This is a genomic window from Chryseobacterium sp. MYb7 (assembly GCF_002979455.1).
In the GTDB taxonomy this organism is placed as follows: domain Bacteria; phylum Bacteroidota; class Bacteroidia; order Flavobacteriales; family Weeksellaceae; genus Chryseobacterium.
In genome coordinates, this window is the sequence record NZ_PCOU01000001.1 from 344,489 (window position 1) to 402,159 (window position 57,671).

Here is a 57,671-nt window from a genome sequence, read left to right on the forward strand (position 1 = left end):
TGTTTTTAATTTTACCCAGTAATTTCCTACTCCAACATTTTTGATAGACTGCGTAGTTGCTCCTGTGCTCCACTCATAGCTGCTGAATCCAGGACCTGCATCAAGAGTTGTAGTATCTTCCATACAGATGATTTTGTCTTTCAGAACACTTGATGTTACAGGGGCAATTACCGTTAAGGTAATTTTTGCAACAGTATAACATCCGCGGGTGTCTGATACTCTAACGTATACAAATCCATTTGGAGCAATATAATTATTAACTGTTAATATTTCGTTTGTTGCATCTATGGCGTCTGTCAATGATGGGAAATATCTTTTGGTTGCAGTTCCTGTAGGACTTGTAACCGGAGCATTGGCAAGATTGAATAACGCTGTAGATGGGTTTGATTCTATGAAACAAGATCTTATTGACGCATCTGTTGCTGTAACCAAAGGATAGAATTTCAGAGTAATTTCAGCGGAAGCTGTACATCCAAATTCGTTGATTGCTTTTACAAAAACTGAACCTTCTGCAGAAACAAATACATAAGGGTTGGTAATCTCATTAGTGCCGTTCGTAAGATCATACATAGAAGGATAATACTTTAATATATGATTAGGAGCAGCTCCCACAGTTGCTGTAGACAGATCATACGTTGCCGTTCCAGAACCGTTATTACTACAAGAAGTAAGGGTAGCAGGGTTTAATGTAAAAGATTTATCAATGAATTTAATCTGTCCAAATTCTCTACACTGATTTAAAAAGCTGGTTGGGCTGTTCGGATCAACATAACTGATGGCATATGTATAATTGTTAGCCACATTAATATTCGTAGGTGCAGTAATAGGATTGTTATCATCTAATGCGTCTGTTGGTGAAGCATAGTATTTTACAATAAAATTGGAGTTACCATTTATGATCTGTGCAGAAAATGTAGAAAAATCATAGTTTACAATTTTACCACATACAGGTATTTCTCCATTTTGGGTAGGGCCAGGCTCTAAAAACGGATGTGGCTGATAAACCTGCGCAGAGTTATTATCAAAAGGAGTAAGAAGTTTAGCTGTTCCTCCAAAAGTTAAGGTAAATGGCGCAATGTCTATAGAATAGTTATTTAAAAGAAGATGGTATACCTGTCCAGGCAGCACATCAATATATTTTACATAGCCATCACCTCCTCCGTTTTCAGTAGTATCAGTAGAAGTCATATTAAGCCCGGTAGGGTTAATGATAGTAGAATTCACGCCGGCATAAGAACATCTCAATGGAGTAGCTGTTGTATTGGCGCAGTTAAAGTTAGGGCCGTATAGGGCAAAATCATAGTCAATCCCTACTGCAGTAGGACCCGTAGGAGTTACTACAAAAGTCAATGTTCCTGCAGTCTCTATACTGAAAGTAAGCCATATAGAGTTACTTTCTCCGTTAGGACCCAGACAGCCTACCTGGCCTTCTTTCACGCTTCCCCAGCCATTAGGTGTAAGAGAAATAGCGGCGTCACTGCATATTGGGATGGCGGAAATACAGTCTTGCTGTCCAAACGCCACTTGAGCTAAGAAAAGTAGAAAAACGAGTAGATATTTTTTCATGTTGATCATTTTAATTTTTTTATTTCCAGATTATTGGACAGTGGGTACCAATTGTTTTCCCCATGAAGGAGATTTGCTGTCTGAAGAATTTTGGTTAGAAAATTCGCCTAAAGCCTTACGGTATAAAATGTCTGCATTGGATTTATCTCCTGATTTTTCTTTGATTTTTGCTTGAAGAACAGCCAGTCTAGGATTATTGCTGGAGCTTGTTTCAGCTTTTGCTATGCTTTGAGAGATCGCATTCAGATCCAACTGATTGTTTTGTGAACCATCAATCTGTATTTTCTGAAAATACAGTAAACCTAATAATATGTTCACCTCCGCATTGTCTCTTTGGATAGTCCATATTCCTGTAGCTATTTTTCTGGCTAAAGCATTGTCGTCCATGAGACTGGCTCCCGGAGCTTTGTTTAGCAGGGTTTCATTTTTAAGGTATAAAGAAACAACAGCATAGTATTTGGCCTGCCATGTTTCAGTAGTTTTTGCTGTTGAAAATTTATTGAAAAGATTGTCGTAGTCATTGGTTGTCTTGGAGCTATTAAGCTGCAAGACGCTCTGTGCTAGTGCTTTGTCGGTGAAAGTCTGGGCTTTAACCCAACAGCTTGCAATGAAAAAGCTTAAAGTTAGTAAAAGTTTAGTCATAGGGGGATATTTTATCAAGCAAATATAAAAAATTATTAACGTTAAATTAAAGATTTTGAGATATATTTAATGAAACTAATATATTGGTTTATAATGTTGTATTTTATTTTTCCGGTGCAATTATGTGGAGATCGTAAAGATATAGGTTGTTTCGATAAATATTTGTGGTGTAAATATCATATTGGCCTTAGAAAAAATAGCTATAAAACAAAAAACAGAATAGAAAACGTTCTATTCTGTTTTTAAGTATTTCGAATTACGGTTTGTTCCGTTTAAAATCTGAAAAGGGTTGAGAAATAATAAGTTAATATTGCATTTTTCTCAGTTTAGGATTCGTGCTTCCTACGATTAAAGCCACCAAAACTGTCATGCAGCCTCCAAATACAACAGAGCGTACAACCCCTAATAATTTGGCCATAACACCACTCTCGAACTGCCCCATTTCATTGCTGGACATGATGAAAATTGAATTCACACTCAGAACACGCCCTCTTATATGATCAGGGGTTTTTAACTGTACAATTGTCCCCCTTATGACCACTGAAATTCCATCAAGCATTCCACTCATCACAAGGAACATGAAAGACAGCCAGTACAATTTCGATAAACCAAATCCAATTATACAAAGCCCAAATCCGGTAACAACGGCAAGAAGTATTTTTCCCTGATTTTTTCGAAGCGGAACTATAGATAGAATCGTAATGATACACATGGAACCAATGTCAGAAGCAGCATTCAGTAAGCCAAAACCTTCAGCCCCGGAATTTAAAATGTCCGTAGCAAATACGGGGATCATAGCCACTGCGCCACCAAAAAGTACCGCAAACATATCAAGGCATAAAGCTCCCAGAATTTCTTTGGTTTTAAAAATATAAGAGATTCCTTCACGCATACTTTCTACCACATTTACCGTTTCCTTTTTATATTCTGAATGTTGCTTTTTAAGCTGCCAGAAAAATAATGAAGCAACAAAAATTAATGCTAAAATAGCAACCAATGTCCATTTTACACCGATAAATCCAATAAGTATACCTCCTACCGCATGTCCGCATACAGAAGATATCAGGAACGTTGCCTGATTCAATGTGACAGCGTTGGGCAGGTTTTCTTTCTTTACAATTTTAGGAATCATGGAAGGAACAATTGGTCCGATAAACGCTCTTGCTATTCCGGTGAAAAAGATAACTCCATAAATATAATAGGTAATCTGATGGCCTGTGAAATGCATTTCTACATCCAGAAATGCCGGAATCAGCAGAAGCCCAATCAGGAAAATATAAGCGTAATTACAGATGAGAAGCAGTCTCTTTTTTTCATTCATATCAATAACATGCCCGGCATACAGCGCACAGCTTACAGCGGGAATTACTTCAGAAAGTCCAATAAGACCTATTGAAAAAGGATCTTTTGTTAATTGATACACCCACCATCCTAATAACGTGGCAAGCATTCTGAAAGCTAAAACAATAAAAAATCTCCCGGTGAGAAGATTTCTGAACTCGACATTTTGTAATGTCTGTAACGGGGTAAAGGAAATCATGAACAAAAATAGCCCTAAAAATTTATTTAGGACTATTCATATGACAATTTTTGAAAGATATATTAAATATATCTCAAAAGATAAAATCTATTTTAGTCAGCTCTTGAAGAACTGATTACGATGGCAGCAACACCTGCAGCACCAATAATAGTAGCGCCTGCAGCAATTCTTGCTTTTCTTCTGTCTTTTACAGCAGCTACATTAGCTTTAGGAATCACTACTTCTGTACTGTCTTTCTTACCCGCTGTACCTACAAGATTATCACCAACGACGTTTCTGAACAGGATGGTCTGTTTTGGAGAACCATCTCTCATGGTTACTTTGTATACCTTTCCGGCTTCAAGATTAGAGTAATTGTTTTTTGAAATATCTTCGCTGTATTTTGTAGTAGCACAAGATGTAATAACAAATAAAGATGTTAGTAAAGACGATTTCAACAGTACAGATGCTTTCATTATTTTCTTTTAGTTTTTCAAATTTATAATTTTTTTCGAATATACGTTTTCGGAATTGAAAAAATGTGATTATTTTTTGTAAATTTCCAAGAGATCTGCAATGTTTCTGTCATTGGCCAATCTCGGTGTTTTATTTTGACCTCCCAGTTTCCCTTGAGATTTTGCATATTCATGAAACGCGTTCTTTTTAAGTCTGGTAAGCTGAAGTTTCTGTAAAATATTTCCCGCAATCAAATCATCATAATAGGTATTTCTTGCTCTAAGCTGCTGGTCCAGCTCATTTCTAAATAATTCCAGGTTCTCAGGTTCTTTTTCAAATTCGATCAGCCATTCGTGATAGGGAAGTCCTTCCTGTGGATTTACCTCAGGTGCAAGATGAAACTCCGTGATCTGGGCAGGATATTTTTCAAGAGTAGCTTTCATGGCTTCTTCCACTTCAAAAGCAATCACGTGTTCTCCGAAAGCGGAAGTAAAATGCTTCGTTCTGCCACTCACCAATACTCTGTACGGAGCTTTGCTGATGAATCTCACGACATCCCCGATGGAATATGCCCATAATCCGGAATTGGTGGTCAGGATCAGAGCATAGTCTTTATTAAGCTCAATTTCTTTTAATGTTAATCTTCTTGCGTTAGGTTTACCATATTCTTCTAAGGGAATAAATTCATAGAAAATCCCATGATTGGTTAAAAGCAGTAATCCTTCCTTTGTGTAATCATCCTGAAAAGCGAAAAAGCCTTCAGAAGCTGGAAATGTCTGAATAATATCTACTTTTCCACCCAGTAAATCTTCCATTTTATCACGATAAGGTTCGTAATTAACCCCTCCGGTAACGATAAGCTGTAGATTTGGGAAAAGCTGTTTGATTTTTTTACCATGTCTTTCGGTCAGCTTCTCAAAATACATGATTAACCATGGTGGAATTCCTGAAATCAGCGTCATATCTTCGCGTTCTGTTTCCTCAATAATTTGGTCTACTTTCGCTTCCCAGTCTTCCATAATATTGGTTTCCCAGCTTGGTAATCGGTTTTTCTGAAGATAATTAGGAATGTGATGGGCTACAATGCCGGATAATCTTCCGGTTTTTATTCCAAAAACTTCTTCCAGTTCCGGGCTTCCCTGTAGAAAAATCATTTTTCCATTCACAAAGTCTGCATTATTCTTTTTGCTGATATAATGAAATAAGGCACTTTGGGCTCCTGCAATCTGAAAAGGCATTCCTTCTTTAGAAATAGGAATATATTTAGATCCGGAAGTTGTTCCTGAAGTTTTGGCGAAATATTCCGGAGTGTCTGTCCATAAAATATTGGCTTGACCTTTTTTTACCCTTTCAATATAAGGCTTCAGATCTTCATAATCGGCTACAGGAACTCGATCCTGAAATTCTTTTACAGAATGGATGTTTTCAAAATCATGTTCGCGCCCAAAAAGTGTCTTTTGAGCCGTGTTCACTAGAGAAAGTAATAAATCCTCCTGATTTTTCTCTGCATTTTTTTTGAAATCCTCTGCCTTTTGAACATGTTTCTTTGCCCAGATAAGCGCCGCATTTTTCTTGAAGAAGTTTAACATGGGTCAAATTTATAAATAAGTAAAGAATCTGGAATCATTTTTTACGAAGCTTCACATAAAAAACCGATAGAACAAGTTCCATCGGCTTTTTCGAAATTTGATTATGAAAATAACAACTATATGTTAATGTTGTACTTATTTGTTTGCTTTGTATCTTTTATCCGGAGTACCGTCTTTTTTAAGATGTTTATTTTCTTTGTATCTCTTATCTGGAGTACCATCTTTTTTCATTTTTGCAGCCGGCTGTGTAGGTTTTGCAGCTTTAGCATCCATTGCCGGTTTTGCCGCTTTTACTTCTGCAGGCTTAGCAGCTTTTACTGTAGTTTTTACAGGTTGATGAGGCTGAGCGCTGGTAGCTGGAGCAGTTTGCTGAGCAGTTGCAAGTCCTAATCCCAGGATCAATGACATTGCTGATAAGAATTTTTTCATAAGAATTATTGTTTGTTTTTTTTTAGCTGAATAAAGATATACAAAAAGCAGGCTAGAAAATTCAGATTTTCAACCTTAACTAAAGTTTATTACAGCTTAAAAAAAAATTAAAACACCTCATTTACAATGAAAAAGCCTGTCTTCATTTCTGGAGACAGGCTTGCATAATATATAAATAGACATGGCTAGCGCGTACAATTGGCTGTCCACGTTTTGCCATCTTTCATGTACAGGATTTTTAGAACATTGTTGTCAATCCTGATATAGGAAGTTGCTGTAGAACCTATCATAACAAGAGTATGATCTCCTTCCTGATTAAACTCTATTCCGTTAAGATCCGGAATACTGTTCGAGAAAGCGAAATTATATTTGGTTCCGCTGGCGATCTTCGTTACAAATACACTTCCATTATCTGTGCTGATATTGGTAGAACCTCCGTCTTTATAAGAAACACTTCCTTTATAAGTTCCTGCAAAAAATTCGTTGTTTACAGGGTCGTCATCCTTGCTGCACGACGAAAAAGATACTGCTGTAAATACCAACAGCATCATCACTCCTAAGATTTTAATTGCTTTTTTCATAATACTATTCTTAATGTTTGGTTAGGCTGGAAGTCCCAAACACTATGCCATGTGAAAATAAATGAATTTTTTTAACGAATTGTTAGAAGAAATTGTAAAAATTTAAGATTTTCAAGCTAAATGCTTCATTTTGAATCGAAATGTCAATCGGTTTTTAAAGAAAGAAAAAAAATATACGTACCTTTGTATATCAGTAAACGGTTTCGGAAAACTCCCGAAATCGCTTTTGTCGTTTATACCAATACTATTTATGCAATTAAAATCCATCAACGAAAAGTTTCTTCCAGATCTGATGCAGAAAGAGTTCGGAAAAGAAATTTTCACGCAGTTAGAAAACAGTCAGCATATTGCCGTAAAAGGAAGTGCCGGATCTTCAGTTTCTATTTTTGTGGCTGAGCTTTTTTTGGTTCAAAAGAAAAATATTCTTTACCTGGTAGATGATAAAGAGGATGCATTGTATGCCAATACGGAAATGGAAGACCTTCTAGGTAAGGATAAGGTACTGTATTTTCCTGCGACTCATGTTGAACCTTATCAGGTAGAAAAAACACAAAATGCCAACCTGGTTTTAAGAACTGAAGTTCTCAATAAAATCAATTCCGGAAGATCTCCGAAAGTCATTGTGGCTTATGCCGGAGCTTTGTCTGAAAAGGTTTTGAAAAAAGAAGACTTTAAAGCGATTTCTCATCATATAAAAGTAGGAGATCAGCTGGACTTTGATTTTGTAGACGAATTGCTCAATCACTATCATTTCCAGCAGGCTGATTTTGTTTCAGAACCGGGAGAGTTTTCAGTAAGAGGAGGTATTGTGGATGTATTTTCTTTTTCAAACGAAAAACCTTACAGGATTACTTTCTTCGGTAATGAGGTGGAAAGCATTAAAACCTTTGATATAGAAACTCAGCTTTCGGTAGGTAAAGTAAAAGATTTTCAACTGGTTTCCAATATGAACTTCTCTGTAACAGGAAGCAGAGTGTCTCTATTGCAGCTATTGCCTAATGAAAGCTTTGTGGTTTCTAAAAACGGAATGATTGGTATGCAGAAAATCAGGACATTCTATGAAAAGTCTCTGGAAAAATATGACACTTTAAATAAAGATATCGCCCACAGAACGCCACAGGAGCTTTTTATTTCAGATCAGGAGTTTTTATTTGATTATAAAAAATTTAAGACGATTGATTTTGGTGGAGCGGTTATTGAAGGATTAAAAGAAGTCACAGAAGTCAAAATGGAGCAGGTTCCACAACCTTCTTTCCATAAAAACTTTGAGCTGCTTATTGAAGATATTGAAGAAAAACAAAATAATGGATTTGATACCTGGATTTCCTTTTCAACAGAAAAACAGAAGGAAAGACTGGAATCTATTTTTGAGGAACTGGAACATGAACTTCCTTTTAAAAGTTTTAAATCTGAACTTCATGAAGGATTTGTAGACAACGGGCACAAATTGCTGGTTTACACGGATCATCAGATTTTTGACCGTTATCAGAGATACAAAGCGAAAAATACTTTTGCAAAATCTGAGCAGCTTACTCTGAAGGATTTGATGTCATTGAAAATAGGGGATTATATTGCCCATATTGATCATGGAATCGGGAAGTTTATGGGGCTTGTAAAAGTAAATAATGATGGTAAGATTCAGGAATGTTTTAAACTGACTTATAAAAATGGAGACTTATTATATGTAAGTATTCACTCTTTGCATAAGATCTCGAAATATAACGGACCGGATGGAAGGGAGATTGTGTTGAGTAAGCTCGGTTCTCCGACCTGGAAATCATTAAAACAGAAAACCAAAGCTAAAGTAAAACAGATTGCTTTTGACCTTATTCAATTATATGCGCAGAGAAAAACGGCAAAAGGTTTTGCTTATACACCGGATTCTTATCTGCAGAATGAACTGGAGGCAAGCTTTATCTATGAAGATACTCCGGATCAGGAAAAAGCTACCATAGATGTAAAAAAAGATATGGAAGCTGATACCGTTATGGACAGGCTTGTTTGCGGTGATGTAGGTTTCGGTAAAACGGAAGTTGCGATTCGTGCGGCATTTAAAGCGGCAACAGATGGTAAGCAGGTTGCTGTATTGGTTCCTACCACTATTCTTGCTTTTCAGCATTACAGAAGTTTTAAAGAAAGATTGAAAGATTTTCCGGTCAATGTTGCTTATGTCAACAGATTCAGGACAGCTAAGCAAAAATCAGAAACACTAGATGCTTTAAAGAATGGGAAAGTAGATATTATCATTGGTACACATCAGTTGGCAAGCAGTTCGGTAAAATTTAAAGATCTTGGCTTGCTGATTATTGATGAAGAACATAAGTTTGGCGTTTCAGTAAAGGATAAGCTGAAAACACTTAAAAATAATGTAGATACGCTTACCCTGACAGCAACACCTATTCCTAGAACATTGCAGTTTTCTTTAATGGCGGCAAGGGATTTGTCTGTTATCAAAACTCCACCACCAAACAGACAGCCTGTAGATACGCAGTTGATTGGATTCAGTGAGGAAATACTTCGTGATGCCGTTTCTTACGAGCTTCAGCGAGATGGTCAGGTTTATTTTATCAATAACAGAATTGAAAACCTGAAAGATATTGCCGGACTTATTCAGAGGCTGGTTCCGGATGCAAGAGTGATTACAGGGCATGGGCAGATGGAAGGAAAGCAGCTGGAAAAGAATGTTCTAGATTTTATGGAAGGAAAATATGATGTTCTTGTTTCCACGACTATTGTAGAAAGTGGAGTAGATGTTCCGAATGCCAATACTATTTTCATCAATGATGCACAGAGATTTGGTATGGCAGATCTTCACCAGATGAGAGGAAGGGTGGGGCGTAGTAACAGAAAGGCATTCTGCTACCTGATCACTCCTCCTTATGATATGATGACTTCTGATGCAAGAAAGCGTTTGGAAGCTATTGAACAGTTTTCTGATTTGGGAAGCGGTTTCCAGATTGCAATGAAAGACCTTGAAATTCGAGGTGCGGGAGACCTTTTGGGTGCTGAACAGAGCGGATTTATCAATGAGATGGGGTTTGAAACTTATCAGAAACTGATGCAGGAAGCTTTAGAAGAGCTTAAAGATGATGCTGATTTTGAAAGTCTGTTTGATAATGAAGAAGACAGACAGAAGCTGTTTAAATCTGTGAAAGATGTTAATATTGATACAGATTTAGAATTGATGTTACCGGATTTCTACATCTCTAATACGGAAGAAAGATTATTGTTGTATCAGAAAATTGCAGAAATTACGAATGAGGCAGATCTTCATCAGTTTGAACTTGAATTGATTGACCGTTTTGGTGCATTGCCAAAAGAAGCGGTAAACCTTTTGAAGAGTGTTTCACTGAAATGGCTGGCTGCAGATATTGGTTTTGAAAAAATTGTTATGAAAAATGGGGTGTTCCTTGGATACTTCCCTGGAAACCCTCAGGATAAGTTTTATCAGACGGATAGATTCAGGCATATCATTAATTATTTAACCCGAAATCCTGCCGAAGCCCAGCTGAAAGAGAAGTCCGGGAAAGAAGGTAATCAACTGATGATGAGAAAAGAAAGGGTGAAAAATGTGGATGAGGTGAATATGCTTCTGAAGGCTATTATTGAACATAATTAAATTATAAATTTTATTTATTGTAAATAAAATCATGATAAATATAAAAAGCGCATAGAAATCTTAATTTTTATGCGCTTTTTTTGTGATTGTTATCATGTTTTTATCTGCTAATATTCAAGCTTAAGAGAATTAAGCCCTTTTTGAGGGGGCTGAAGTCACTTTTTAATGATTAAAAAATATCCTGTAAATCCCCGAACAGTAAGGGTTTGGGGCATTAATTTGTTTTTATACTATAGGAAAAGTGGAGTTATGTAGTAATAATTCTACTTTTATGTGTGATTAATTCTATTGTGTAATGTGTTTATTTCTATAGGTTTATGAATGTATAACTGGAATTTTTAGGTCTTCATTGCGTACCTTTGCAGTCCTTATTATGAAAAAAATTATATATTGCTGCGCGGCTGGATTTCTTTCTTTCTACGCCAACGCACAGGTGGGCATCGGTACTGCAAAGCCGAAATCCGTTCTAGATGTGAATGGAAAATCCACCTTAAGAAAAGAACTTAGAGTAGGCGGGACTTCAACTCAGGCTGGCGAGGCTGGGTTAAACGGCCAGGTTTTGGTTTCTCAGGGTGAGGGTTTACCTCCTGTGTGGAAATCTTTGAACGTTTCCTTTATGGAAGAGGGACAGTATAAGCTGATCAATTCTTATCTGTCGTCGGATCAAGCAGGGGTTACATCTCTTTCTAACGGTATTGCCGGGGATAATATCTACACAAACAAAGTGGGAGACAATGTCTCTGATGCAGCTAAAGGAAACTGGAAGAAGATTGATGGGCTTAAAAATACCTTTACCATTAAAAACGGGAAAAACAGAATCACCTATCAATTCCAGACAGGGATTGAAATGAAAGCACAGTCATCTACTGCTATAGAAAGTGTGAGGTTTGCCTGTGGTGTTTTCAGAAATGGACTGTTAGTAGCTGTGCGCCCGGATAGAATTGCTTCTAATAATAACACAGGGAAAAATGGTCTTCAGGATTATATCTTCACCCTTAATTATACCGAACAAAATGTTCCCATAGGAGTTCACAATATTGAAATTGCATGCCGAAAGATTGATACATCAAATTCTGCTTCAGAATTTGCAATAGGACGCAATGTACAGACTTCAAGTGGAGTATCCAGTGCATTTACTCTGGAATCTACCATGAAAATGGATGTTATCGAATACGTGAGCTATAAAAACAACTAATGATGAAAAAACTATTATCAACTCTGCTTTTTACTTCGGGACTTCTGGCAACCGCTCAAGTAGGAATAAAAACAGATGCTCCAAAAGCAAAACTTGACGTAAACGGAGATATCAACTTCAGAAACAAAATTGGTGTTTATAATTCTGCAGATAATACGATATTCCAAGGGAATAATGATCAGCTTCTGGTTTCCAGAGGAGAAGGTTTCCCACCGATCTGGAAATCACTTCGTATTCCTGAATATGAACCGAATAAATTTTACCTGATTTATAACAACTCTTTTTCAGATAAAGTAGGAACTTCATTTACAGCTTCCGATGATTCTACAGTGGCTTTCTCTTCAAGAGGAGCAACTTTTACGAAAGGAAAAGAATTGAGTACGCTTTCGAATTTTAAAAAAATAGATGGGCTCTCAAAGACGATCAGCGTATTTAGTTCTCAAAGTAAAGCTTACTTTCAATTTGAAACAGTGGTTCAGGCAGACTTTGGAGCTGTAGGTACAGCGGCAGATACTTCAATAGATTATGCTTGCGGTATTTTTGTAGACGGTAAACTAGTGAATCTGAGACAAAGAAATTTAAAGGCGATTACCACTTCATATCCTTTTCTTACCCATACCCAGATCGGGATTGTAGATAACCTTGGCACAGGAAACCATTCCGTAGATGTTGCCTGTACAAGATTAGGGTCTTATGGAGCTGCTGGCAACACCCTTACGATAGGAACTAATGTATATACTAATATTAATGGATTTATCTCACAGTCATCTCTTAAAGTAGATGTATATGAAGTTCCTCAAGTGTTTAACAACATTATAAACTAAGCAGATCATGAAAAAAATACTATTTGTAACGTCACTTCTGTTAACTGTTGCTGCAACCGCACAAGTGGGTGTTGGTACTCCAAGTCCAACTAATATGCTGGATGTGAACGGAGATCTTAATATCAGAAAAGAATTAAGAACTGGAGGTACAGATGCACTGAGAGGATCTGCCGGAACAGCAGGGGATATTTTGCATAATAATACGGACTTGAATATCAATGACTGGAAAGCGATAAAAATTGCTGACGGACAGGGAAGTATGTCTGTGTTTTCTATTAATACAGTTTCAGATAAGACCGGAGTGAGTTTTTCCGGGACTAATGGTTCAACAAACCCTTATAATGAGGGAGCAGCCCTTACTACTGACTGGTCTGTCCTTACAGGAACGATAGATAGTTTCTCTGTAACTAATCAAACGAATAAAGCAACTTTTTCGTTTCAAACAACGGTACAAAAAACAGGAGCCAGTTCTGCCAGCTTTGCTTGTGGGGTATTTGTAGATGATCAGTTGAAAGCGGTAAGAACAGATGTATTGCTTGGAGATCCCGGAGCCTATAAAATCTTTAATCTGAATGCTACCCTTACTAATCTTAATCCTAAAAATGATTATAAAGTTAAAGTAGCCTGTACCAAAAGAGCCATTTCCGGATCAACACTTGGGGTGGGAACAGCAGTGAATACTACCTTCCTTAATAGTGACATGTCACAATCTGTTTTGACAACATCAATATTGCAGCCTTATTAATTTTCATAATAATACAATATTTGGAAATCTAAAAACGTTATGTTTTTAGATTTTTTTTGTTGATTAACTCTATTTCTTGTGAATTTGTTCATATAAATTGAAGTGTATTATTAAAAATTGAATTATATTTGGACAAGCTAAAAAAATTCTATATGGTAAAAAACTATTTTTTTAAAATGTTTGCCGGTATTGCTTTTCTTGCGCTGCTGACAGCATGTAATACTACCTCAGATCCTACAGAATCTATCCCGAACCCGGATGATGGACCGCCACCTAAAAAAGTTTTAGCAAAGGTTACTTCTAACAATGTTTCTCAGGAAGAATACACTACATTGGCTGTAACCGGAGATTTGCAGGCAGCAGTCTCTAAAGATGAATTTGCCTCCGGAAGTGCTTATTTTACAGGGACAGTAACCTATACCAACAAGAATATTACTAAAATTAAATATGTAAGCTCTGCTTCATCAAGCCTTGTTTATGAATTTAATATTGTTCCGGATGATACTGGTAAAAAGATTTACAATGCAACTTCTACAGCAACAGGAGCTACTCCGTCTGCATCTGTAGTAAGTGATTATGCATTTACGTATGATTCTGTAACTAATAAACTTACCAAAATTCTTGAGAAAAGAAAAGAAGGAGGAATTAGTGCTTATAACAGATTTATAGACTATAGTTTTGTGTATAACGGAAACAATGTTATTCAGGTTGTCTGCTCCAAAGGATTATTGGATATCAACGGAAACCCGAACATGACAACAGCGGTAATAAGCAAATATAGCTTTCAAAACTATGATGCTCAGAAAAGCCCGTATTCTACACTTCCATCAGTCTATTTCATTACACGAAGTCTGATCAGTCCGGTTAATTTCTACAAGATATCTCCGAACAATCCTACTTCAATGTTTATAGAATTGCCGTCACCGGCTGCTCCTGTTAATACAGCTCAAAGTTATTCTTATGACAATCAGGGATATGTGGTTGTAGAAAAAAATCAGAATATGGCTTTTACCTATAAAAATTTATAGGAGAAAGATAGTCATTAATCTTACCGGAATATAAATAATAATACAATTTTTAGGCAAAAAAAAATTATATTTGTCAAAAAAATAATCAATTACAAGGAAATGAAACAAATTTTCTATTTTATTTTACTAATCGCAGGTTTTTCCTCAATACATTCCTGCAAGAGTTTACTGGATGAGGATGGGAATCCATTGTTGGATCTTAACAATACAAACGGATTAAGCGGTCCGAGAGCATTATACAGAGAAATTACGGATGAAGATACTATCGCAGAATATCAGTACAGCGGACTTCTTGTGACTAAAGTAATCACAGACAGTGCTTCAATAACTAATATTATGTACAGTGGTGATAAAATCAGCCAGATTAATTTTAATGGGTTTTTAGATTTAGATGATGATGGTGAGCTTGATAAAGATAGTGTGTCTTATACCCAATTATTTACTTATGGAAATGGAGGTAGATTGGATAAAATTTCTGAAAATCGTTCTATTTTTAGAAGACCGCCACCTGTTCCACCAGCAACAACTCCAGGCCCGCAGACCCTTTTAGGAAAAGAAAAAAAACAGTATGAATTTAAATATGTTGCTGCTTCAGCAAAGCTTGATTCTATAATTGGGAAGAGTGGTATTGATGTTGCCGGAACTCAATTTAAATTTACTGAATATTCGAGAACCGGGTTTACCTATATTGGAGATAATGTTTCTAGAGCTGTCAATTTTATTGGGCAGCTGACTGGTACTAATGGTGATGTTTTTCAACCACCTCTTGAAAAGTACGGTTTTGATTTTTATGCTTATGATAATCAGATCAGTCCATTCACACTATTGCCAACAGCGTATAAAATTTCAAGAATTCTATCTACAAATAATTATGGTGAAAGCCATCTTTTTTCACCTAATAACCCGAAGAGAGTATCATTAACGGATCTTACTACTCCTATCCCAACTCCAATTGTATTGAGTACCAATTACGTTTATGATCCTCAGACCTATATGACAAAAGGATACGGCGTTAATTACATCTATAAACCACAATAGAAGAATTTTTTAATAATATTCAAACTCAATCTTTCCTAAGATTGAGTTTTTTATTTTTTATCCCTTAATTTTGCAAAAAATTTCTGATGAAATATTTAATTGTCGGGCTTGGTAACAAAGGCTCAGAATATGAAAATACACGACACAATATAGGCTTTAAAGTAGTCGAAAAAATAGCGGAAACTCTTGAAGTATCATTCAATACTTCCAACTTTGGCTGGCTGGCAGAAGGAAAACACAAAGGCAGAAAGGTTTTTGTCCTTAAACCGGATACCTACATGAATCTTTCCGGAAATGCAGTGAAATACTGGATGCAGAAAGAAAATATTCCTTTGGAGAATGTATTGATCGTTACTGATGATCTTGCTCTTCCTTTCGGAACCTTAAGATTGAAAGGAAAAGGTTCTGATGCGGGGCACAATGGGCTTAAAAATATCAATGAAGTATTGCAGACCCAAAATTATGCAAGACTGCGCTTCGGAATCTCTGCAGATTTTTCTGCCGGGAAACAGGTAGATTATGTATTGGGAACCTGGAATGAAGAAGAAGTCGGAAAGCTTACGGAAAGAATTGAAACTTTTTCCAAAGCCAGTCTTTCTTTTGTATTTGCAGGATTGAATAATACAATGTCAGCCTTTAACGGGAAATAATTTCAAACTGAGATTATGGAAAATCTAAAATCATAATAGTATCTAAAAGAATGACTACCCCTTTTTTGAGGTAGTCATCTAATTATCATTTTAAGAATGATTATTTATTGCTTAAAATTAACACTGGATTTATTTAAAATCTGTAGGTATAAATTCCTCTAATTTAGAAATGTCAATTTTCTCACTTTGCCAAAAGTGTTCAATTTTCATCAATCTCTCTAAATCATTCCATAAAATCATTCTGCCTAAAACATATGAATAGTATTCAGCAATGTCTATTCTTATTCTTTCAATTCCTAAATGGTATTTTTGAATATCTGAATGGAGTGCTTCATCAAATTGAAATAAGAGTTTGCAACAATATAAGACTTCGTCCTGTTTTAATGGGAAAGTTTTAAATACAATTGGTCTTAGCCTATTAAACAAAGATTTATTTTGAGGTATAAAATGAAAATTCTTAAAATCTGTTTTAGGTAAATTAAAAGTATTAATAAGATATTGAGCGATTTGAGAAGGTGATATAATATTTTTAAAATAATCCTGTAGCTCATCCCAAGTAGTCCACTTATTCCTATCAAGTGAAAGATCGACTAATCTTAAGTAAGCATATAAAAACAATAATTGTGAATAATTTATTTGAATATTTTTCATAATATAGACTTAGGTGTAGGTTTAAATTTACATACATCTTTTACTAGCCTTTTTAAAACAATTGCGTATTAACTACACGCAATTGCTAATGAATTGTGAAAACTTGAAAAATTATTTTATAAACTTTAACTCTTCATTAATATATAAAATTGACTATTTTCTCTGGATCAGATACTTTTATTATTTCAGCTTCTTCACAATAAAAATGAATACTATCATTTTCATAATCTTCCACTAAAAAATTTATTCTCTCTAAATTATTATCCGAGATATCTATAATATCGAAGCCTGAAATTTAATGTAATCCTGAGCCATTAAAATCAATTTTTAAACTTGATATTGATTTAAATGTTGCAGATACTTCAAAAAAGTTTTTTGATGAATCTGGCCATCCACTTATATTTTCTCTTAATTGGCAATAAAAAATAATTAATAAATTATAATTTGACCATTCAAGAGATTTAATAAATGCTATGTCAGAGGGCTTCCAATCACTATAAATATTTGTTATTTTTTCTGAATTTATTATTTTTTTCATTTATTCCAAAAATTAAAAACTGTTTCTTTTCCTTTTATTGGATCAAAAGCTGGTCCGTATTCATATTGATGCAAGTGTGGAAGACTATGGTTTATCGGCCTCATATGATAAGAGAAATCAACTCTATATATTTGACGACCATAATTATCATATATAACTCTTGAAACTTCTATGCGTCCAGTCCTCCCGCTAGACCTTATCCAATCCATTCTGTTTGTTCCAAGGCTTAAGTGCATAATTTACATATATTTTAAAGTCAGTTTTTTTTTAAACTATTGCGCGTTAATACACGCAATAGTTAATAAATTAATAAGTTTAGCTTATTTTTTCACTGCTCTACTAATTAATGATATTCTTATGTAGTTTTCCTAAGCTAAAACAGAATTTATTATGCTTTATGGTCGATCAAATCTTGGGTAGCCTTTCGGGTTTTAGCCAAAGAGACACAAATTCCTTATTACCATCGATAATAGCTACGCAATTATTAATAAACTCAACAGCATTCCCTTTTTTTTCAGGGTTTCCAATACATAGCCATCCACTTTGGACATTGACAAACATTGGTAAATTATCTGGAGTTATCCTATAAGAAAAACCTTCTTTTAATTTATCTTCGACTTTTAAAGTTCCAGTTTTATATTTAGGAGGTTCATAATTGAACTTTTGCCATTCTTTATATCCACAAAATCCCCAAATTTGCACAATTTTATTATCATCAGCTGTTGAAAGGTTTAATTTGTTTATTACAATATCGAAATTTATCTCTTTTATCGACGGTTCTGTATCGAAAGAGAACTCTTCAGCATCGTAGTTTAAACGTTTAGATTTTTCTATAAAATCTTTATGATCAATTATAAATTTCATATGTTGTTATTTGACAAAATTAAAATGATAAATGATATTTGTTTCAGGATTAATTCCTAGTTCCCATATCCCTTGAGATCCTCTATAGCTGCCAGGTACTTTCCAATTCATGCCTCCTTTAAAAGTAGCATCAGGTATACCTTTAGCGGATGACATAATTTCCCGAATAGTTAAAGGAGATCTCATATAAGGTCTTGCAAGTTGTCCTGCATTTTCTCCTCGTTTCACAATTTCTGTTAAATGTTTTTCTGCAGATTTAGTAAAAGTAAAGTCAGTCTTAGCAGTAGATGGATTTACTTTTGTATATTCTCCTTTATAGATTGTTTGAGAACCTTCCTTATATATTGGTACTGGCTGCTCATTTACAAACTTTGTTCCGGCATATTCATCAACGCTAAAACCAATATCTCCAATTTCAATAGAGGTTGTTTTCACAGCAGTTGCCCCAACAGTGGTAGTTTTCGGAGTATTGTTTAAAGTCCATGCACTTCTGCCTTCAGCAATAGGAGCTCCTTTTAAAATTGTTCCTTGTGGGGCTCCAATTTTAGCCGCCTGTGTGTTTTGAGCCATTTGGCCTAAAGTTCCGGCAATTGCACCTGCCGCTCCTCCTATAGCCGCTCCTGATAAACCGCCCATTACCGTTCCTTCTATTACATTTTCCCCAAACATTACAGCAGTGGCAAAACCATTAATAGCTCCTGCAACGGCACCTCCTGAAGCTCCTGCTATAGCACCTCCTAAAAGACCGCCTTGTATTCCATAGGTTGCTGCGGCAGCAAGGGATGCAGAACCAACGGCGGCTCCAACACCTCCGGTAAATGCACCTACTGCAGCTCCCATTGCAATTTTGCCCCAGGTGGCTCCCCAATTCCATTTTACAGGATTCCATGAGCCGTTGGCTTTTACCCCGGTTAAGTAGCCACCAATAACAGCTCCTACAGCAATCCATATAAACTCCCCATTTGGGTCATTATATATAAGGGGATTATTCATCGCATACCCGTACCTATTGTAGATTTGGGTATTGAATGGATCCTGGATGTTTTCATCTGCATTCAAAAACCTTCTTAGAAGTGGGTCGTAGAGTCTTCCATTCATGTGGATAATCCCCACTTCCGTATAATGCTCATGACCTGTATAGCCTCTGTCTATCAGTAACCCTCCGGAAACATTGATAAGGACATCAATACTGGCTTTGCCAACAGCCAGTTTACTTTTTCCAATACGGAGATGAGTTAAATTACCCCACGCATCGAAATGCCTTTGTTCAAGCATATTTCCTGCTTCATCACTAATGGCTAAAATACTTCCCAGATAGTCTTTATGCAAAAATTTAAAAGAACCGCTATTCTCATCAAAGTTCTTCAAAAATACAATATTGCTTTCATATGGAGTGCCCTCTATATAGATAATATGCTTTTCCTTTCCAGAAACACTGCTTTTTATCACTTCAAAGCTTCCTTCTTCGCTGTATAGTTTGGTCAATTCTCCTTCAGTTTCTGGGTCAAATATGCCTTTATAGGTAGCTCTTTGTCTCATACCAGTTAATCCATACTGAAATACGACAGTACCTTTTTCCCCAACAATATATACAGGGTCATTATTCTCATTATAAAGAACAGTCTGAACCAGATCCTGATCATAATTCTGCATCCCGTCATTATTCAGAGTCATTCCCGTAGCCTGATAAATTTTGTCAGAATTTTCATACTTAATGGTTCCCACCTGATCATTTACCAGTATTCTGCCTTTTGCATCATAAATATTTCTATTGGTAGAAGGTATATCTCCTGAAATTGGATCTGTCCAGTTGACCAGACGGTTGTTATCATCATAAACAAAATATTCTGTTTCGAAAGGTAATACTGATTTTCTGCTTTTAAGCTCGTTTTTAATCGCATCAAAATTGTATGAAGCCTTAAAAATATCTGGCTTTATGGGCGATGAATGATTAACATTTGTCAAAAATCCGTTACCATCATATTCATTATTAATTTCCGCTGCTCCCAATTTAGCCCTTACCAACAGTCCTTTTTCATTGGTTTCTTTCAGTTCCCATAAAATTTTCCCTGAGTTCTTATCCTTAACCTGATACAGCTCACCATTCCATGCATTGTACAGGTTTTCGACAGAAACATTAGTTGTTCCTACGGAAGTTTGTATTGCTTTTTCATAAGAGATTATCCTTCCTTTGCTGTCATAAACAACATTTTTGTGCGAAAAATAGGCTTCAGGAGTTTCCTGGAAAGAAGAAGTATTTCTTCCCTGTGGATCATAATTTATCGTATATGCATATTTTTTTCCATTGGAAGTTCCTTCTTTTAAAGTAAGTTTTCCCTTATCATTATAGGAAAAGCTTATTGCTTTATCAGTTTCATTTCCGGTAGTGGATTTTTCATTCTGAATGACAAGCTGACCAAGGTTGTTATACTGATACCTTTTCTCACCCTTTGGGCTTATTACTCTTGACAGAGCTCCCATATAGCCAAGGTATTGGTATTCATATACCCCTGTAGAAGGATCTTCTACGCGTGTTTTATTTCCCCAGTCATCATACATCGTGGTCACAATATGCTCCGCATATTTAGCCTGAATCTGTTGACCTGATGCATTATAAGAAAATTGTACTGTTCCACCCTTATCAGTAGATGATAAAACATTTCCTAAAGCATCCAGGGTTTGGGAAGTTGTTCTGCCGTAATCCAACTGACTGGTTTCTTTTACTGTTGTGGTCAGTCCTGATATAATGGTTTCTGTCTGCTTTCCGGTAAATGCTGTAGCCTTTATCTTAGCTGGGAATACAGTATCATCATAAACAAAGGTATTCCACTGGCTGGCTCCCTGCCCATCAAAATAGGGTTCAGATTCCTTAATCTTTCTTCCAAGGACATCATACTGTACATCTTTAGAAACATATTTTCCCTGAGCAAAAGCTTTGGAAGAAGTTTTATATTCCTCTCCCAGTTTGTTGGTGAAAACTTTTGCCACATCACCATCAGGATCATTACGGGTAATCGTTTCGTTGTACTGACTATCTTTAGCGTACTGAAAAGTGGTAGTTCCAGTTAAGCTGGAAGCAGAACTCTGGAGCTTACCCCATACATCATAAATATTGGTGAGAGTATTGCCATTCGGATCTGTTTGGGTTAGAACCTGTCCCAGGCTGTTATAAGTAAACCCAGATTCCAGGCCGAGATTATCCGTTTTTTTAATGATAAACCTGCCTGTTGGATCATACTCATCTTTCTGATTTTTTGCATTTCCATCTATGCCCGAAATAGTTTTTTTTGCCGTGATATTCCCAAACCCGTCATAAGAATATTCTTCATTTAAAGCTTGTGTAGCATCATTTCCGGGGAAAAACTTGGTGCTTTTTAAAAGATTGTTCTCATAGGTGTAGGTGGTAAAGGTATTCTGTACATCACCGTAAGCCTCTGTTTTTTCAGCCTTGTTTGTCGGTCTTCCAACATAATAATTCGTTCCTGTTCCCCCAATATTATGGGTGTAGTCGAACTCAGTGGTAGATACACCGTAACCGTAATTGGTATTGATTTCTATTTTAGAAGGCAGGTAATAGTTTTCATAGCTCGTTACCTTCTGAATGAATGTTCCGGTTAAGAAATCTTTTGTTCTGGTAAATTTCGGAACAATAGCAGTAACAATTTTGGACTGGCTGCCTGTAGGAATCGAAGTAATTACCTGACCATTCAAGAGTTTATCCACCTTATAGTCTACAGATTCAAAACTCAGAAGCTGGCTGTTATTCTCTGAAATATCTGCCGGGAAAATATTATTTTCATTATTGGTTCTGATGCTCCATTCTTTCACAGGTGCTCCATCCAAGGCAGGATCTATTTGTGATCCGGACCATATCTTGGTGTTTTCAAAACCATCAGCATACCATGAGGAACGGGCGATCTGATGAAATCCTAGTAAACTTTTACCCTGCAAGTTTCCTACAAGCCCTCTGTAGCGGAAATCCTGCTTTCTGCCTTCTTCCACAAGCTGGGATACAGCGTAAGCCTGATCCACCCTTGTCATGGCATAATAAGGATAAATCTCATTCTTTTCTTTCTTGTAGAAATCGGGAATAGAGGTATTCCCAGGAACTACTTCCATGTATTTCACCGAAGTAGTAACCCCTCCTTGGGTAATTGAAGCCATTCTTGCCAATTCAGAAACAGGAGTAGGTCCCTTTATTTTTTTCAGGAACTCTTTCCAGTATAAAAAGACATTATAATAATTATTCCCGGATTTTATAGAATTGGTAATTGGAGTAAAGAGTGTAAGATCATACAAATCCTGTGTGCTGTAAGTTGGGCTTTGAAATAACCAGTTGGGAGTAAAGTTCGGTGTTCCGTTAACATCCGATCCATTAGCCATCTTTGCACTTATAACATAACCGAAATCCCTTGAGCCAGCTGCATTGAACATATTGATCTGATTATAGGAGAATACCTGAACAATATCAGATTTCCCATCCTTGTTCATGTCTGTAACCGAAAAGAAATATTGTTTGGCGAATTTGGCATAATTGCCAGTCATTTCTTTCTGGAATTTTCTATAAGTAAAAAATTCCTGTTTTAGGAAAGGAGTAAAACCCTTATCCGTTCCCATGTAAAATCTCCAGTCGTCAGGTTTTCCTATGGCATAATCGGTAATAGGAATCGCAAAATCAAGTTTTCCGTCTCCATTGTAATCACCATATAATATAGGGAATTCAGGGTCTTTCGTTTCCAGAAGAGTTCCGGAAAATTTAATTTTCTGCAGGTATGCATCAGCACTATATTTTACAAACTCAAAAACGGTATACTGCGAATCAGCAACACTGATAACTTCTACTTTTCCGTCTCCATCTATATCCATATACTTGCGATCCTTATAACCACTTTCATTGATTCCCGAATCAAGCAGCAGTCCTACTAAAGGAGTGGCCGGGCTTTTAAGGTCTATTATAGCTTTTGTATTAAATCCTGGGAGACCTCCATCATCAAGGAAAGCATCAGGTATTCCGTCCCCATTAACATCACCTACTTCAAGAATTAAATTATCACCTTGTCCATAAAAAACGGTATTACCCAGACTTTTGTCGAATACTTTTACAAAATCATTGTTCCTAAAAATATATCCATAAATTCTACTGTCTTTATATTCAATAATTCCATTCCCATTATAGACCTGTCCGGTTTCGTCTAATAATGTGGTGACTACTTTAGCGTTACCTGCAAAAGTTTTACCTGTAGAAACTGTTGAAAAGGTTTCATTAAAAGCACCCAGCTTTACAGTACCGTTATTCATCAGGAAGTCCAGATAAGAGTCCCCGTTAAAATCTCCAACCAACTTCACATCATTAAAGGGTTCAGGTTCTGCTGTATATTCTGCATAAGAAGAATTTACCATAGCCGGATAATTAAACGTCACAGGGTTAGAAGGCTCGTTATTGGCGTTGTATTCTGTAATTTTCCCTGCAAACTGGTAATTAGTCCCATTACTTGTATAGTCTATGCTGTATCGCTTAAACTGATTATTATAAGTAAGTACCTTTACCTCGGAAAGAATTTTATTTTTGTAAAATTTGTATCCCTGCACGTAAGATTCTTCTTTTAAATCCCGATCATTATAAACAAACTGTATGGTGTTCATATAGGGTGTATTCAGGTCCTTATTGCCACCCCAGCTAATGCTGCTTATCATGGCAACACCGTTTCCCTGGATATAGCTGTAAGAAATGTAGTTTCCCTGCGGATCTTTCCATTCATCTATATAATAGTCGGTGGACGTTTTGGCAACTGGATTACGACCATACCATGCCTGGGAACCATCCTCGAAAGTCACTTCCCAATATTCCGGGCCATACCATCCGGCGGCAGCTCCTATAGATTTAAATTTTGTATTTGAATATTTCTCGGTTACATATTCTGCACCGTCTTTGCCATATTCTCCTGATTTCAGTACCAGTCTTTTACCATTAAAGCTGTAATAATCTGAGAAGTCCATCTGAACTCCTTTTACCTCGCCGTTATTTTCAATGGTTTTGCCTGTTCTGGTGATGGCTGTAATGCCGGAAATACTCCATCCATATCCCGCAATACCGTTGCCCGATTCACTATTATAGACCAAACTTACTTGTGGTGATACTGTTTTTACTCCCGGAGGAACATCTATGGGCAAAGAAAACTGTAGTTGCCCAACTCTGTTGACTTCTATATTTCCCTTAGTATCATGGAAGTTCTGGGCAAAGGAGAATATTGAAAAGAAAGATAATACGAGTGATGAAAATATTTGTATTTTCTTGTGATTATACTTTTTCATGATGCATTATCTTTTAGTGATGTTTTTACTGAAAATTCTGCCGTCTTTCAACGTAAAGCGAAGGATATATACTCCCCAATCATAACCCGTCATATTGATTTTTAACTGCCTGTTAAGTCCGGGAATATTCTGCTGCTGGAATTTCCAGTGTATTGTACTGTGTTGGTATAGAGAAACAGATTCTATAAGTTTGTCCATTTCCTCTGTCCAGTCAATGGTTAAAACATCATTGACTGGAACTGGATATAACCGTACCTGTTTCCAGAAGTCTTTTTCATTTATTACCTGAGTTCTAGCCAGAGAAGTGGTTTTAAGCTGTTTTGAAGCTTTTCCGGCAAGGTCTTCAGGACCACGGTATTTCTGGCTGCCTGCTTCATCGTATTTGAAATAGACTTCGGTTTGGGAATATCCCCAAAATCCGATCAGGAGGAAAATCAAAGGAAAGATTTTCCTTTGTATTATGATTCTCCGGGCCGACTTGCCCGGAGCGGTACATTCAGAAGATATACCCGAATAAAGTTTTTTCATTGTGTTTGGCTTTAAAGTTAAAAGTTGATTTGGTTATCCCAATGAAGGGAAATTACTGTTATATTTAACGGTGTTTTTTCGATAAGAAATTGTTATCCTGATAGATAGCATGTTTTCATACATTTTGTTTTTAGGTTGTAAGGATATAACCCGGCTGAAGTCAGGGTATTATAATAGATAGTCTAGGAGACCTTAGGTTTTAAAGCCCTACACAAAAGAAGTAAGGAAAATTCCTTATATGTGCATACAGAAATTAAGTTAGGGACATAATTTCTTTATTCATCTGTTATAGTTTTTTCGGTTGGACCTACAGTTTATCTAATAATTTTATAACTCAAAAATCAGGTTTTTGCGATAAGAATTTCAGAATGTATTCATATTTTGTTTATTTTGAGATGTTGGTTTTTAGTTTCTTTCTTTCTTTCTTTCTTTCTTGTAACAAAGCTACTGCTTCATAGCGACAAATCATGTCGTATCTTTTTTCTTATTACAAAAAAAGTTCAAGACAACTACTTTGATATACTATGATATCAAAACATTTATGATCTATCTATATTTATTGTTTTCTAATGCTAATCTAATATTGAAATTTTTATTATTAAAAACAATAATGTCAATATATAATTAATCTGTAATAATAAAAACTAAATCTCCCTAAAATGAAATGCCTTCCTGTTTTTAGTTTCTTAACTGATAAATAAACATATTATTTACTTGATTTAGAGCAAAAAACAACAAAAAATAAATGCCACCGGATTCCGATGGCATTTTCTGTAAATTATAATTGAAATTTAATGAGTTTATTTCTTATAACCACGTTACAGCACCTGTTTCAACATCATAATTGGCTCCAACGATTTTAATTTTACCTTCTGCTTCAAGGTTTTTAAGGGTTGAGCTTTGCTTACGGATGTCTTCAATGGCACTTCTTACGTTTTGTTGGTTAAGTCTTTCCAGAAGAGAACTGTTTTTTGATGAACGTTCTTCATTCTCCTCAATAATATCATTGATGATAGGATTGAAGTGATTGATAAGGTGGTTCAGGTTATCCATTCCCAATCCTTCAATCTGTGCAGCATCAAGACCTCCTTTCAATGCTCCGCATTTCGTGTGTCCTAAAACTACAATAAGTTTGGAACCGGCTACATTACAACCAAATTCCATAGATCCAAGAATGTCCTGATTTACAAAATTACCAGCAATTCTGATACTGAAAACATCTCCTAATCCCTGGTCAAAGATAAGCTCTGCAGAAGTACGGCTGTCAATACAGCTTAAAACTACGGCAAATGGCCATTGTCCCTCACGGGTAGCATTCACTTGCTCAAGAAGATCTCTATTGGCTTTAAGATTGTTTACAAATCTCTGGTTTCCTTCTTTTAAGAATTCCAATGCTTTCTCAGGAGTGATAGTAGACTGTGTTTCGTATGTATGTGCTTTCATATTATTTATTATTTTCGAATTTAAAGTTAAAAAAATTAATTGATGATTGAGATTACATGGCTCTTTTATGTGTAACTAAAATATGAGAGTCCTCGCTTCTTTCGTAATCTCGGTATGAAGTTTTGAAGCCTAAAAGTTCAACATTGATATCCTGTTCCTTGGCGCGGATATTGGCAAATTCCTGGATCATTTCCAGTACATCTGTTGCAATATAGGATGTACTTCTGGCGTCAATGATAACTATTGAGTTTGGTTTTATGTTTTTAAGTGTTTTTTTAATCGCTGCTTTATTTAAAAATGAAACTTCTTCAGCCAGTTTTATGTTGATCCCATCCGCATCATCTAATCGCTCTCTGCTTAGATAATAAGCTCGTTTCATATTTCCCTGAAGAATATAGAAAACAGAGATGGCAAGACCAATTCCTACTCCTTTTAATAAATCTGTTGCCACTACAGCTGCAACCGTTGCCACAAATGGGATAAACTGGAATTTTCCTAAATGCCAGAAATGTTTGAATGTAGCTGGTTTTGCCAATTTATATCCCACTAAAATTAAGACCGCAGCTAAAGTAGCTAATGGAATTAAATTTAAAATAACAGGAATAGAAAGTACACAGATCAATAAAAATATCCCGTGAATAATACTTGACATTTTAGAGGTTGCTCCCGCATTGGCATTAGCAGAGCTTCTTACTACTACAGAAGTCATTGGCAAACCACCAATAAAAGAGCTGATCAGGTTTCCTATTCCCTGTGCTTTCAGCTCAAGGTTGGTATCTGTAATTCTTTTCTGTCTGTCTAATCGGTCTGATGCTTCAATACAAAGCAGGGTTTCAATAGATGCTACAATGGCAATTGTAGCTCCTACGATCCAGACTTTAGGATTGGTAAAGCCATTAAGGTCAGGAGTTGTAATCAGATTTTTAAAATCATCAAAAGACTGCGGTACCGGTAATGAAACCAAATGTTGGGTTTCGATAGCCAGTGAGCTTCCGGACATCTTAAAAAGTTGGTTCAAAAGGATACCTACGATTACGGCAACCAAAGCTCCCGGTAACATTTTCATCCTTTTCAGTACGTGGATTTTGTCCCATGCAATAAGAATTGCTACGGAAACCAAAGTAACAACGATAGCTCCCGGATGGATAGCTCCAAATAATTCTGTAAAATATCCGAAGTTCAGGCCATTATCAAAAATAGATTCATGACCTTCATAATCTTTATCGAATCCCAGTGCATGTGGAATCTGTTTTAAAATAATAATGATTCCTATGGCAGCAAGCATTCCTTCAATCACGTTATTCGGGAAATAATTGGATATACTTCCGGCTCTTACAAATCCTAAAACCAATTGTATAAGTCCTGCAATGATCCCCGCACAAAGGAAAAGCTCAAATGCGCCAAGATCTGTTATGGCTGTTAAAACGATAGCCGTTAAACCTGCTGCGGGCCCGGAAACTGAAATATTTGAATTACTGATTGTTCCTACTACCAGGCCGCCTACAATGCCGGAAATAATACCGGACAATGGGGGAGCACCTGATGCTAAAGCAATTCCTAAACACAACGGAAGTGCTACTAAAAATACCACGAGTCCTGAAGGAAAATTCTCCTTGATTCCTCCTATTAATGATGTCTTTTTCATAATGTGAAGCTGTAAGATATAACCGGCTTATTTGTTTTTAAATAAGTCAATTACAAGAAGTTGAAAAAAAATTAATTTTAAATACGTGGATATCCGATATCAAAAAATGATATGGAAATGGTATCAAAAAAATCTAACTATAGGAGTTACGCTTCCGGAGGGGGAGAAAATATAGTAAGTAAAGGTGAAAGATGAAAAGAATCATCGATCAGTACAAAAGACACGCCCTGAACATCAGGTTCAGAAAATTTCAGATAATCGAATACATCTAAAGGTTTCGGAATAGTCTTTTCGTAAACAATAAATGAGGATGGGTGAGAATGAGGTTCTTCTTCATTGATTATAATATTCGTTCTTGCAATATCCCAGCCCGCAACCGCAGCAATGCTCGGCAGCGCTGTAAAATTCAGAAAAAACGTTAATACAATAATACTCCAGAATTTCATTTTACATTCTTTTTAGAAAAACTATTTGGTCTTTCTGCTCATTACCCAATCAGAACCTGTAAGATTATAGATCTTTTGAATGTCTTTTAAGGTTTTCTCAAAATCAATCTCCAGATCAATGATTTTACCTGTTCTAAGGTCAAATACCCAGCCGTGTACAATAGGTTGCTCCTCCAGGATATATCTCTCCTGTACACAGGCCATTTTAATTACGTTGATGCACTGCTCCTGAACATTAAGCTCTACAAGTCTGTCATAACGCTTGCTTTCGTCCTCAATAGAATCCAGTTCTGCCTGATGCAGTCTGTAAACATCACGAATGTTTCTCAGCCAGGGATTCAATAATCCTAAATCCTGAGGAGTCATCGCTGCTTTTACACCGCCGCAGTTGTAGTGTCCGCAAACAATAATGTGTTTTACTTTCAGATGTTCTACAGCATATTGAATAACGGCTGTGGAACTCATATCTAAAGTATTGACAACATTAGCAATGTTTCTGTGAACAAATACTTCCCCTGGTTTTGCTCCCATCAGTTCTTCTGCTGTAGCTCTGCTATCTGAACATCCTATGTAAAGGAATTCAGGATGCTGAGTTTTTGCAAGTTCCTGAAAGAAATTGGGGTCTTCAGCTACTTTGGATTCTACCCATTTTTTGTTGTTTTCGAAAATAACCTCGTACGATTGTGACATAATTTTAAAATTTTAAAAGTTTATAATTATTTATTTCGTTTAAATTATTTTCAAAATCAATAGACTAAATCAATAATTGTGCAAAAATATACTTTTTGTTAAAAAATCAATCACTTTTAACAAAGTTTAATATTAAAATATGCTTAAAATCATATCTAACATTCCGATATGCTTTGCATTACAGTTAGTGGGTTATCTATGGTAATCCAAACGTTTAAAAAACATGATAAAATTACGAAGTATAAATTAAAATTTGATATTTACGAATTAAAATATTCTTAATTATTGATCTCTTCATTAATTTTTTGAGGTATGGCGGTAAAAATCATCATAATATGTCAAAAAAATGAATAATTTAAAGGTCAATTAAAGTATTCATAGAATGTCTGATTTTGGGCTGCAATCTTTACCATCCCTATTTTATCTGGCAGGCATTTTTATTGCCTGTTTCTCTTCCTTTTTGATCTTAGGAAAGCGCAAAAAAATAATGGCAGATTATATATTAGCTGCATGGTTCCTGATTATAGGAATACATCTTATCTTATTTATTCTGTTTTTTTCCGGCAGTTATTTGAAGTTTCCCTATCTTCTGGGATATGAAATTATCTTTCCTTTTATTCACGGGCCCATGCTGTATTTGTATGTTCTGTGTGTTACAGGAAGACATCCGGGTGTGAAGATATGGTTGTTGAACGGTATTCCTGTTCTGATGATTGGCCTGCTTTTATCTCAGCTTTTGCTCTTATCTCCATGGGATAGACTGGCTGCTTATCAGAGCGGAAATAATGGATATAAGCTATTAAGTAAGGTGATCAAATATATCTTATGATTTTATCAGGAATAATATATGTTTCTTTAAGTCTTTTTGCTGTAAGAAAATATACGGAAGGCATTTCCAGTCAGTATTCCAATACTGAAAAAATGAATCTTAACTGGCTGTATTATCTTATTGCAGGGATCGCTTTGATATGGATTGCGGTGATTATTAAAAATGACATTCTTATTTTTTCAATGGTAGTTCTGTTTATTGTAGTAGCCGCTTACTTTGGAATCAGCCGTGTGGGAATTTTGAATATCCCTGCTCTTCCTGATAGGGAAGAGCCAAAAGAGCTTGATAATGAGGTTGTAAAATATCAGAAAAATTCTCCAGGAGATGAAGCTATACAATCTATTTATAGAAAACTTGTGTATAAAATGACACAGGAAAAGTTGTACAAAGACCCGGAACTTAATCTGAATACTATTGCACGGCTACTAGATGTTCATCCTAATACATTATCTCAGGTGATTAATTCTGTGGAGCATAAAAACTTTTATGACTATATCAACAGGCAGCGTATTGAAGAGTTTAAGCGTACCGTTGTCCTTCCGGAAAATCAAAAATACACGATTCTTTCATTGGCATTTGAATGTGGGTTTAATTCCAAGACTTCTTTTAACAGAAACTTTAAAAAGTACATGAATTGCTCACCGTCTGAATTTTTAAAGAATCAAAGCATTCATATGGAATAACTTATATTAAACTATTGACGGTTTTGTCTCAAACTGTTTATTATTAATGTTTTATAAATAGGTTCCACCTTTCATTTTGGAACAGATGGAGCTTTTGTAATGCTCATTTTTGCAGAAAATTAAATGAACAACTATGAAAAAGTTACTCTTTGTAATCATGTGTGTTTTGGCATTACTTATCGGATTGTATCCTTTGATCTATGCTTTTGTAGAGCATCAATATACCTTTCTAGGTTCTAAATCTTTAGAAGTACTTCATAATGTAATCTGGAAATCAGCCTTTTTTTCTCACATAGTATTCGGAGGGTTGGCTCTTTTTATAGGGTGGAGCCAGTTTAGTACTTCATTCCGAGATAAAAATATAAGACTGCACCGGATTATCGGGAGTTTTTACGTAATTGCTGTGATGATAGGTTCTGTTTCGGGTATTTATATGGGCTTTTATGCGAATGGTGGACTCATTTCAGCAACGGGGTTTATCTGTTTGGGATGCATCTGGCTGATAACGACCCTCGCGGCAGTTGTACAGATAAAGCAAAGAAATATCCTCAAACATCAGCAGTTTATGACCTTTAGCTATGCTTGTACCTTTGCAGCAGTGACGCTGCGGTTATGGTATCCTTTACTGAAAATGGCTACAGGCGATGCTGAAGGCTCTTATATTGCTGTCGCATGGCTATGCTGGGTTCCTAATCTTTTTGCAGCCTATTTCATCAGTAGAAAAACAGCTGTAATATAGGAAAGTATATATTATTCCGGCAGCTTATCATATTCCATGCTCTTCATCTCCAAGTTCAAGTACTTATTGCCTTCATTTTTATAATGCTGAGGTGCTTCCAGACCCATATATTTCATAATAAGCGGATAGATATAAGTGGTTTGGGTTTGCTTGGATTCCCGTCCGGTGATTCTGTAGTTTGCAGGTACCTTATCCCCATACCAAACGAAAAATGGTACCTGTGTAGATTCTTTAGAGTCTACATGAAGCAGTTTATCGCCTTGTATTTTAAGTCCATGATCGGATGCATAGATTACCACAGAGTTTGTGTTTTTCAATGTGCTGAAAATATTTTTGAAGACAGAATCGGTATATTTTATAGAGCTGTCATAGCAGTCCATTCCTTCAGAATTCCAGTTAGGAGGGATTCTGTTGCAAGGATTAGGGTGGCTTCCCATGATGTGGAGAACAATAAATTTATTTTCTTTCTTCTGAATAACATTTTTCAGTTCCGGAACAATAACTTCATCAAAACCGTTGATCCATTTTTTGTTTTTAGACATGGAAGCGATAGCGGTTATTCCTTTGGCACTTGCCTGTGTGCTGAGCCAGAAAGAATTATATCCGCTTTGGTTGGCGAGATTGATGATATTATAAGATAGTTTCTCATAATGATATCTGAATTCATCAGGATGAATGCTTGAAAGAATCAAAGGGACACTCAGATTGGTAATGCCTGCAGGAGAAACAGCATTGTCAAAAATCATCATATTTCCTGCCTGCTCGTCTGTATAAGGAGTTGTTCTTTTATTATAACCATACAAAGACATATTTTGTTTTCTTTCGGATTCTCCTATGATCAGAATCACATTCTCTATGCCTGGCTGTATTTTTTTGATGTTGAAAACCGGGATATTCTTTTTAATTGCATTAATGTCTCTCTGGATATTTAATGCTGTATTGAAATCGGATAGATGGTAATATACATTCTTGATCATCTTTCCTCCGCCTTTATTGCTTATATAGGTGTGTTTTAAGTGATACCCAAATGGAAGAATAAGCCATAATAAAGCAATAATGATAAATTTAGCATCAAATTTTACTACATCTTTTTTAAGATAATTTACAGAGTACAGTAACATCCCCAGAAAAATGAAAAACAAAATACCTGGAAGAATAAACATATAAGACATGCTCATGGCCTCATCAGGATTAGATTCAAGAATACTGATGGCCATTCCTACGTTAAATCCGGAATGATAAATAAGATAGCAGGATGCTGATATCAGAAAATTCAGACTTAATAATAAGCATAAGATAATAGCTATGACCGAAGTATATTTATTCTTAAAAAGGAGTGCATTAAATACAAGGAATGAACAAAACATAGTTCCATACTCAAAAAAATTCCGGATACTGTCTAATTTTTCAGCCCCAAAAAGATTATCAAAGATATAAGGGAAAGAAAGAAGAAAACCTGTAAGATACAGTATGATGAGAAGAATGATAATTATTTTTTTGAGCATATTTGTATTTATTTGTGGGCGGTTAAGATCAATTTTAAAAATAGTCTTTCTTTTTTTGGCAATCTGCTGAACATCAAATCTGTGTTGCAGGAAAAGAATTAATATCAGATAATAATTCTTAGAGATCAAAGATGTTGTATCAACTCAAAAAGAAACTTTTGAAAGATAAATCGTTACAATTTCATGGCAGAAAACTGCATCTTTCCGTTTAGATTTTGGCTATGACAGAAAGTGTAACTATAGATTTGATAAAGCAGGTGTAGAATGGGAATAATAAGAAAGTGTGTTTTTCATCAATAATTATTTTTTAAAATTAATAATAAGCCCGGGTTGTGTTTTTAAGATTAAGCGATTTTTTTCAGAACAAGTTACATTGAAGGATTGAGACTATCTTTAATGTAAAAATATGAAATTTTTTACATTAAAGGAAGATTGTGTTATTATTTCACAATCAAACAATGCATTGTTTGCAAATGTACACGAAATAACGGATACATGCAAGTAGAATTTTTACTATAAGTGCTGGATTTACTACACTTTACGGTTGATATAGTCCATTGTAGCATTGTCTGTAGGGATGATTTTTGCGGGATTTCCTATGACAACAGAATTGTTGGGAACATCAAAGTTGACATAAGAATTAGGGACAATCAATACATTATTCCCAATCGTTATAGCACCTACAATGACAGCGTTCGTACCTATCCATACTTCGTTGCCAATAATGGGAGATCCTTCATTTTTCCCACGGTTCTGCTGGCCGATCGTAACTCCTTGTGCAATATTGCAGTTTTTTCCAATAACTGTTTTAGGGTTGATAACAAGACTTCCCCAATGTCCAAGATAAAATCCTTCCCCAATCTGGGTTTCAGGATAAATCTGGAATCCGTATTTGATTTGATAATGCCTCAATACAATTCTCCAGAAAGTGTTCAGAACAGATGTTTTCTGGTATTTCTGAGCCATTCTTAAAATATAGACAAAATGAAGATTAGGATTAATGCATTTCTTCCAGATTTGAAATGTTGAAAGCCATTTTCCGCTTTCCCTGTAAAAGTCTTTTTGAATGATAGAATAATTAGCCATTGTCAATGTTTTTATACTTCATCAATTATTTTCTGAAGATGCTCCACAGATTTTTCCAATACAAATGGTAGTTCTGTTTGTGAGATCTGTTTTTTGTATTTTTCAGTGATATTTTTATCAGTAAGAAACTTTTTCATTCCTTCATATATTCCTTCTTCGGAGTTTTCTGTGATATTTCCCAGTTTTCCGTCTTGTAGAAGATCTCTGATTCCGGAAATATCCGTTGCCGAAATAGGCTTATCCAGAATAAGTGCTTCAGCGATAATGGTGGGAAACCCTTCATGCCTTGAAGACATGATATAGAAATCCGCCTTTTTCATATAAGGATAAGGATTGCTGCTGAATCCAAGCATTTTTGCAGTATCCTGAAGCCCCAGTGTGTTGAGCTGGTTTTGAATGGTATCAAAGTCATACCCGTCACCAATGATCAGAAGCTGATGTTTCAATCCTTCATCAAGAAGCCTTTTATGAACATTTAGTAATCTGTCATAGCCTTTCTGTGGATATACAGTTCCCACAGTGACGAAAGTAGGAAGATCACTGTTGAAAGGATAATCATTAATTTGAATATCAGCCTTATTTAATGTGTCATTCCTGTCTATTGGATTGAAAATTTTTATGACTGACGCTTTCTCCGCTTCATTTTTTGCGAGTTTGTACATTCCTTCCTGTAGTTTATTAGAGATCACAAGAATTTTATCGAATTTAAAAAACTGCCTGATAACTTCCGGAGTGTATTCCTTCAAATTGAAAATATCATTCTGCACCCAGATAATTTTTTTTGAATCTTTTTGTGGGCTTGATAGTATTTCCTGATGCATTGCATGGATTGCTGCAATCTCTACATCATATTTTTTATTCTTTAAAACAAACTTATAAAGCAGGGAAGGGAACCAAAGAAACATTTTCTGATAAAGAACCCTATAGGCTTTTACAGGGATATCCTGCGGCCTGTTGGTCGTTATCATTTCCCCCTTGGTCAGGTAGTATAAAGTTACCCATGACGGAACCTCTTTAATGTATAGCCCTGAATAAAGATTCACCAGAAGGTCAACTTCATATTTGTCAGGAGGAAGGTTTTTCAAAAAGTTGATTAATACCTTCTCTGCACCACCATGACGTAATGAACCTATACGAATGAGGAGTTTTTTCTTTTTCAATTTGTTTTTTCTTTTATGATTTTACAAGACTAAATTTATTTAATTTTTCTTGCTTTTTTATACTTGTGAGGAAGATTTTCTTTGATATAGGCATCCAGTTTTTTTCTGTCTTTCTCCAGTTCGCGGGGATATTCCGGATTATTTTTTAAAACGATATCTCCATAATCTTCAATGGTACACAGAAATTGTGCCGGGTTTCCAATGAAGACCGTATTGTCTGGCATAGACTGTGACAACACAGAATTCGCTCCTAAAATACAGTTGTTTCCAATTTGTACATCCTGCATGATAACTGCATTGAGACCTATTGTACAGTTGTTCCCTATTTTTATTCTTCCAAGAATCCTGGCATCTTCATATCCGGGAAGTTTTCTAAGCAGGGTAGTGGTACCACCATGATTTACAAACCTTACATCTCCTGCAATATTTACATTGTCTCCTATTTCAATCAGGTAGGGTTCTGTCCCGAAATACACTTTATCAGGCATATTAAAGTTTTTACCCACTTTCATTCCTCTATATTTTGCCACTTCAAGACTGCCTCTATTCAAAAAATTATGATACAGAGAGTCTATTTTTAATAAGATTCGGAATATAAAAATCATCACAGGTGTAAATTTGTTTTCGTTACTTTTGCAAAGAAAAAGAATTTATTTATATGATGAAAATTTCAAAAATAGAATATTATCTGCCTCAACAAGTGTTAACTAATGAGGATCTTGAAAAACTGTTCCCCGAATGGAGTTCTGAACGTATTCAGGAAAAAGTAGGTATTTCCCAACGCCATATTTCTTCGGAGAACGAAACTGCGTTAGACATGGCCGTACAATCTTCAGAAAAAATTTTTGAAAACTATGATAGAAACAAAGTGGATTTCATTTTGTTCTGTACCCAAAGTCCCGAATATTTTTTACCCACCACGGCTTGTATTTTGCAGGACAGACTTGGTCTTAGAAAAAATGTAGGAGCCATAGATTTTAACCTTGGGTGCTCAGGATTTGTATATGGACTGGCTTTCGCGAAAGGATTGATTGCTGCTGGAATTGCTAAAAGTATTCTTTTGGTTACTTCAGAAACATATACCAAACATATTCACCCCGATGATAAAGGAAACCGAAGCATATTCGGGGATGCCTCTGCTTCAGCAATTGTTGAAAAATCAGAAGGTAATGATTATCAGTTTTGCCTGGGAACAGATGGAAGTGGTGCCGAAAACCTTATCGTAAAGCAAGGTGCTTTTAAGAAAGATTTTGAACTGAATCCAGAGCATGAATTCAGCCCTGAAAATATTTACATGAATGGCCCTGAGATTTTTAATTTTACCATTGAAAATATCCCGGGACTGGTAAAAGAAACGCTGGAAGTAAATGGAATGACGATGGATGATATTGACCATTTTGTTTTTCATCAGGCGAATTCTTTTATGTTGAATTATTTAAGAAAGAAAACAAAGATTCCGACAGAAAAGTTCTATATTGATATGGAAAAAACCGGAAATACCGTTTCTGCAACCATTCCTATTGCCCTTAAAAATATGATGGATAAAGGAATATTAAAAGCAGGAGATAAAGTTTTAATGGCAGGATTTGGGGTGGGATATTCTTGGGGAGCTACCATTATGGAAATTTAGAAAAACAACAAACATTTAAAATTATACAATATGAAGACATCCGTTTTTTTAGAAAAACTACAGGAAGAATTGGAAGAAGATAACACATTAACTACTGACACAAATTTGAAATCTCTGGAAAGCTATGACTCTATCAGTTTGCTTTCTGTTATTGCATTTGTAGACGAAAATTTCAACAAAAAAATTGATACAAAGCATTTTAAAGATATCGAAACCGTTTCAGATTTGATGAATGTTATAGGAAAAGAAAATTTTGAAGATTAATGGATGCTTTCTCATTAAAAAATAAAATTATTCTCATTACAGGCGCTTCTTCCGGAATAGGGAGAAGTTGTTCTGTAGAATGTAGTAAAAGTGGTGCTGATCTTATTCTCGTGGGAAGAAACCATGATGAACTGATGAAAACCGTTTCTATGCTGGCTCCTGAAACAAAAGTAGAAACCATTACTGAAGATATTACCCAATCTGAAAACCTTGAAGCTATCATTGCAGATAAAGTTTCAGTTTTAGGTAAAATATCAGGATTTATACACTGTGCCGGTATTGAGAAAACATTACCGTTAAAAAAGCACAATCCTCAGTTGTATCAGGATATATTTGCTGTCAACGTCATTGCAGGACTTGAAATTGCTAAAATTTTATCTTTAAAAAAATATAAAGACGAAACCTCTAGTTTTGTATTTATTTCTTCCGTTGCAGGAATGGTAGGGGAGGCAGGAAAAGCAGCTTATTCTGCCAGTAAAGGAGCTGTCATTTCAGGAGCCCGTTCTTTGGCTATGGAGCTTTCCAGAAGTAATATCCGTGTCAATAGTATAAGCCCAGCAATGGTTAATACTCCCATTTTGGAAAAAATGTTTGAAGATATTGGTGATGAAGCTTCATCAGAAATCATAAAAAAGCATCCGCTGGGAATAGGTGATCCTAAAGATGTAGCGAATGCTTGTATTTTTCTATTGTCTGATGCCTCAAGATGGGTCACAGGAACCAATCTTGTGATTGACGGAGGATATTCCGCCCAATAGCTTATTGTTTGTGCAGTGTTTCTATAATGTTTTCTACACTGTCAAATATTTTCTTATTGTCAAACTGACTTTCAATATTTTTGAGATTTTCTCTGATATGAAGAACAAGAGCAGGATCTGTAAGGAAGGCTTTTATTCCTTTATACATCTCATCAACATCATAACTGATGAGGTATCCTGTTTCTTTGTCTTTGATCATCAATCCTACATCACCCACATTAGTAGCCACAATAGGCTTCTGAAGAATTAATGCTTCGGCAATCACTAATGGCCATGCTTCAGATTCTGATGGAAGGACAAAATAATCCGCTTTTTTGATATAAGGATAAGGGTTCATTTGATTTCCAACCAAAATGAATGTCTTTTCCACCTTGTTAGCTGCTGCCTGTTCTTTAAGGTTTTTCATTTCACCACCGTCGCCTATAACAACAATAGTATGATGGAAACCATCATTGATGAGCCTTGTATGAGCTTCAATAAGTTTATGATATCCCTTCCTTGAATGAAGTCTTCCAATGGAAACAAAAACAGGTCCTTCAGGGAAATTATCAAGCTTTTCTTCTGCTTTGCGCTTTATTTCTTCGATAGGAATAGGATTGATAATAACACTTTCCGCCGGATAATTGAGGTCAGGATAATACTCATGCATCATATCCTTTATCTTATGAGAGCAGTATACCATATGATCAAACTGGGGAAAGCTCTTTAAAATATCCGGAACCAATGGCTGAAACTGAGGTACATTGACCTCAGAATGAAACCATCCTATCTTTTTGGAGTTTGTATGGGTAGAATTCAGAATTGCATCATAATCCCTGTAATCCATCCCGATTTCTATATCAAAAGTATCATTAATAAGCCGGTCTGCAATGGCGGGATTATTTTTTAGCTTTCTTAGCTTCAATCTTCTTTTAACAAGCTGAAGTTTCTGTAAAATAGAGTTGTCGGAAAAATCTTCTTTTCCATCCGTAAGGTATATTTTTCTGATATGTTTTGGAAGTTCATCACGCAATTTGCCCTGATTGAGGGTAAGGCATACCGTTATTTCAAATTTGTCTGGGTTGAGGTTGTTGAGAAGGCTCAACAGTACTTTTTCTACCCCTCCCATTTCCATGGAACGATGTCTGAATAAGATTTTTATTTTTTTTTCTAACATTATCCGAAAATTGATTGTAAAGTAATTTTTATTTTTTTCTTAATACGGAAAGGCAGTTGATGCTGATATTGCAACAGGTCAAAAATTTCATCTGCTCCTGTATAATGATCAGGAACGTTCTGACCATTGATGGTGGTAAGGCCTCTTCGCTTCATTGTGTTGAAAATCACCTGAGCAAAATACTCATGGGATTTCTTTTTATTGTCGTTCTGGGAAATTCCTCCCAGATGCGTTCTGTAAAGGTAATTGGTATCATTAATAAACTGAACTTTCCCTTTCTCATACATTTTAAGATACAGATCCTGATCTTCACCGATTTTTAAATTAGGATTCATTTTTTCAGTCTGCTCATAAACCGATTTTCTGAAAGTCACAAAATGAGCAATCTGAATCGGGAAATTAAAAAAATAAGGATCACCATTCGGTACCTGCATAGCAGATCTGAAGGGGGCAATAGGCTTCAGGTTCTGATCACATGTCATAAACCGGGAATAAGTAAGAACGGTATCTTTTTTAGCCTGAAAGATTTCCATACATTTTTGAATGGCTGTAGGGTTGATGGCATCATCGGGATCCAGGAATCCACAAATGTCTCCTTCTGCCAGTTCGATCAGTTTGCTTTTTGTAACTCCTACACCGGAATTCTTTTCATTTTCAAAAAATTTAAACCTTTTATCATTTGAAATGATTTCCTGGACCATTTTCTTTTCGTGTTCAGAGGATGCATCATCTAAAATAATGGCTTCCCAATTTGTATAGGTTTGCTGAAGGATACTTTCAAAACATTCTTTGAAAAAAAGGGCGTTGTTATAATGGGCAATAAGAATAGAAAACTTCATTAATGTTCCTTGAATATTAAATCTTGACGATTGATTACAGTGGTATTAGCAGGGATATCTTTATGAATGGTACATCCTGCCCCGATGATACAGTTGTCTCCAATAGTTACTCCTTTTAAGACGGTAACATTACTTCCGAGCCAACAATTGTTTCCGATTCTGATAGGTGCTGTTTTGAATTCAGAGTGAAATAATTTAAATTCCGGGTGAGACTGGTAGGCGTGGTTGTGGTCATACAGCTTTACATTTTCCCCAAATAAAGTATTGTCACCTATAGAAATGCTGTCCAGACAGTTGATGGAACAGAAATTATTCATGAAAAAGTTATTTCCGATTTCTAAAGTGGCATTTTTCTCCACCAAAATGTGTATATAATTTCTGAAACTGACAGAACTGCCGATCGTAACTTTTTTTAGATTTTCATGCAGGATAAAATGATCACTGATCCCAAGCTTTATGCCCTTAAAAGAAACATGAGGGTGTTTTTTGAGACGAGAAATCTGGCTCTTACGTTGAATTTTTGCTAAAATTTCATCAAGCATACCTAAATTTATTTTTCACATTTGTAGTTGACAAAGATACTCCGTTTTGCATAAATTATAATAATAAATCTTATTTTTGTGCCTTAAAATTAATACTTTATATGAAATAAAACAGGCTTTTAGCATTGATATGGCCATGTTTTAATAAAGTAAAGCATTTTGCAATTCTGTGAAGATAAGTCAGATTACATTTACCCGGTTTGTTGCCGCTATGGCAATTGTTATTTCCCATTTCAACAAAGATCTGTTTTTATATAAGATAGATTATATTTCCAATTTGTTTCTGAGGGCGAATGTAGGGGTAAGCTATTTCTTTATTCTTTCGGGATTTATTATGATCATTGCATACCATAAAAAAGATAAAATAGATTATCTGGAGTTCTATAAAAACAGATTTGCAAGGATTTATCCGCTTTATATACTGGGTTTGTTGCTGTATTTCATGACTAGGTATGATATGTTCGACTGGTATAAACTGGTTTTATACGGATTGGGAATTCAAAGCTGGATACCGGGAGAAGCCATGATCCTGAACTTTCCCGGGTGGTCTATTTCCGTAGAATTTTTCTTCTATCTGCTTTTTCCATTACTTTATAATTATTTTTATGCTAAGAAGAATAAGACGATTTGGGTATTTGCCATTGGCCTTTGGCTGATTACTCAGGTATTTTCTAACTTATATCCTGTATATGGCGCTTACGAAGGACCACACACGAAAAGCCATGAGTTTCTGTATTATTTTCCTTTATGGCATCTTAATGAATTTCTGATCGGGAATCTGGCGGGGATATATTTCGTTATAAACTACAGACAGAAGAATTATGACCGTCAGGTTATTTTTCTTTTTTTCCTGATTCTTGTATCACTGATGTTTGTTCCGCTTTTCTACCATAATGGTTTGATGGCTCTGCTTTTTGTTCCTGCTATTATGATGATTTCGGCTAATAATGGAAGAGTAAGTAAATTATTTTCACTAAAACCGCTGGAATACCTGGGAGAAATAAGTTATGGGATCTATATCACTCATATTCCGGTTCTTTATCTGGTAAGGGAGTTTTTACAATGGCAGCAGTACACCTTCAATATTGATGTTGTATTTATAATCTACATTATTGTGATGTTATTCAGTTCAGCAGTTTTTTACCAATTTATTGAAAAACCGATGCGTGATCTTTTAAGAAAAATTCATTTTGTAAAGCGTTAAAAATGAGCGTCCGTCTATAAAACTAAATATTTAGTTTTATAGACGGACGAGATATTAATCTTTAGAATCTGATTAGGAGAATAAGTCTTTCCTGAAATTGATATTGTACAATCCGGAACGTATACTTTTATAATCTGTAAGCAGGTATTTTGTAATCATTCCCCACTTTTTCAATAAAGGAGCATTCGCAATCTGGAAGCTTCGGTATACTCTTTTAATGTGAAGCTTAACATCGTCAGGAATGGTATTTTCATTTTCTGCCCAATGGTTTACTTCCTTCCACAGAACAGCTCTTGTTGACGCAGGTTTTACTTCTCTTGCATCTATTTTGGTAATTCTGTTATTCTCATGAACTCCTCTTATGGCTACCGCTTTGTCAAGAATTCCCGGATATAAATTAAGATAGTAGGAGAGTCTGAATAAAAATTCTGTGTCCTGATGAAGTCTCAAATGGGTTTTAAAGAAATACTCCATGCTTTTCAAAGAGCTTTTTCGGATTGTTAAAGCATCAATGCTGAAAAGCCCGAAAGTTCCTCTCATATTAAGCTGTCCCGGAAATACATCTTTTGGATCATGTTTTTTATAAACGGTAGTGAGGCGGTCGCCAAAGACCTTATAATATTGTTCTTTTGCTTTTTCAGAATAATAATGTACTCCTATAGCGCCATATACGCCATCTACCTCTTTATTGGGGAAAAGTTCTTTTTCTGCATCAAAACGGTTGGGCATATAATAATCATCAGCATCAAGGAATGCAATAAAGTCTCCTTCCGATTTTTCCATTCCAAGGTTTCTGCTGGCGCCGGCTCCGTGATTTCCTTTGTCCGGATGTTGGTAGAGTTTTACTCTGTCATATTTCCCGGCAAGTTCCCGGCATACCTGCAAGGCGTTGTCCGGAGATTTATCTTCCACTAATACCACCTCATGCACAACATCGAACTGAAGAGCAGATTCCACAGCCTGGGAAACATATTTCTCAGCATTGTAAACGGGAATAATTACAGAAATTTTCATTGTGTCAAATTATGTTTTTTTAAGTGTAAAAGCTAAGCTTTTGTTACTTTATAAATTTTTTCAGAATAAGCTTCATCACATATGGAATTCTGGAAATATTATGTTTCATTGTTTTGAAGCTGTCTATCGTAAAATCTGTATCTTTTGTCATTCCAAACTCAGAAAAATTCACCTCAGGAACGGCCTTATGCTTGAAGGTGGCATTCATCATGTTAAACTGATGGATGATCTGTATATACATTTCCTTCGTATCTTCTATGGAAAAATCTTTATAATCACGATAACAGTTGTGTGCTCTTTCTTTCAGGACAGTCTTAAAATTGTCTACACTTTCCGCCAGACTTACAAACGGATTGGCAACAGCATTATAAACTGTTACTACGGCTTTACGGCCTGGCAGCATAGTAAGCTGGAATCCTCTTCTTAAATCAATAACAAGGTCATGAACCGGTTTGAAGTGTTCCTGTACTGTTTTTACGTAATCTTTGTGAAGCATATCATCATTATCCAGTTCACTGGTGATTACAAATTTTGTGTCAGAATTGAAGAACTGCGGAATAATTTCTACAGCTTTGGTTTTCATTACATCAAAATCTTCCACAAAAACAGCTTTGAATACAGGGTATTCTGCTTCTATTTCTTTGATTATATTCCTGAATTTTTCTGAAGTTTTAACATCAAAAAAGGTAAGCCAGATATAATTCTGGTTAGTTTGGTCTTTATAGGAAGGAAGAACATATTTTCTGAACAATTTAAAACGATCGTCCAGCCATTCTTCTGTAAGGGGTTTGAAGCCTGAACGGGTTTCGTCCCAGCCTTTTGTAGGAACATTGAATCTTGTCATTATCACATGTACAAACTGACTCATTTAAATAAATTTTTTATAAAGTTATAGATTCTGTATGGTTTACTGCTGTATATATTTTCCAGCTTGGTTTCATAAAACGTCTTTCTGTTCAGAAGAGCAATATAGCTTGGGAAAAATTCATGAAAGAGCGCTTTATGTTTTTCGTATACAGCATGGTAAATAAATTCTTTCTTATCATTGTTACCAATGATTTCTTTGATCATTGAGGTTTCCGGATGGGATCTGTAATTGAAAACAACATAATCAATTTTTGTGATAGGCTGTTCTCTATGTGCAGATATAAGCTGTATCCAGAACTCCCAGTCTTCAAAACCGTGTCTTAATTTCTCATCATATGTAATGCCTTCATCAAAATATTTCTTGGCAAACATGGATGTACAATATAATTTATTTCCCAAAAGTAATTCTTTGAGAGTGAATTTTTCCTGAAGATTAGATTTTTTACTGGTGTGACCAAAGGTAACGGTGTCTGAAAACACAATTAATGTATCCGGATTCTGATCAAAAACAGCAATCATTTTTTCTAAAGCCAACGGATTAAGGGTATCATCAGAATCCAAAGGAAGAATATAATCTCCTGTAGCATTCCTGATCCCTGTATTTCGTGCACCGGAAAGTCCCCGGTTTTCCTGATAAATGTAACGTATTTTATCATTTTCAAGTTTCTTGCCTACAATTGCTGTATCGTCAGTAGAACCATCATCTACAATAATACATTCCCAGTTGGTGTAAGATTGGTCTTTAATAGACTGTATACATTCTTCCAGAAATTTAGCATGATTAAAACAGGGAACTATAATGGAAATTTTATGTTTCATCAAATAAATTTTTACTTTATAAATAAGCTAAGAATAATCTTCGTAAATAATCTTCAGAAGAAATTCCTGTAAAAAAAGTTTCTGTAGTGGAATTGAATTCAATTGTATAAAAAGAACCTTCATCAATATTTTCATAAACTGCTTTTTTACCTAAATGTTCTTCCAATTGAGAAAGAATCTCAGGAAGAGAATATTGGTAAGGGTATGTAAGATTGACAATATCATTATTAAATTCATCAATATATTGTTTTATAAATAAAGCAATATCGTCTGTTCCAATAAGAATTCTTTTTGCATTATTATGTAAGATGAATTTATTTTCATAGAGTATAGAGTCTTTAAGGAAGTTGATCAGGGTGTTTGGGTTTCCTCCACGCCCTACTGCATTTCCGATTCTGAAAATAATGAAATTCTTACATGTATCAGTGATCAGTTTTTCAGCATTAAGTTTATGAATAACATATGGGCTGTCTTTTTTTGTGGGATCATAAATACTGCAGGTTGAGAAATAAATCAGTTTTTTATCTGGAAATTCTTCTAAAGCTGATTGTAAGAGCCTGATTTCTCTTTCAAATTCTGCGGGATTTTTTTCCAGAGAATTGGAAACTCCGGATGCAAAAAATAGTACATCTTCTCTGTCATAGGATCTTACGGAGTTTGCCAGAATTCCATTACCAATAATCATATTTTTTTATCTAAGTGTTTTGAAAAGATTTTACAGGTATTTAAAAATTTTAAATAACCCGAGTTTGTTTCCTAATTGTGCCCATCTTGAATTCTTTACACGTTCAAGTTTATCAAGGGAATATTGATATTTGTTTCTTGGAACATAGTTCTGTACAAACAGGTCTTCAATATTAATATTTCTTCTTTCTGCCATTTTTATAAGGGCTACCCAATGCCAGTAAAGAGCTTTTTCCGTGTTTTTTGTAGTGGAAATTCCGTTATTGTGAATTCTATATAAATACAGGTCTTCATCAATGTATTTCACGGGGGCAGTCTCGCATATTTTCATGTACCAATCTTTATCTTCTGCAATTTTCAAAAAGGGATCTATCCCCGCCGTTTTTTCATATATGCTCTTTTTTAAAGCAGCAAAGCTTGATATTTCTCCTTTAAAATTGTAATAAGACTGGTCTAATTCAGTAATTTGTTTGGCTTTGTGAACCGCTTGAGGGTTAAGATTCTCATCACAAAATATAAGGTTAGAATATACCAACCCCACTTCCTTATTTTCTGAATGGGTTTTTAAAACAATTTCTAAGGCATGAGGAACCAATGCATCATCAGGGTCAAGAAATCCGCATATTTCAGATGCTGCGAGAGAAATCAGTTTTTTCTTTGTATATCCGATTCCTTTATTTTCTCCGTTTTGATGAATTTTAAAACGAGGATCGTCTTCTACGATTTTTTTTATAATCTCGAGAGAATTATCGGTAGATCCATCATCTAAAATTACGGTTTCCCAGTCTGTTTCAGTCTGAGCAATTAAGCTTTGATAACATTCCTCGAAAAAATGTCCGTTATTGTAGTTGGCGATAAGTACGCTGAATTTACTCATTTTGACTGTATTTGTTCAATATTTTTTTTAATGCATTCAAATATCCGAAACCATATTTTCTATCCGGTTCCAGAATATTTCCTTCTGCCCATTCGTTCCAGGATTTTACAATGAGAAACTGTTCAGGATAATCTTTTTTATCTTCAAGATATTTTGCTGCTTTTTCTACCTGCTGTTCAAATAACTCCGGAGAATTATCCGTAAGAATGATCCCTCTGTAGCCACTTCTTGGAGTATTGTCCCAGTTAGGCAAAACGCATGGGTAAGTGGTCACATTGCTTTCTTCATACTGAAGATCGTTTACAACGGTACCAGCGTCCTGAGTTCTTACTTTCGGCTGTTCCTTTTTTTGTAATCCTATTAATCCCTTTATCCTTTTTTTATAATATTGAGAATGGGAAATATGTTCTTTCTTCTGAATATGAGGATTCCATGCTTTATGAAATGCATTGGAAATCTTACTATCATATCCCATCGATTTGAAATCAAGATCATCACTCAGTTTATTGGATGCCATGATATACAAATCATCAAATCCGTTTTCTTTTGCAAGCTCTCTGAATTTTTCAATGTATTGCGGAGCTTCTTTATTTAAATGATTAGGATCATAAATGATAAAAAGAGGCTTATTATCCACCTTGATGTATCTGCTGTCTTTGAAGAATGGCAATAAATATTCAAAGTGATCGATTAAATCCTGTTCGCTTGGGTAGACTTGCTCTACCAATATTTTTTCAGACAAGCCGTGCCATATTCCTGACCATGTTTCATTAGCCCAGCAAAAGCAGAAGGGAAAATCCGGTTTTCCGCTTTTCAGTACATCATTTGCAATACGTTCCAACAATTGTTTGCCATTTCCAAACCAATAATGATAATAGATAAACCCATGTACGCCGTAATTTTTGGCCATTTGTGCCTGCGCTTCCCTTATTTCGGGAACCCGAAGATCATAATATCCGAGATCTGCCGGGTATATAGGCTGATCGTGTCCTTCAAATAAAGGTTTTGCCTTGCCTACATTAGTCCATTCTGTAAATCCCTTTCCCCACCATTCATCATTTTCCGGGACGGGATGATATTGAGGGAGATAAAATGCAAGTGGTTTTATTTTTTTCATAATCAGTTTTCTAATGTTTTTATTAATCTGGCGGGAACTCCTGCAATCACTGAGTTTTTTGGAAAACTCCTATTTACTACAGAGTTTGCTCCAATAATACAGTTTTCACCAATAGTAACTCCAGGAAGAATACATACGCCTTCACCTATCCATACATTATCTTCAATAATAACCGGACCTTTGGAGTACAAGGGCCTTTCAGCAGGGATATTTTCTAAATCATTACTCGTTATATTGCCATGAGCATGATCAGAAATATATATTCTGCTGGCCATTAATACATTATTTCCTATGACAATTTTATTGATTGCTCCGATATGAACATCGGAATTACAAACTACATTATCGCCAATTATTATTTCCGGGTGAAATATCTCACTCTGAAAACGATCCCAGGCCTCTAGCCTTAGGTGGAATAAAGAGCTGAAATTATTACCTATCGATATATACTTAGGATTTTTTATCCAATGCTCTTCTGGCAATGCCGAATTCGTTCCGAATTTTTTGAAGCTTTTCTGTGCCCATGTATTTAATTTGTTTTGTTGATGGGTTTTATAAGCATTCGAATTCAGAACATCGAACAAAAAATTGACAATATATTTTTTTAGAAAATTCATCTTTTATTATTCAGAAGTGACAATGCTGTTGTATTATTTAGCAAAAAAAATGTTAATCAGCTCTATGATTTTATGCTGTTCGTTTTCAGATAATTCATAATAGAATGGCAGCCTTAGCAGGCAATCTGTGAAATGATCAGAATTAGGGATGTCAATTTTAGGATTGTTGGCCAGGAAAAAATCACTTTTATTCAAGCTTAAATAATGGAAAACAGGGTGAATATCCTGAGCCTTTAAATGTTGAATCAAATTGGTTCTTTCCTCATAACTTCTGCAAACAATATAATACATGTGAGCATTGTTTGTAGCATAAGAAGGCATATCAGGTAAAATAATGAACCTTTTTTCCTCTAATTCCGAAAGTCCGTTCTGGTAATTGTTCCAGATTTCTAATCTTTTTTTCTGAATGATATCCAGATTTTCTAATTGAGCATACAAGAAAGCAGATATAATTTCTGAAGGTAAGAATGAGGAGCCAAGATCTACCCAGCCATATTTATTTACTTCTCCTCTAAAAAAAGCGCTTCTATTGGTTCCTTTTTCGCGGATTACTTCAGCACGGTCAAAATATTTAGGATCATTAATTACAAGCATTCCTCCTTCTCCTGCAATAATATTTTTGGTTTCGTGGAATGAAAAAGCAGCAAAATGCCCTATTGCGCCCAAAGCTTTCTTTGTTCCGTCTGAGAATGTATAATAACTGTCAATGGCCTGTGCTGCATCTTCCACTACAAATAAATTGTGTTTGTGAGCCAGCTGCATAATTTTCTCCATATCACAGGCTACCCCTGCATAATGTACGGGTACAATTACTTTTGTTTTTTCAGTGATATGTTTTTCTATTTCTGCGGGATCAATATTGGGGTTGTCCGGATAAGAATCTACGAAGACTATTTTTGCGCCGCGTAAAGCGAAGGCATTGGCAGAAGAGACGAAAGTATAGCTTGGAACAATTACTTCATCGCCGGGTTTTACATCACACAGAATAGCTGCCATTTCCAAAGCATCAGTACATGATGTTGTCATTAGTACTTTTGGGAAATTATAGTTTTTTTCAAAAAAATGCTGGCATTTCTTTGTAAACATTCCATCTCCTGAAATTTTACCGCTCTTTACGGCTTCTTCTATGTATATAAGTTCTTTACCAATAATAAATGGTTTGTTAAATGGGATCATAGTGTTTTAAATTTTGCATCTTTAATTTTTATAAATTTTTTCTCCACATATCTGAAAGAGAGATAACTAATCACAACAGTTAAAACTGGAATGCAAATATATATCGCAATATTGAATACAAATATATTATTATAAAATGCTAATACCTTATAAAAAACAGGGAATAGCAGAAACATCACAAAAGGATGGTACATATAAATACCATAAGAGATATTTCCTAAGAATGAAAGATATCTGTTCCTGAGAGGAAGTGGGTTGGATTGGTTAATACTCACCAGAATAAGTACCAGAAAAAGAAATCCTAAAGCAAGATTTTGAATATACAGTCTGAAAACAGGTATCGTAATCAGGAATCCTATAAGTAGCAGTACCAATGTATAAATGAATTTACTTTTTGGGTATTGCGTAATAATATCAGAATATTCTGAATAAAAATAGCCGCCTAATGAACCTATTGCCATATATTCAATCGGAATAATACCCACTATTGTACTTAATATGGTATCATAAAATTTGAAATTTATCATTACGATAACAAACAGAATAATTCCAAACACTATAGCTGTTACTTTTTTGTTAAAAAAAGATACAATAAGAGGCCATATTATATAAAATTGTTCCTCTACTCCTACAGACCAGGATTGTGATGCTCCTACAATAATTCTTCCTTCATATAAGGCAAGATTAGGGAGGAAAAAAACATACAGTAATATCGTCCTTAAACCATAATCCGATTGTCTAATTACTGTATTGTAATATGAGGGAGAATCCGCGAATAGAGCAAAAGAATTGGCTAAAAAAGGGATCAGAATAAAGGATATAATAACAATAATATAATACAAAGGCCATATTCTGAATATCCTTCTTAAGTAGAATTTTACCAGGTTGATACGGTTGCTTTTTTGTTTTTCAGACAGTAAAAGATAAGTGATCAGAAAACCACTGAGGACAAAAAAAAGATGTACTCCGTTTTTACCTAAATGCTCAACCAAATATGAGGTGTATTTTAAATTCAGTAGAGAGGAAATTTTGTCGTGGCTTTTAAACAGTTCAATATGGTGCAGGATAACAGCAAAGGCAGCAATTGCTCTTAATTCATTTAATCCGCCAAAAAAAATATGTTTTTTTGTATTCATATGCTTATCGTATAAATTTTACAGGATTTCCTACATATAGCCCCGGCTCGTCAATATTTTTAATTACCACGCCTGCACCTCCTATCTGGGTTTGGGCAGCTATGGTAATATGATCTATAATCGTAGAATTAATTCCAATAATACACTGTTCTTTTATATTTACAAAACCTGCAATAGCAACGGATGGAGATATGAAAGAATGACTTCCTATGACCGAATCATGTGCCACGGAACAGGAAATATTTACTAAAACATTTTCTTCAATTCTGACATGCTGATCAATAACGCAGCCGGGATATATTACCGATCCCTGACCAATTGACGCAGCCGGATCAATGTAAGAGGAAGAATGAATAAATGTGTGAAAGGGTACTTTACCGGCAAGTTTCTGGAACAGTTCTTTTTTTACGCCAAGGTGTTTATAACCAATGGCTATCAAAACTGCATCAAACTCATCTTGCTGATATTTTGTAATAACGTCATCATTTCCTCCAATAACGGGAATCTGGCTGATAATAGTGCTTAGCGGCTGAAAGTCATCAAAGAAAGCAACAACCTTATCGCCGGAATCCTGCTGGATGTGGTAGGCGATTTGCTGTCCTAAATGCCCTGAGCCTATAATGGCAATTCTTTTCATATTTGTGGTGTTATTTTGTATGAGAAATTACATTATTTTAAAATTATTTTATGATCGGGAGATTTGTAAATCAGGTAGCCGGATCTGTCATTGCTTGAGTGAGCAGGTTTAAGACCATGTGATAAAATTTCTTTTTTAACAATATATTTTTCCTGGTTATCACTCTTGATAACGGGAAGCAGGAATTCTGTTTCTTCCGATAGAAAATAAACACCGGAGTATGCTGCTGACGGTACACTTTCGGGAAGGTTGTATTGGTTTAAGGCTATATCCAATACGGCCTGCAGATAATCAAAGCCTGTAGAAAGCTGAACAAGATCAGAACCAATAAAGTCGCCTCCCATACGGCTTCCTATTTCTATAGGGTAAACTTTTCCTTCATCAGTAATCATAAGTTCTATGTGGGACGCACCGTTTTCAACTTTGGTCGCATTCAGAATATGATAGCTTACCTCACGGATCCTGTTTTTAATTTCCTCAGAAAATGCACTTGGCTGGTGATGCGCAAGTTCTACAAAATAGGGCTCTTCTGTTATTTCTTTATCTGTTATGGTAATAATGAGATGTTCGCCTTTGAAACTTATAGTTTCTACACTTACTTCTTTTCCTTTAATAAATTCTTCTACCACACAAGTTTTGGAAAAGGAAACCTGTATGGCATTTTCAATCGCTTTTTTACACTCTTCCAGCGAAGTAACTTTAATGACTCCTAAACTTCCTGATCTGTCTGATGGTTTGATAATCAGTGGGTAAGCGAATGATTCAAAATCTTTTGCATTAAATTCGGAAACAGTGACGGATTGAGGAGAAGCTATGTTATTTTCCCTGAAGCATTGTCTCATGAATGATTTATTGGTTGTCAGTAATGAACATTCAATACTGTTCCCTGTTAAACCTAAATTATGGGCTACATATGCAATGGAAGGAATGCAGATGTCTGTAGCTATAGTAAGGATGCCGTCTATTCCTATTGCTTTACATTCTTTAAGAATTATATCTTTCTCTAAAACAGAAACATCATAGAAGTGGTCGGCAATATCTTTACAAACTGCTTTGTCATCATCCCATGCAAAGCAATGAACTTCCAGTCCGTTTTCCTTTGCCTTTTGAACAAGGGGAAGCTGTAAGTAACTTGCTCCCAATATTGCTATTTTTTTCATTTTTTTATTGTTTTAAAATTTGAGGGTAAGATTTTATTCAATAAAATGTTATAAACTTTCAATTTCTTTGATGTCTATAGTGTATTTATTATTATGCCAGGTTACAATACCTACATCCATCCATGGTTTGTCCATCTGCTTTTTTAGGAATCCTTTTTCCCAATGATAAGGAGGAGTGTCAATTTTCTTTACTTTGATGATAAATTTAGCATCTTCCAGACTTACTCCATTCATTTTGGCCCAGAATGCGGTAAAGTCCCTGATTCCTCTTTTCAGATTGTCCTGATTAATGATATTATCTGTAGTACGGAACGTCCATTTGATCCATGTGGGGCCATGAAGGTAGCTTCCTGCTGTACCATCATTATTAATAATAGGCAGCCATACCTGCTGGCCTTTTTTATCAACATAAATAACAGAAATAATATGGTTGTATTGATTAAAATGATAATCCATAAAAACAGCATGATGGGTAATCCCAAGATAAGTCTTCGTAGGCTTTTCTACCGCATCTGAGATTTTACTCATTTCTTTTCCTGCTGAAGTGTTTTCAAATCCTCCTTTGTTCTTTATAGAATTGTAAGAAACAATTATTTGAAATAGTATAACTAGACACAGGCCTCCTTTGATAAGGGAGATTCTGAAATCTTTAACAGTATAATTCTCAAGAATCTTTATTTTGTCCTCATCCATAGGAATAATAGGGGGAATATAACCGCAGTTTTCTTCTGTACAGCGTTCTGTATTTCTGTTCTTGGCTACATATTGGTAAACAGCTTTTCCCATGTGGTAAATTCCGGGAATACGTAAGATCCAGCTTAGTGGCTTTAAATAAGTAATGGCATTGAAAACCTGAATGTAGGTATCCAATCCTTTATAAACTTTTCCGTTTCTTACAGAATGAATATCATTTAGGAGTTCATCTGTGGAAATACCTTTTAATAATTCATTTTGCTCAGCGTAATATTGTACTGTTTTGAAATCAATTCTTTTTGCAATGTCAAAATGTTGTATCGTAATCTTGGTTCGGTTACACAACGGACATTCTCCATCATAATAAAAAGTGAGACGTGCTGGTTTTTCAGTGCTTTTAAATAATTTTTCCCACCATGAAACAGGAACCATTAGCAGATAAATGGTACACATTCCTAATCCGAACCAAGGAATAGGATAGCATATCAAAATGCCTAGATGTAATCCCAACCCAATGATTAGCAATGGAATTCTCCATTTTTTCAGGAAAAAAGTAAAAATGAAAATAAATTCAAAAATAAGGGTTAAATATCCCAAAAACAGCATCAGGTACTTTTGATCCAGTATATAAGGAATGGAAATATAATTGGTGAAAGGAAGACTGCTTGGATACCACATTCCCAATCCTACAGTCCAGTAAGATGAGGTAAATTTATAGAATATGGAATCAAAATAGACAAAAGCCAGCCCAACGAATATAGGAACAAGATAACATAAAGTACTGATCTTTTCAGGTGGGTTATACTGAAATCTGGTGTTTGAATATTTATACTTCAAGAGAAGCCTGTCCAGCGATAAATTTCTGGATATAGGCAAAAACATTAAGAGAAAGTTGATGCCCAGATAAGCATAAAACATATGATACTCATAGGTAGTTATACTGCCTATCAGAATGACGGTCATTAAATAATTAATGATCGTTGCCAGTCTTGTGAAAAGCCCAAATATGATGAAAATGATGGCAATCATCCAGATCCTCAGAGGAATACCAAAGTCAATTTCAGCGGGTCTTATAAATGGAATCTTATCAAAAATCAGATGTTTGAAATAATTGAGCTGAACTACTTCACAAAGTAATACCATTGTATAGGCAATTCTGAAAATAGAAAGGCCGAGTCCGGAAATTTTTTCGTTATAAAGTCTTTTGATCATCCTGTGTTAAAATTTTAGTGAAAATCTCTTCTGCGTATTCATAGGAGGAGAATTCCTCTACCTGATGAACTGCATTTTTAGAAAATATACTGTAAGAGTCTTTACTGAGCTCAAATATATTTTTAATTCCCTCGGCTAATTTTTTACTGTCTTTCAACGGAGCTTTATACCCATTATAATTATCTATTACCATATTGGTTAGAACACCTGTATCAAAACCTACAACCGGAGTTCCGCAGGCTAAGGCTTCAGAAACCATCATGGGACCCGAATCTTCGATGGAGGAGTTCACAAAAAGATCAGCAGCCTGATACAATAATGCCAGCAGTCTGTAATCTTTTATATAATCTATTTTCTGTTTGGTAAAGGTAACCTTGTCAAACTCTTCATTCACTCTATTGGAAACTACCAGCAGAACGATCTTATCTTTTAGATGCTGAGGTAATTCCTGATCCAGTATTTCAAGAGCTTCCATCAAATATCTGAAACCTTTTCTGGGGTCGTCCATATTCTGTGCTCCTGTTAAAATATAAAAATGATCATCAGACAATGAAAAAATCCTTTTGGCTATTGATTTATTCTTGTCATTGAGCAGGTTGGTATCAATTAAACTGTTGATATTATAAATCGTTTTCTGATTTTTATAAATCTTCGAATTTTGAGATTGCGTTAATGTTAATCCTGATCCGGCAATGATTTGAAAATTAGCTTTTTGGGCATTTTCGTATTTTCTGTTAAAATTATCCTTCGCCAATACTTTTTCATTCTCTTTTGTGATAGCGGGACAATTTTCATCGCATCCTCTGATATATCCTTCGCATCCCCAGGAGAAGTGGCATCCTCCTGTGAAATGATTCATGTCTACTGTAATATTATATATTTTTGCTTTCGTAGCATTGTATATATTGAGAAGATCTGTTGTATTGAGAAAATCAATGGTCATCCCTGTGAAAATAAAATCAGGGGTGAAGCCCACCGTTTTCAGCATACTTTGAACATTAATATTTTCCGACAACTCATCTGTACTTAAAAAAGCATATTTGCCGTCTGTACTCAGCGGTGCTTCTATCTGTAAGGGCTTAATTTTATTCTTTAATTTATTGATAGCTCTTGTTAATAATCCAGGCTGTGCTGCAGAAGAAGTAATATGTTTATAAACTTTAATGAAATCTTCATTTTTTGTTTTTTGTTTTACACACATCACAACTTCATGTCCCATATTTTTCATAATATGAGCTATTTTGTACATGGCTTCGTATGCTCCATTTACATCACCAGTAGAAAGAATTAGTATTTTTTTACCCATTATTTTACATCCATATTACAGGAGGGGTAATAATTCCGTTATCTGTGTCTCCGGTAAGAAAATTTTCATGTCCTGTTTCAATGATATTAAGTTGTATCCCTCCATTTATAATATCATATAATTCTACTGAAGGAGTATCTATAGCCACTGAAAGTACATACGTATTAGGTATTAATTTACCTCCTTCAATCTTTACTGTGAAATTATTTTCATTTTTATCTTCAAATACTTTTCTGGTGACAAAGATTACATTTTCAAATTTGTCTAAAATAGCAATGTTCACTCTTATCCCTTTATTTACACTTCTATTGACAAAACTTATATCAAGTTTGATATCTTCACTATGTCCGAATTCTGTGGTGTCTTCAGATTTATTATTATAAATTCGAACTTTTTGAATCTGGGCTTTTTTACTTAGATCTTCAATATAACTGAATTCAATATTAGGGGAAAGCTCGTTAATGATATAATTCTCAAGTACACTATTGATATCTCCCTGATGAGCAACCTGTCCGTTTTTTAATAGAATGCCGGATGTACAAAGCTGCTTTACAGCTGCCATATTGTGACTTACAAAAAGGATTGTTCTTCCTTCTCCTTTTGTAACGTCATTCATTTTTCCAAGGCATTTTTTCTGAAATTCAGCATCTCCTACTGCTAAAACTTCGTCTACAATAAGGATTTCAGATTCCAAATGTGCTGCCACGGCAAAAGCCAGACGAACATACATTCCTGATGAATATCTTTTTACAGGAGTGTCTATATACCTTTCTACTCCGGAGAAAGCTACAATTTCATCAAATTTTCGTTTAATTTCTTTACGGGTCATCCCCAGGATTGCTCCATTTAGAAAGACATTTTCCCGCCCTGTCATTTCCGGGTGAAAGCCTGTACCTACTTCTAATAAAGAAGCAATTCTACCATTTGTATATATTTTCCCTGTGGTAGGTTTTGTTACTTTGCTCAATAATTTCAGCAAAGTAGATTTTCCTGCACCATTTCTTCCGATGATCCCTACAGCATCTCCTTTTTCAATCTCAAAATCGATATCACGAAGAGACCATACATATTCGGAATCCCCTTTTGTAGCTCTGTCATTGGCTTCACCAATCTTCAAATAAGGATCTTCTTTCCCTCTTACTTTGTACCAGAATCTGTTCAAGTCATGAGATAGTGTTCCCGTTCCGACTTGCCCAAGACGGTATTGCTTAGATATATTTTCTGCTTTTAAAGCTAGCATGTTTTTTTAATTTAAATTTTTAAAGGAATAATTAATTACACGGTATCCATAAAAGTTTTTTCAACTTTATTGAAAATTACAACTCCTATAGCCATAATAATAACAATTATGAAAGAGCTTATACCCAGCATTGTAGGAGAGAAGTCACCCACGCCTAACCAGGCATATTTAAAACATTCAAAAATACCTGTCAGAGGATTATATAAAGCAAGTTCTTTGAAAACTCCTCTAAGAGCAGAAGTAGGATAAATAACAGGAGTCGCATACATAAATAAACTAACACCAAATCCTAAAAGCATACTAAGATCTTTGTATTTTGTGGTAAGAGCAGAGAATATCATTCCCAGTCCCAAAGAGAAAAACGCCATCATTAAGATGAGAAAAGGAGTAGCTAAAACCCACCAATTGGGGTTTACCTGCCCTTTACTCAAATAATACCCCCATACAAGAATGAATAGAAGGAACTGTACCCCAAGTCGCATAAGGTTAGAAATAACAATGGATAATGGTGTAACCAGTCTTGGAAAGTATACTTTTCCGAATATCCCCGCATTGCCTGCAAAAGTAGTAGATGTAGCTAGCAATGAAGTGGAAAAATAATTCCATAGTGTTACCCCTGCCAGATAAAAAAGAAGTGGTGGTGCATCATCTGTAGGGAGTTTGGCAATCCTTCCGAAAATAACCAAATAAACGATGGTGGTAAGAATGGGATTGATAAAAAACCAGATCGGTCCTAAAACAGTTTGTTTAAAACTGGATACAAAATCTCTTTTTACAAACATATAAACAAGATCTTTGTATCTCCAGACTTCTTTTAGTTTCAGGTCAAATAACGAATGATCTGCATCAATCGTTTCTGTCCACGTCTGTTGTGGTTCATTCATTTGTGTAATTTTTTGCAAATTTATAATAATTATTTATTACCCTGTTATTTAATTTTGAATTTTTCATTTTAATAAAATTAAAAATTAACAACTAATATATTGATATTTGCTGGTATAAACAAAAACTATTGGCTTTAAAGCCAATAGTTTGAGAATTTTATAAATTATATTGATTATTTAACGATAAGTTGCTTCAGGTACTCTCCATAGCCACTTTTGCCGTATTTGGCGGCTGTTTCTAGAAGTTTATCTTCATTGATGAATTTATTCCTAAATGCAATCTCTTCAATACAGCCAATTTTGAACCCCTGTCTCTTTTCAATAACGCTTACAAATTCTGAAGCATCATGAAGAGAATCAAAAGTTCCTGTATCCAGCCATGCGGTGCCTCTGTCAAGAACGGCAACTTCCAGCTTCCCGTTATTTAGATAAACGTTGTTAACATCAGTGATTTCCAGCTCACCTCTTGGAGAAGGTTTGATGTTTTTAGCAATTTCCACCACATTATTGTCATAAAAATAAAGCCCGGGAACAGCATAATTTGACTTAGGTTTTAAAGGTTTTTCTTCAATAGAAACAGCTTTCAGATCCTTATCAAATTCTACAACACCATATCTTTCGGGATCAGCAACATGGTAGGCAAAAACAACTCCTCCTTCCGGATTGGTTTTATTTTTTAATAAAGTTCCCATTTCGGAACCGTAGAAAATATTATCTCCCAGTACCAGCGCAGCAGAATCATTACCAATAAATTGTTCGCCCAAAATAAAAGCTTGTGCTAAACCATCAGGGCTTGGTTGTACAACGTATTCTATGTTACAGCCAATTTGAGAACCATC

General features: G+C 35.3%; 53 protein-coding genes (2 of these 53 running past the window's edge). 14 read left to right on the top strand and 39 right to left on the bottom strand.

All coding sequences use genetic code 11. The features are described 5' to 3' along the window. The 7 genes from CQ046_RS01565 to CQ046_RS01595 form a co-directional block, all read right to left on the bottom strand. Nucleotides 1-1,566 carry the 5' portion of a T9SS type B sorting domain-containing protein gene (locus tag CQ046_RS01565; RefSeq protein WP_228406836.1) on the bottom strand. The gene continues 531 nt to the left of window position 1, outside the view, so the window shows 1,566 of its 2,097 coding nt (coding positions 1-1,566); its start codon is at nt 1,564-1,566; the stop codon falls past the left edge of the window. Between the two features lie 30 nt (nt 1,567-1,596). Next, on the bottom strand, nt 1,597-2,208 hold the full coding sequence (locus tag CQ046_RS01570; RefSeq protein WP_105700567.1) for a hypothetical protein: 612 nt from the start codon (nt 2,206-2,208) through the stop codon (nt 1,597-1,599). Nucleotides 2,209-2,512: 304 nt separating this feature from the next. Continuing rightward, the gene (locus CQ046_RS01575) at nt 2,513-3,748 is read right to left on the bottom strand and encodes an MFS transporter (protein WP_105700568.1); all 1,236 of its coding nucleotides are present in this window, start codon (nt 3,746-3,748) and stop codon (nt 2,513-2,515) included. A 92-nt stretch (nt 3,749-3,840) separates the two neighbouring features. After that, the gene (locus CQ046_RS01580) at nt 3,841-4,203 is read right to left on the bottom strand and encodes a hypothetical protein (protein ID WP_105700569.1); all 363 of its coding nucleotides are present in this window, start codon (nt 4,201-4,203) and stop codon (nt 3,841-3,843) included. Nucleotides 4,204-4,272: 69 nt separating this feature from the next. Beyond that, nucleotides 4,273-5,772, bottom strand: a complete 1,500-nt coding sequence (locus tag CQ046_RS01585) for a GH3 auxin-responsive promoter family protein (protein WP_105700570.1) — start codon at nt 5,770-5,772, stop codon at nt 4,273-4,275. A gap of 135 nt (nt 5,773-5,907) precedes the next feature. Further along, nucleotides 5,908-6,201 (bottom strand): hypothetical protein, encoded by a 294-nt coding sequence (locus CQ046_RS01590; RefSeq protein ID WP_105700571.1) that lies wholly within the window; start codon nt 6,199-6,201, stop codon nt 5,908-5,910. A gap of 185 nt (nt 6,202-6,386) precedes the next feature. Further along, entirely contained in the window at nt 6,387-6,782 is a 396-nt protein-coding gene (locus tag CQ046_RS01595) for a hypothetical protein (RefSeq protein WP_105700572.1), read from the bottom strand. A 250-nt stretch (nt 6,783-7,032) separates the two neighbouring features. Here CQ046_RS01595 and mfd point away from each other — a divergent pair, with 250 nt between their 5' ends. The 7 genes from mfd to pth all read left to right on the top strand — a co-directional run bounded on the left by mfd (nt 7,033) and on the right by pth (nt 15,881). Then, nucleotides 7,033-10,401, top strand: a complete 3,369-nt coding sequence (mfd, locus tag CQ046_RS01600) for a transcription-repair coupling factor (RefSeq protein ID WP_105700573.1) — start codon at nt 7,033-7,035, stop codon at nt 10,399-10,401. A 373-nt stretch (nt 10,402-10,774) separates the two neighbouring features. Then, complete coding sequence (locus CQ046_RS01605; protein ID WP_105700574.1) at nt 10,775-11,596, top strand: hypothetical protein; 822 nt, start codon at nt 10,775-10,777, stop codon at nt 11,594-11,596. Nucleotides 11,597-11,598: 2 nt separating this feature from the next. Beyond that, complete coding sequence (locus CQ046_RS01610) at nt 11,599-12,420, top strand: hypothetical protein (RefSeq protein ID WP_228406837.1); 822 nt, start codon at nt 11,599-11,601, stop codon at nt 12,418-12,420. A 7-nt stretch (nt 12,421-12,427) separates the two neighbouring features. Continuing rightward, on the top strand, nt 12,428-13,165 hold the full coding sequence (locus CQ046_RS01615) for a hypothetical protein (protein ID WP_105700576.1): 738 nt from the start codon (nt 12,428-12,430) through the stop codon (nt 13,163-13,165). Between the two features lie 152 nt (nt 13,166-13,317). Beyond that, nucleotides 13,318-14,193 carry a hypothetical protein gene (locus CQ046_RS01620; RefSeq protein WP_105700577.1) on the top strand — a complete coding sequence of 292 codons (876 nt, stop codon included), beginning with the start codon at nt 13,318-13,320 and terminating at the stop codon, nt 14,191-14,193. 99 nt (nt 14,194-14,292) lie between these two features. Beyond that, the gene (locus tag CQ046_RS01625) at nt 14,293-15,231 is read left to right on the top strand and encodes a hypothetical protein (RefSeq protein WP_105700578.1); all 939 of its coding nucleotides are present in this window, start codon (nt 14,293-14,295) and stop codon (nt 15,229-15,231) included. An 86-nt stretch (nt 15,232-15,317) separates the two neighbouring features. Beyond that, the gene (gene pth / locus CQ046_RS01630; protein WP_105700579.1) at nt 15,318-15,881 is read left to right on the top strand and encodes an aminoacyl-tRNA hydrolase; all 564 of its coding nucleotides are present in this window, start codon (nt 15,318-15,320) and stop codon (nt 15,879-15,881) included. Between the two features lie 129 nt (nt 15,882-16,010). On the opposite strand, the gene CQ046_RS01635 is transcribed toward pth, so the two are convergent. From CQ046_RS01635 to CQ046_RS01680, 9 genes are all read right to left on the bottom strand, one after another. After that, nucleotides 16,011-16,532 (bottom strand): hypothetical protein, encoded by a 522-nt coding sequence (locus CQ046_RS01635; RefSeq protein ID WP_105700580.1) that lies wholly within the window; start codon nt 16,530-16,532, stop codon nt 16,011-16,013. 295 nt (nt 16,533-16,827) lie between these two features. Continuing rightward, a complete protein-coding gene (locus CQ046_RS01640; RefSeq protein ID WP_105700581.1) occupies nt 16,828-17,070 on the bottom strand; it encodes a hypothetical protein in 243 nt (80 codons plus the stop codon). Nucleotides 17,071-17,475: 405 nt separating this feature from the next. Then, nucleotides 17,476-17,934 carry a hypothetical protein gene (locus CQ046_RS01650; RefSeq protein WP_105700583.1) on the bottom strand — a complete coding sequence of 153 codons (459 nt, stop codon included), beginning with the start codon at nt 17,932-17,934 and terminating at the stop codon, nt 17,476-17,478. A gap of 6 nt (nt 17,935-17,940) precedes the next feature. Next, the gene (locus tag CQ046_RS01655; protein WP_105700584.1) at nt 17,941-24,246 is read right to left on the bottom strand and encodes an RHS repeat-associated core domain-containing protein; all 6,306 of its coding nucleotides are present in this window, start codon (nt 24,244-24,246) and stop codon (nt 17,941-17,943) included. Between the two features lie 6 nt (nt 24,247-24,252). Continuing rightward, nucleotides 24,253-24,774 (bottom strand): hypothetical protein, encoded by a 522-nt coding sequence (locus CQ046_RS01660; protein ID WP_228406838.1) that lies wholly within the window; start codon nt 24,772-24,774, stop codon nt 24,253-24,255. 807 nt (nt 24,775-25,581) lie between these two features. Further along, nucleotides 25,582-26,217, bottom strand: a complete 636-nt coding sequence (locus tag CQ046_RS01665; RefSeq protein ID WP_105700585.1) for a carbonic anhydrase — start codon at nt 26,215-26,217, stop codon at nt 25,582-25,584. Nucleotides 26,218-26,269: 52 nt separating this feature from the next. Further along, nucleotides 26,270-27,862: a SulP family inorganic anion transporter gene (locus CQ046_RS01670; RefSeq protein ID WP_105700586.1), complete on the bottom strand. Its 1,593-nt coding sequence runs from the start codon at nt 27,860-27,862 to the stop codon at nt 26,270-26,272. A gap of 146 nt (nt 27,863-28,008) precedes the next feature. Continuing rightward, nucleotides 28,009-28,308 (bottom strand): hypothetical protein, encoded by a 300-nt coding sequence (locus CQ046_RS01675; protein WP_089692794.1) that lies wholly within the window; start codon nt 28,306-28,308, stop codon nt 28,009-28,011. Nucleotides 28,309-28,329: 21 nt separating this feature from the next. Then, nucleotides 28,330-28,998: a carbonic anhydrase gene (locus CQ046_RS01680; RefSeq protein ID WP_105700587.1), complete on the bottom strand. Its 669-nt coding sequence runs from the start codon at nt 28,996-28,998 to the stop codon at nt 28,330-28,332. 487 nt (nt 28,999-29,485) lie between these two features. Between CQ046_RS01680 and CQ046_RS23815 the strand changes: the two genes are divergently transcribed. The 3 genes from CQ046_RS23815 (at nt 29,486) to CQ046_RS01690 (ending at nt 31,249) form a co-directional block, all read left to right on the top strand. Then, complete coding sequence (locus tag CQ046_RS23815) at nt 29,486-29,827, top strand: hypothetical protein (protein ID WP_228406839.1); 342 nt, start codon at nt 29,486-29,488, stop codon at nt 29,825-29,827. After that, entirely contained in the window at nt 29,824-30,510 is a 687-nt protein-coding gene (locus tag CQ046_RS23820; RefSeq protein ID WP_228406840.1) for a helix-turn-helix domain-containing protein, read from the top strand. The genes CQ046_RS23815 and CQ046_RS23820 overlap by 4 nt, the downstream gene beginning before the upstream one ends. 133 nt (nt 30,511-30,643) lie before the next feature. Then, nucleotides 30,644-31,249 carry a DUF2306 domain-containing protein gene (locus tag CQ046_RS01690; RefSeq protein ID WP_105700588.1) on the top strand — a complete coding sequence of 202 codons (606 nt, stop codon included), beginning with the start codon at nt 30,644-30,646 and terminating at the stop codon, nt 31,247-31,249. Between the two features lie 11 nt (nt 31,250-31,260). Here the strand turns inward: CQ046_RS01690 and CQ046_RS01695 are convergent, their stop codons facing one another. The 4 genes from CQ046_RS01695 to CQ046_RS01710 form a co-directional block, all read right to left on the bottom strand. Next, complete coding sequence (locus CQ046_RS01695) at nt 31,261-32,754, bottom strand: phosphoethanolamine transferase (RefSeq protein ID WP_123906553.1); 1,494 nt, start codon at nt 32,752-32,754, stop codon at nt 31,261-31,263. Nucleotides 32,755-33,285: 531 nt separating this feature from the next. Continuing rightward, a complete protein-coding gene (locus CQ046_RS01700) occupies nt 33,286-33,840 on the bottom strand; it encodes a serine O-acetyltransferase (protein ID WP_105700590.1) in 555 nt (184 codons plus the stop codon). Between the two features lie 11 nt (nt 33,841-33,851). Beyond that, entirely contained in the window at nt 33,852-35,000 is a 1,149-nt protein-coding gene (locus tag CQ046_RS01705) for a glycosyltransferase (RefSeq protein ID WP_105700591.1), read from the bottom strand. A gap of 35 nt (nt 35,001-35,035) precedes the next feature. Beyond that, nucleotides 35,036-35,605, bottom strand: coding sequence for an acyltransferase (locus CQ046_RS01710; protein ID WP_105700592.1), 570 nt, complete (start codon nt 35,603-35,605; stop codon nt 35,036-35,038). Nucleotides 35,606-35,658: 53 nt separating this feature from the next. Between CQ046_RS01710 and CQ046_RS01715 the strand changes: the two genes are divergently transcribed. The 3 genes from CQ046_RS01715 to CQ046_RS01725 are packed head-to-tail and all read left to right on the top strand — an operon-like array spanning nt 35,659 to nt 37,652. Then, nucleotides 35,659-36,630: a 3-oxoacyl-ACP synthase III family protein gene (locus CQ046_RS01715; protein ID WP_105700593.1), complete on the top strand. Its 972-nt coding sequence runs from the start codon at nt 35,659-35,661 to the stop codon at nt 36,628-36,630. A gap of 30 nt (nt 36,631-36,660) precedes the next feature. Next, nucleotides 36,661-36,894 (top strand): phosphopantetheine-binding protein, encoded by a 234-nt coding sequence (locus tag CQ046_RS01720; RefSeq protein ID WP_105700594.1) that lies wholly within the window; start codon nt 36,661-36,663, stop codon nt 36,892-36,894. Beyond that, nucleotides 36,894-37,652, top strand: a complete 759-nt coding sequence (locus CQ046_RS01725; RefSeq protein WP_105700595.1) for an SDR family NAD(P)-dependent oxidoreductase — start codon at nt 36,894-36,896, stop codon at nt 37,650-37,652. The genes CQ046_RS01720 and CQ046_RS01725 overlap by 1 nt, the downstream gene beginning before the upstream one ends. 1 nt (nt 37,653) lies before the next feature. On the opposite strand, the gene CQ046_RS01730 is transcribed toward CQ046_RS01725, so the two are convergent. From CQ046_RS01730 to CQ046_RS01740, 3 genes are read right to left on the bottom strand one after another with little or no spacing between them, the layout of a single operon-like run. Further along, complete coding sequence (locus CQ046_RS01730; RefSeq protein ID WP_105700596.1) at nt 37,654-38,808, bottom strand: glycosyltransferase; 1,155 nt, start codon at nt 38,806-38,808, stop codon at nt 37,654-37,656. After that, nucleotides 38,808-39,647, bottom strand: a complete 840-nt coding sequence (locus CQ046_RS01735; protein WP_105700597.1) for a glycosyltransferase family 2 protein — start codon at nt 39,645-39,647, stop codon at nt 38,808-38,810. Before CQ046_RS01735 ends, CQ046_RS01730 begins: the two co-directional genes overlap by 1 nt. Then, nucleotides 39,647-40,189, bottom strand: coding sequence for an acyltransferase (locus CQ046_RS01740; RefSeq protein ID WP_105700598.1), 543 nt, complete (start codon nt 40,187-40,189; stop codon nt 39,647-39,649). Before CQ046_RS01740 ends, CQ046_RS01735 begins: the two co-directional genes overlap by 1 nt. A 169-nt stretch (nt 40,190-40,358) precedes the next feature. On the opposite strand from CQ046_RS01740, the gene CQ046_RS01745 reads away from it, so the two are divergent. Then, on the top strand, nt 40,359-41,393 hold the full coding sequence (locus CQ046_RS01745; protein WP_123906554.1) for an acyltransferase family protein: 1,035 nt from the start codon (nt 40,359-40,361) through the stop codon (nt 41,391-41,393). Nucleotides 41,394-41,465: 72 nt separating this feature from the next. Here the strand turns inward: CQ046_RS01745 and CQ046_RS01750 are convergent, their stop codons facing one another. From CQ046_RS01750 to rfbA, 16 genes are all read right to left on the bottom strand, one after another. Then, nucleotides 41,466-42,407, bottom strand: coding sequence for a glycosyltransferase family 2 protein (locus tag CQ046_RS01750; RefSeq protein ID WP_105700600.1), 942 nt, complete (start codon nt 42,405-42,407; stop codon nt 41,466-41,468). Between the two features lie 43 nt (nt 42,408-42,450). Beyond that, the gene (locus CQ046_RS01755) at nt 42,451-43,275 is read right to left on the bottom strand and encodes a glycosyltransferase (RefSeq protein ID WP_105700601.1); all 825 of its coding nucleotides are present in this window, start codon (nt 43,273-43,275) and stop codon (nt 42,451-42,453) included. Continuing rightward, the gene (locus tag CQ046_RS01760) at nt 43,272-44,093 is read right to left on the bottom strand and encodes a glycosyltransferase family 2 protein (protein ID WP_105700602.1); all 822 of its coding nucleotides are present in this window, start codon (nt 44,091-44,093) and stop codon (nt 43,272-43,274) included. The genes CQ046_RS01755 and CQ046_RS01760 overlap by 4 nt, the downstream gene beginning before the upstream one ends. Nucleotides 44,094-44,109: 16 nt before the next feature. Continuing rightward, complete coding sequence (locus tag CQ046_RS01765; RefSeq protein ID WP_105700603.1) at nt 44,110-44,778, bottom strand: NAD-dependent epimerase/dehydratase family protein; 669 nt, start codon at nt 44,776-44,778, stop codon at nt 44,110-44,112. A gap of 30 nt (nt 44,779-44,808) precedes the next feature. Then, nucleotides 44,809-45,654, bottom strand: coding sequence for a glycosyltransferase family 2 protein (locus CQ046_RS01770; protein ID WP_105700604.1), 846 nt, complete (start codon nt 45,652-45,654; stop codon nt 44,809-44,811). Next, nucleotides 45,647-46,771, bottom strand: a complete 1,125-nt coding sequence (locus tag CQ046_RS01775; protein WP_105700605.1) for a glycoside hydrolase family 99-like domain-containing protein — start codon at nt 46,769-46,771, stop codon at nt 45,647-45,649. The genes CQ046_RS01770 and CQ046_RS01775 overlap by 8 nt, the downstream gene beginning before the upstream one ends. Before the next feature lie 2 nt (nt 46,772-46,773). Then, entirely contained in the window at nt 46,774-47,388 is a 615-nt protein-coding gene (locus CQ046_RS01780; RefSeq protein ID WP_105700606.1) for a DapH/DapD/GlmU-related protein, read from the bottom strand. A gap of 33 nt (nt 47,389-47,421) precedes the next feature. Beyond that, nucleotides 47,422-48,564, bottom strand: coding sequence for a dTDP-4-amino-4,6-dideoxygalactose transaminase (rffA, locus tag CQ046_RS01785; RefSeq protein ID WP_105700607.1), 1,143 nt, complete (start codon nt 48,562-48,564; stop codon nt 47,422-47,424). Then, nucleotides 48,561-49,700 carry an acyltransferase family protein gene (locus CQ046_RS01790; protein ID WP_105700608.1) on the bottom strand — a complete coding sequence of 380 codons (1,140 nt, stop codon included), beginning with the start codon at nt 49,698-49,700 and terminating at the stop codon, nt 48,561-48,563. The genes rffA and CQ046_RS01790 overlap by 4 nt, the downstream gene beginning before the upstream one ends. A gap of 4 nt (nt 49,701-49,704) precedes the next feature. Continuing rightward, entirely contained in the window at nt 49,705-50,337 is a 633-nt protein-coding gene (locus tag CQ046_RS01795) for an acetyltransferase (protein ID WP_105700609.1), read from the bottom strand. A 32-nt stretch (nt 50,338-50,369) separates the two neighbouring features. Continuing rightward, nucleotides 50,370-51,497 carry an acetyl-CoA carboxylase biotin carboxylase subunit family protein gene (locus CQ046_RS01800; protein WP_105700610.1) on the bottom strand — a complete coding sequence of 376 codons (1,128 nt, stop codon included), beginning with the start codon at nt 51,495-51,497 and terminating at the stop codon, nt 50,370-50,372. Nucleotides 51,498-51,545: 48 nt separating this feature from the next. Then, complete coding sequence (locus CQ046_RS01805; protein WP_105700611.1) at nt 51,546-53,402, bottom strand: DCC1-like thiol-disulfide oxidoreductase family protein; 1,857 nt, start codon at nt 53,400-53,402, stop codon at nt 51,546-51,548. Beyond that, a complete protein-coding gene (locus tag CQ046_RS01810) occupies nt 53,383-54,708 on the bottom strand; it encodes a glycosyltransferase (protein ID WP_105700612.1) in 1,326 nt (441 codons plus the stop codon). The genes CQ046_RS01805 and CQ046_RS01810 overlap by 20 nt, the downstream gene beginning before the upstream one ends. Before the next feature lie 4 nt (nt 54,709-54,712). Next, nucleotides 54,713-55,948, bottom strand: coding sequence for an ABC transporter ATP-binding protein (locus CQ046_RS01815; protein ID WP_105700613.1), 1,236 nt, complete (start codon nt 55,946-55,948; stop codon nt 54,713-54,715). Nucleotides 55,949-55,983: 35 nt separating this feature from the next. Continuing rightward, a complete protein-coding gene (locus CQ046_RS01820) occupies nt 55,984-56,832 on the bottom strand; it encodes an ABC transporter permease (RefSeq protein ID WP_105700614.1) in 849 nt (282 codons plus the stop codon). A 173-nt stretch (nt 56,833-57,005) separates the two neighbouring features. Then, nucleotides 57,006-57,671, bottom strand: partial view of a glucose-1-phosphate thymidylyltransferase RfbA gene (rfbA, locus tag CQ046_RS01825; RefSeq protein WP_105700615.1) — the 3' portion only. Its footprint extends 198 nt past the window's final position; 666 of the gene's 864 nt are visible here — the last part of the coding sequence; its start codon lies off the right edge, out of view; it ends in the stop codon at nt 57,006-57,008.

Coding starts and splice junctions, on each gene's coding strand:
- CQ046_RS01570 (WP_105700567.1), bottom strand. CDS start 2,208: ATGACTAAACTTTTACTAACTTTAAGCTTTTTCATTGCAAGCTGTTGG.
- CQ046_RS01575 (WP_105700568.1), bottom strand. CDS start 3,748: ATGATTTCCTTTACCCCGTTACAGACATTACAAAATGTCGAGTTCAGA.
- CQ046_RS01580 (WP_105700569.1), bottom strand. CDS start 4,203: ATGAAAGCATCTGTACTGTTGAAATCGTCTTTACTAACATCTTTATTT.
- CQ046_RS01585 (WP_105700570.1), bottom strand. CDS start 5,772: ATGTTAAACTTCTTCAAGAAAAATGCGGCGCTTATCTGGGCAAAGAAA.
- CQ046_RS01590 (WP_105700571.1), bottom strand. CDS start 6,201: ATGAAAAAATTCTTATCAGCAATGTCATTGATCCTGGGATTAGGACTT.
- CQ046_RS01595 (WP_105700572.1), bottom strand. CDS start 6,782: ATGAAAAAAGCAATTAAAATCTTAGGAGTGATGATGCTGTTGGTATTT.
- mfd (WP_105700573.1), top strand. CDS start 7,033: ATGCAATTAAAATCCATCAACGAAAAGTTTCTTCCAGATCTGATGCAG.
- CQ046_RS01605 (WP_105700574.1), top strand. CDS start 10,775: ATGAAAAAAATTATATATTGCTGCGCGGCTGGATTTCTTTCTTTCTAC.
- CQ046_RS01610 (WP_228406837.1), top strand. CDS start 11,599: ATGAAAAAACTATTATCAACTCTGCTTTTTACTTCGGGACTTCTGGCA.
- CQ046_RS01615 (WP_105700576.1), top strand. CDS start 12,428: ATGAAAAAAATACTATTTGTAACGTCACTTCTGTTAACTGTTGCTGCA.
- CQ046_RS01620 (WP_105700577.1), top strand. CDS start 13,318: ATGGTAAAAAACTATTTTTTTAAAATGTTTGCCGGTATTGCTTTTCTT.
- CQ046_RS01625 (WP_105700578.1), top strand. CDS start 14,293: ATGAAACAAATTTTCTATTTTATTTTACTAATCGCAGGTTTTTCCTCA.
- pth (WP_105700579.1), top strand. CDS start 15,318: ATGAAATATTTAATTGTCGGGCTTGGTAACAAAGGCTCAGAATATGAA.
- CQ046_RS01635 (WP_105700580.1), bottom strand. CDS start 16,532: ATGAAAAATATTCAAATAAATTATTCACAATTATTGTTTTTATATGCT.
- CQ046_RS01640 (WP_105700581.1), bottom strand. CDS start 17,070: ATGAAAAAAATAATAAATTCAGAAAAAATAACAAATATTTATAGTGAT.
- CQ046_RS01650 (WP_105700583.1), bottom strand. CDS start 17,934: ATGAAATTTATAATTGATCATAAAGATTTTATAGAAAAATCTAAACGT.
- CQ046_RS01655 (WP_105700584.1), bottom strand. CDS start 24,246: ATGAAAAAGTATAATCACAAGAAAATACAAATATTTTCATCACTCGTA.
- CQ046_RS01660 (WP_228406838.1), bottom strand. CDS start 24,774: ATGAAAAAACTTTATTCGGGTATATCTTCTGAATGTACCGCTCCGGGC.
- CQ046_RS01665 (WP_105700585.1), bottom strand. CDS start 26,217: ATGAAAGCACATACATACGAAACACAGTCTACTATCACTCCTGAGAAA.
- CQ046_RS01670 (WP_105700586.1), bottom strand. CDS start 27,862: ATGAAAAAGACATCATTAATAGGAGGAATCAAGGAGAATTTTCCTTCA.
- CQ046_RS01675 (WP_089692794.1), bottom strand. CDS start 28,308: ATGAAATTCTGGAGTATTATTGTATTAACGTTTTTTCTGAATTTTACA.
- CQ046_RS01680 (WP_105700587.1), bottom strand. CDS start 28,998: ATGTCACAATCGTACGAGGTTATTTTCGAAAACAACAAAAAATGGGTA.
- CQ046_RS23815 (WP_228406839.1), top strand. CDS start 29,486: ATGGCAGATTATATATTAGCTGCATGGTTCCTGATTATAGGAATACAT.
- CQ046_RS23820 (WP_228406840.1), top strand. CDS start 29,824: ATGATTTTATCAGGAATAATATATGTTTCTTTAAGTCTTTTTGCTGTA.
- CQ046_RS01690 (WP_105700588.1), top strand. CDS start 30,644: ATGAAAAAGTTACTCTTTGTAATCATGTGTGTTTTGGCATTACTTATC.
- CQ046_RS01695 (WP_123906553.1), bottom strand. CDS start 32,754: ATGCTCAAAAAAATAATTATCATTCTTCTCATCATACTGTATCTTACA.
- CQ046_RS01700 (WP_105700590.1), bottom strand. CDS start 33,840: ATGGCTAATTATTCTATCATTCAAAAAGACTTTTACAGGGAAAGCGGA.
- CQ046_RS01710 (WP_105700592.1), bottom strand. CDS start 35,605: ATGATTTTTATATTCCGAATCTTATTAAAAATAGACTCTCTGTATCAT.
- CQ046_RS01715 (WP_105700593.1), top strand. CDS start 35,659: ATGATGAAAATTTCAAAAATAGAATATTATCTGCCTCAACAAGTGTTA.
- CQ046_RS01720 (WP_105700594.1), top strand. CDS start 36,661: ATGAAGACATCCGTTTTTTTAGAAAAACTACAGGAAGAATTGGAAGAA.
- CQ046_RS01725 (WP_105700595.1), top strand. CDS start 36,894: ATGGATGCTTTCTCATTAAAAAATAAAATTATTCTCATTACAGGCGCT.
- CQ046_RS01730 (WP_105700596.1), bottom strand. CDS start 38,808: ATGTTAGAAAAAAAAATAAAAATCTTATTCAGACATCGTTCCATGGAA.
- CQ046_RS01735 (WP_105700597.1), bottom strand. CDS start 39,647: ATGAAGTTTTCTATTCTTATTGCCCATTATAACAACGCCCTTTTTTTC.
- CQ046_RS01740 (WP_105700598.1), bottom strand. CDS start 40,189: ATGCTTGATGAAATTTTAGCAAAAATTCAACGTAAGAGCCAGATTTCT.
- CQ046_RS01750 (WP_105700600.1), bottom strand. CDS start 42,407: ATGAAAATTTCTGTAATTATTCCCGTTTACAATGCTGAGAAATATGTT.
- CQ046_RS01755 (WP_105700601.1), bottom strand. CDS start 43,275: ATGAGTCAGTTTGTACATGTGATAATGACAAGATTCAATGTTCCTACA.
- CQ046_RS01760 (WP_105700602.1), bottom strand. CDS start 44,093: ATGAAACATAAAATTTCCATTATAGTTCCCTGTTTTAATCATGCTAAA.
- CQ046_RS01765 (WP_105700603.1), bottom strand. CDS start 44,778: ATGATTATTGGTAATGGAATTCTGGCAAACTCCGTAAGATCCTATGAC.
- CQ046_RS01770 (WP_105700604.1), bottom strand. CDS start 45,654: ATGAGTAAATTCAGCGTACTTATCGCCAACTACAATAACGGACATTTT.
- CQ046_RS01775 (WP_105700605.1), bottom strand. CDS start 46,771: ATGAAAAAAATAAAACCACTTGCATTTTATCTCCCTCAATATCATCCC.
- CQ046_RS01780 (WP_105700606.1), bottom strand. CDS start 47,388: ATGAATTTTCTAAAAAAATATATTGTCAATTTTTTGTTCGATGTTCTG.
- rffA (WP_105700607.1), bottom strand. CDS start 48,564: ATGATCCCATTTAACAAACCATTTATTATTGGTAAAGAACTTATATAC.
- CQ046_RS01790 (WP_105700608.1), bottom strand. CDS start 49,700: ATGAATACAAAAAAACATATTTTTTTTGGCGGATTAAATGAATTAAGA.
- CQ046_RS01795 (WP_105700609.1), bottom strand. CDS start 50,337: ATGAAAAGAATTGCCATTATAGGCTCAGGGCATTTAGGACAGCAAATC.
- CQ046_RS01800 (WP_105700610.1), bottom strand. CDS start 51,497: ATGAAAAAAATAGCAATATTGGGAGCAAGTTACTTACAGCTTCCCCTT.
- CQ046_RS01805 (WP_105700611.1), bottom strand. CDS start 53,402: ATGATCAAAAGACTTTATAACGAAAAAATTTCCGGACTCGGCCTTTCT.
- CQ046_RS01810 (WP_105700612.1), bottom strand. CDS start 54,708: ATGGGTAAAAAAATACTAATTCTTTCTACTGGTGATGTAAATGGAGCA.
- CQ046_RS01815 (WP_105700613.1), bottom strand. CDS start 55,948: ATGCTAGCTTTAAAAGCAGAAAATATATCTAAGCAATACCGTCTTGGG.
- CQ046_RS01820 (WP_105700614.1), bottom strand. CDS start 56,832: ATGAATGAACCACAACAGACGTGGACAGAAACGATTGATGCAGATCAT.